The sequence below is a fragment of the Halocynthiibacter sp. genome, from assembly GCF_049608145.1.
Taxonomy (GTDB): Bacteria; Pseudomonadota; Alphaproteobacteria; order Rhodobacterales; family Rhodobacteraceae; genus Halocynthiibacter.
The window spans coordinates 1-57,671 of the sequence record NZ_JBMYXF010000017.1 but is presented as its reverse complement, the minus strand read 5'-3'; the positions used below and the strand labels follow the sequence as shown (position 1 = coordinate 57,671).

Below are 57,671 nucleotides of genomic sequence, written 5' to 3'. Positions count from 1 at the left end.
GCTTTCTTAACCAATTTCGGCCTTGCCCCATCAAACAGGCTACTTCCCCTTGCAGAAGAACAAAAAGAGGACAAAAATATCACAGACAAAGGAATCACCCGTGACAAGCAGTGACATTCAAATCGATCCGACGACAGGCCTGACCAAAGGCGCCGGGCGCAGCAAGCTAACGAAAATGGAGGGTGGCAAACGATTTGTTATGCATTCCGATTTTTCTCCGGCTGGCGATCAGCCCAATGCCATTCGTGATATCAGCACTGCGATCAATGAAGGTGAACGTGATCAGGTGCTGCTGGGGGCAACTGGTACTGGGAAAACCTTCACTATGGCAAAGGTCATTGAAGAAACCCAACGACCTGCCATTATCCTTGCGCCGAATAAAACCCTCGCGGCACAGCTCTATGGGGAAATGAAGGGGTTCTTTCCGGAAAACTCGGTCGAATATTTCGTTAGTTTCTACGATTACTATCAACCGGAGGCTTATGTACCACGGTCCGACACCTTCATTGAAAAAGAAAGCCAGATCAACGAACAGATCGACCGGATGCGCCATGCGGCCACGCGGTCTTTGCTGGAACGAGATGATGTAATTATCGTGGCCTCAGTCAGCTGCATCTATGGCATTGGTTCTTCTGAAACCTATACTGCAATGACCCAGGACCTGATTGCGGGCAACGAATATGATCAACGTGGGATTATGTCCGGGCTGATCGAACAGCAATATAAACGCAATGACAATGCGTTTTCGCGTGGGACATTTCGTGTCCGTGGGGACAGTCTGGAAATCTGGCCAAGCCATCTTGAAGACCGGGGTTGGCGTCTGTCTTTCTTTGGCGACGAACTGGAAGCCATCACTGAATTTGACACTTTGACCGGTGCGAAATCTGCAGAGCTGGAACAAGTCCGGGTCTATGCGAATTCGCATTATGTGACCCCGCGCCCGACCCTATTGCAGGCGGTAAAATCCATTAAGGAAGAACTTGCCGTACGTCTTGCCCAGTTCGAAGCCGAAGGCAAACTTCTGGAACACCAGAGACTTGAACAACGTGTAAAATTTGATCTCGAGATGATCGAAGCACAGGGATATTGCAACGGGATCGAAAATTATTCCCGTTATCTGACAGGGCGAAATCCGGGTGAACCACCCCCCACCCTGTTTGAATATATCCCTGACAATGCAATCGTCTTTGCCGATGAAAGCCATGTTTCTGTTCCGCAGATCGGCGGCATGTATCGAGGAGATTACCGTCGTAAATTTACGCTTTCCGAACATGGTTTCCGCCTGCCTTCCTGCTTGGACAACCGCCCTCTGAAATTTGAAGAATGGGATGCGATGCGATCGCAATCTGTCTTTGTCTCTGCCACCCCTGCAAGCTGGGAAATGGAACAAACGGGTGGCATCTTTGTTGAACAGGTGATCCGCCCCACAGGTCTGCTGGATCCCCTCATCGAAATTCGCCCTGTCGAAACCCAGGTCGATGATCTCTTGGATGAGGTGCGCAAAATGGTTGCAGGGGGCTTCCGCACGCTTGTCACCACTCTGACAAAACGCATGTCTGAAGATCTCACAGAATACCTGCATGAACAGGGTGTCAAAGTGCGTTATATGCACAGTGATATTGATACATTGGAACGGATCGAAATCCTCAGAGACCTGCGCTTGGGGGCATTTGATGTCCTGGTGGGGATCAACCTTCTGCGTGAGGGGTTGGATATTCCAGAATGCGGCCTGGTCGCAATTCTTGATGCCGACAAAGAAGGGTTCCTGCGATCTGAAACTTCGCTTATTCAGACGATTGGCCGTGCTGCCCGCAACGCCGAAGGCCGCGTTATCATGTACGCAGATAAAATCACCGGCTCTATGCAGCGCGCGATGGATGAAACAGATCGCCGCCGCGAACGGCAGATGGCTTACAATGAAGAACATGGCATCACGCCAACCACGGTCAAGAAAAATGTCGAAGACGTTCTTGCCGGGTTGTATGACGGCGATGTGGACATGAACCGGGTGACCGCAACCATTGATAAGCCGCTGCATGGTGCAAACCTCGAAGCCCATCTGAATGGGTTGCGTGACGAGATGCGCAAAGCCGCTGAAAACCTCGAGTTTGAAGAAGCCGCCCGCCTACGTGATGAAGTCAAACGTCTGGAAGCTGTGGATTTGGCCGTGTCTGGTAATCCCCTGGCCCGCCAAAGTGCAATCGACGCCGCAGTTGAAGATGCGCACAACGCGGGTGGTCGCTCAAATGCTGGCAAAGCAGGAACCAGAGCACGCAGAGGAAAGCAACGTTAAATCAGAACCACGCCTGTCCATTTACGGGCGTGGTTTTTCGTCCCAGTCATCAGACAAAATACGCTGACTGTCGCCATCTGGATCTTCATATTGGCTGGAACGCAGGGTCCAGACAAATCCAACAAGACCAAGACCGCCAAGAAACAGGGAAACAGGAATCAACCAAGCAAGAACATTCATTTGTCTTCCTCCGTAGCGGATCCACGCAACCGCAAGGCGTTCAGCGAAACTAGAATGGATGACGTTGACATTGCCAAGGCCGCTGCAAGCGGACTTGCAAAACCAAGCAGGGCAACGGGAACCGAAACTGCGTTATACCCCGCAGCAATTGCAAAATTTTCTAGGATACGCCGACGGGCGGATCGGGCGATGGCACGCGCATCCGGGATTGCACCAAGACGATTACCAAGCAAAACGATGTCAGATGCCACACGGGCTGCATCAAGGGCAGAAGCAGGGGAAACAGACACATGGGCTGACGCAAGCGCAACTGTATCATTCAACCCATCTCCGACCATCAATACCTTGTGCCCTTCATTGGCCAATTCTGTCAGCGCCTGTGCCTTATCTTCCGGTCGCATCCGTGCATGCCACTGGCTGATCCCAAGACCAGTTGCGGCATGTTCTACTGCAGCGTCATTGTCACCAGACAACAAAACCACCGTCAGACCGTCCTTTTGCAAGGCTGCGACCGTGTCAGCTGCATCAGGGCGCAAGTGATCTTCGAAAGGGATTTCCAAGACATCACCAGAAGCGGTACGCAACCAAGTTGCCGTCCCCTGCCCCGCATCAGCGCCAAGCCATTGGGCGCGCCCCAGGGCGACAGGAACGCCATCAAGTTCGGCCTCTACCCCCTTGCCCGGCAGCTCACGGATTTGGGTCAGCTCAACTGGGACAACGCTATGGGCCTGCAAAGCGCTTACCAATGCTTGCGCAAGGGGATGTGCGGAATGATAAGCCAGTGCAAGGGCCAGACGTTGTTGATCAGCACTCAAGGCATTAAGTGCCCCCGGGACAACCTCCCCATCTGTCAGCGTTCCGGTTTTATCAAAGACAACACAATCGATTTCAGCGAGGCGTTCAAGGGCCGTGGCGTTTTTGACCAAAAGCCCTTTACGAAATAGGTTACCGGACGCTGCAGTCACCACAGCTGGCACAGCAAGACCAAGGGCACAGGGGCATGTGATAATCAGTACGGCAACTGCGATATTCAACGCCAGACGCACATCTCCGCCTGATGCCCAGAGCCAACCGACAAAAGCCAGAAAAGCCAGCAAATGGACCCCCGGCGCATAGATTTGTGCCGCACGATCAGCAAGCGAAGAATACCGGTTCTTGGCCCCTTCTGCGATCGTAACAAGATCTGCCATGCGCGACAAAGAACTGTCACGGCCCGCAGCCGTCACCGTAATTTCAAGAGGCCCAGTTAGATTTACTTCGCCTGCGCTGACGATGGTGTTTTCCGCAATTGCGACAGGCAAGGTTTCCCCGGTCAGCAAGGAACGGTCGACCTCGCTTTCGCCATTTAATACGGTCCCGTCGACTGGAATACGTGCGCCGGGGCGTACAAATATCACATCACCCATCACAATATCCGCAACGGGGGTGGTTACGTTACCTTCAGTCGTTACGCGGGTGACCCTGGGCACTTCTAGCGCGGTCAGTTCTTCTGCGGCGGATCGCGCGGCGCGGCGCGTACGCTGATCAAGGTAGCGCCCGGCAAGCAAGAAAAATGTCAACGAAAGCGCCGCGTCAAAATACGCATCTTCGCCACCATTCATGACTTCGAACAGGCTCATCCCGCCAGCAAGAAGGATTGCCAGTGAAATTGGTACATCCATATTCAAGTGGCGTGCACGCAGGGCCGTCCAGGCATTCTGAAAGAACGGTTGGCCGGCCCAGATGATGACCGGCAACGCAATTGCAGCAGAAATCCAGTGGAATAAATCGCGGGTCGCGGCTTCGGCCCCAGACCAGACAGCAACAGACAAAAGCATCACATTCATCTGGGCAAACCCGGAAATACCAAGTCGCAACAACAGTTTACGCGCAGCCTTGTCCGCCGCGCCTGCAGAAAGCGTCGTGCTGTCCAGTTCATGCGCCGGATAGCCAATGCCAGCAAGGGCTTCGACCAGATCGGCCGCTTCTTGATTTTCGTCAGCCTCAATTGCCACACGTTTCAACGACAGGTTTACCCGTGCTGATGTGACCCCTGGCAGACTGACCAGTTTGCGTTCAACTGCAGAAATACAGCCCGCGCAATGAATGGATGGTAAAGACAGAAGTATATTGCCCTTTCCTGCCATGCGGTTTTGCGCAATCTGTTCCGCCATGGGCGCGGCAGCGCAAGCGGGACAGGCAGAATATGATGCAACCTCAGCCATTTACCTTACATTCCAGATCATCAATACATAGATCGTGGCGCTGCTGGAATTCAGTCCCATCAGGGGCGCGTAGCACAAGGCGTAACTGCCATGACCCAGGTGCCAGATCGATGTCCGCCACATAATCTGTGCCGTTGAACTGTAGGTCGGGCACAAAATCATCACGTACATGGGTACGGCGTGCAATCAGGGCATCAACCCGGGCAACCTCAAGCGGGGCACCATGCACATCACGGATCTGCACCAGAAGCTGCCCCTCTTCTACCTTGCCCTCGACCTGCCAACCAAGAGCTTCCTGACGGGCCCGGTTGGCGTCAAAAGACTGGCTGGCGACGTAAGAATTCTTCACCTCAAGCCCGGGAAACGTGTTCACCGCGCTATAGGCAAGGAAAAGGTTCACCGATATGATCACCCCAAAGCCAAAGGCAAACATGCCAAAGACATGCCAGCCGGTCAGTTTGCGACCTGATTGTTGATTGTGAGAGGTCATCTTCTTCTCTTTCCCGTCTTATTCACGGCCATTGAATACACTATCCGCATGGGCGCGGTCACCATTTTCAAGGTCAGTGATCCAGATCCGTACATCCGTGACCTTGCTGCTTGCGGCAGGAGAGGTTTCAGGCACAGTCAGATACACACGTATTGTGCGCAATTCATCCGCAGGGACAGAAACCTGGCTGAAATCTGCACCTTCAATTTCAAGCTGCATAGGGACGTCGGACCGGGCCATCAATTCAAAGCTGTGTTCTTCACCGTGTTTGTTACGCAGTCGAATGTCATAAGCATTACGGATTGACCCGTCAGACATGGTGATGAACACAGGGCTGCGTACCGGGGCAACTGAAATATCCAAATCAGACCGGATAAACAACATAAACAGCAACCCAACCCCGATCAACGACCAGAGACCAGTGTAAATCATAGTACGCAGGCGGAAGATGTGTTTCCAAGGGCTGACAGGGGTTTTACCTGCAGTTTCAGTCACCTCATCCTTCAACGCCATATACCCAATCAGGCCACGTGGCTTACCGATTTTATCCATGATTTCGTCGCAGGCATCGATACACAGCGCACAGGTGATACATTCCATCTGCTGGCCATCCCGGATATCAATCCCAGCTGGGCAAACATTCACACAGGCCATGCAATCAATACAATCGCCTTTTGATCCTTCTTCTTCACCTTTACGCAGTTTACCGCGTGGTTCCCCCCGCCAATGGCGATAGGCCACGGTAAGCGTATCTGTATCCATCATCGCGGCCTGAATACGTGGCCATGGGCACATATAGTTACAGACCTGTTCGCGCATGAAGCCGCCGAAAATGAACGTGGTCACTGTCATCACAAGAATTGTGGAATAGGCCACTGCATGGGCGTTGAACGTAATCAGATCTACGGCCAGCGTGGGTGCATCGGTAAAATAGAACACCCAAGCCCCGCCCGTGGCGACTGAGATCAGCAACCAGACGATCCATTTCGTCACGCGCAAACGAAGCTTGTGGAAATCCATTTTTTTCTGTCGGTGTAGGCGCAAACGGGCATTGCGGTCACCTTCGATCCAGCGCTCTACCAGAATGAACAGATCAACCCAGACAGTCTGCGGGCAGGTATAGCCGCACCAGACCCGCCCAAGGGCAGATGTGAAAAGAAACAGACCAAGACCCGCCATGATCAGAAGGCCACCTACGAAGTAGAATTCATAAGGCCAAATTTCGATCCAGAAAAAGTAGAAACGCCGGCTGGCAAGATCTAGCAGTACAGCCTGATCCGGCAGTTCAGTTCCCCGGTCCCAGCGAATCCAAGGAATCAGATAATAGATCCCTAACGTGACAGCCATGATCAACCATTTCAGGTTACGAAAACGTCCATAAACACGTTTTGGAAAGACGGGCTCGCGGGCAGCGTAGAGGCTGGGGGCTTGCTGAGAATCACTCACGGATAGGTCCGTTCTTTAACTGTTATGCTTCACGAATATTAAATCAGCGTCCCTTTTCCTTTGACATCTGTCAAAGTGACGCTGAATAAAGGTGGCGCCGACCCCCAGGAAACGCGCGAACAGGACGGGGATCAGCGCCTGTACCAGAAGCGGTCACTTCCGGTATTCTTTGCCGGCTGGCCGGTGGCTTATTCGCCACCGCCCAGCTGGTGAACATACAGAGACACAGCACGGATATCAGCTTCTGACATGCCGCGTGCGCTCCAGGATGGCATCACACCGAAACGGGCATTTGCGATCGTTTCAGTCAGCGCAGCTTCGTCACCGCCAAACAGCCAGATACGGTCAGTCAGATCCGGCGCCCCCTGGAAACGATCACCTTTGCCTTCATCGCCGTGGCAAGACGCACAGTTATCAAGGTAAAGTTCGGAACCAGCAGCAGCGAGATCCAGATTGCCTTCCTGGCCGGAAATGATCTGCACATGTGAAACAAGGGATGCAATTTCTTCTTCAGACATAAAGTCGCCAAAGGCAGGCATCTGAGAGAAACGCGCATCCATATCATCTTCATTCCGGATGCCGTGGTTTACAGTCGTGTAGATGTCCTCAATTGAACCACCCCACAGCCAGTCATTGTCAACCAGCGCCGGGTAACCTTTTGCACCGCCACCACCTGCGCCGTGGCACTGAATGCACCAAGTTTCGTAAACCGCTTCACCCGCATTGCGTGCAAACGCTGCAAGTTCCGCATCGTCCCCTACCGTGTTCAGGTCGGCCGCTTCCAGCTTGGCTTCGATCGGTGCGTTTGCAGCATCGAAACGTGCGATTTCAGCGGCAACTTCACCACGTGTGGAATACCCAAGCAAACCCGGGGTCGCGCCGTTGATCATTGGCCAAGCTGGGTATGCGATCATATAGCCAATACCCCAGATGATGCAGAGGTACAGGCACCACAACCACCAGCGCGGCAGAGGGTTGTTCCATTCCTGAATACCATCCCACTCGTGACCAGTGGTTTCGACTTCGGTTTGCTCATTACGTTTTTTAGCAGCCATTAGCGTTTCTCCTCAGGCTGAACATCGGCGATCGGGGCATTTTCATGCCGGAACGGGATGTCGGCAGTGTCGCGATAGGTGCGGGTTGAGCCTGGGCGCATAACCCAGAACACAACACCAATGAAGAAGCAAAACAACGCCAGAAGCATCCAGCTGTCTGCAAATTCCCGAAGGATAGAATAGGTGTCCATTCTGATCCCCCCTTACCGGCTTGCGTCAGGCGTAAAGGTCGAGAAATCAACCAAAGTACCCAACATCTGCAAATACGCCACCAGAGCATCCATCTCAGAAACACCCGGTTTGCGGTCAAAGTTACGCACCTGTGCACCAGGATAGCGTTCAACCAAAGCATCCCAATCACCGTCTGGATCGACTTGCACGTTAAAGTCCGCACGGGCGTTTTCGATCATCTCGTCGGTATACGGGACACCGACCAGACGGTGTGTCGCCAGAAGTTCGTCGATATATTCACCATCAAGGAGCGTATCCTCCAGATATGCATATTTCGGCATAATGGATTCAGGCACCACAGATTGTGGATCACTCAGGTGATCAACATGCCATTCATCAGAATAGCGGCCACCAACACGAGCCAGATCAGGTCCGGTACGTTTGGAACCCCACTGATGCGGATGGTCATATTTGCTTTCCGCAGCCAATGAATAGTGACCATAACGTTCAACTTCATCACGCATCGGACGGATCATCTGCGAGTGACAGGTATAACAACCTTCGCGGATGTAGATGTCACGCCCGGCCAGTTCCAGCGGGGAATAGGGGCGCATGCCTTCTACATCCTCGATGGTGTTTTCCAGCCAGAACAAAGGTGCGATCTCAACGATCCCCCCGATGGAAACAACCGCGAGGCTGCCCACCAGAAGAAGAGTTGCGTTACGTTCAATGACGCCGTGTTTATCAAGAATTCCCATATCAGGCGCTCCTTATTCTGCGGGTGCCATTGCGGGGGATGCGTCTTCTTTTGGCGCACCTTTCGCAACAGTCATCCAGAGGTTCCATGCCATGATCAGCGCACCAGTGAGGTAAAGAACACCGCCGAGACTACGAACCACATACATTGGGAATTTAGCTTCTACAGTGTCAGCAAATGTGTTCACGAGGAACCCGTTTGCATCCACTTCACGCCACATCAGGCCTTCCATGATACCGGTGACCCACAGGGACGCCGCATACAGAACGATGCCCACAGTCGCCAACCAGAAATGCCAGTTGATGGCTTTATTGGAATAGATGCCCGCTTTGTTCCACAGTTTGGGGAACAAGAAGTACAGCGCACCAAATGTCACCATGCCGTTCCAACCAAGCGCACCAGAATGCACGTGACCAATGGTCCAGTCGGTGTAGTGCGACAGCGAGTTCACAGCGCGAATAGACATCATCGGACCTTCAAAGGTGGACATGCCGTAGAACGCCAGAGACACAACCATCATACGCAGGATTGGATCTGTGCGCAGCTTGTCCCAAGCCCCTTGCAAGGTCATCAGACCGTTGATCATACCACCCCAGCTCGGCATCCACAGGATGATTGAGAAGACCATGCCCAATGTACCGGCCCAGTCAGGCAAAGCGGTGTAATGCAAGTGGTGAGGTCCAGCCCAGATATACAGGAAGATCAGCGCCCAGAAGTGAATGATGGACAGTTTGTAAGAATAAACTGGACGTTCAGCTTGCTTTGGAACGAAGTAATACATCATGCCCAAGAAACCCGCAGTCAGGAAGAAACCAACCGCGTTGTGGCCATACCACCATTGAACCATCGCATCTTGCACACCGGAAAACAGCTGCACGGATTTGGATCCAAAGATGGACACCGGCAGGGACAAGTTGTTCACAATGTGCAACATGGCCACGGTGATGATGAAAGACAGATAGAACCAGTTCGCCACATAGATGTGGGGTTCTTTCCGTTTCATCAGCGTGCCCATGAACACAATAAGATATGCAACCCAGACGATGGTCAGCCAGATATCGACATACCATTCAGGTTCCGCGTATTCTTTGGATTGTGTCGCGCCCAGCAGATAGCCGGTTGCAGCCAATACGATGAACAGATTGTAGCCCCAGAACACAAACCACGCGAGATTGCCGCCCCAGAGACGGGCAGCAGTGGTGCGCTGCAGAACGTAGAAAGATGTGGCGATCAGCGCGTTACCACCAAAAGCGAAAATCACGGCAGAAGTATGCAACGGACGCAGACGACCAAAGTTTCCGATCCCATCCATGATGGACAGGTTCAACGCCGGAAAGGCCAGCTGAAATGCAATAAAGGTTCCGACAAGGAAACCCACAACGCCCCAGAACGTAGTTGCGACAACACCGTATCTTACGACGTCATCCATATATTCACCGCTTGCCGGTGCCGGCACTTCGTCAGCGCGTCGTACATTCCAGAGAAATAGTCCGCCCGCGACAAGCATGACAATCACCGCGTGAACCTGGTATGCGAGGTCGCGCGCATATGACGCCGCGATCGCTGCCAGCAGGGTGATCACCGCAAGCGCGGCAATTTTCACATAGTCCCACATAAAGTTGCTCCTTCCGTCGCGCCCCCAGGATTCGGAGACGCATTTTCCCGTGTATCAGTCCTATGGAATGATGGCCTCTTCCATTCCTTGATCCATGTCAAACATTTAACCCTAGCTGCGGGTTAATGTCGCTACAGTTATTTTAGAAAATGGAGACCTCACATGGGGTACAACTCAATCATGAGCGTGCTGCCAGAGGCCGATCTGGACAAATCTGCGCTTTCAGCCGCAATTGAGATCAGCCGTCAGGCAGATGCGCACTTGGATGTGCTGGCCATGGGGCTTGACCGCACCCCTACTGCACACCTGTATGCAGGGGCTAACGCATTGATACAACAGGATGCCCGCAATGATGCAGTCAAAAGCGCATCCGATATAGCAAAGGCATCAAAAGAACGTCTGCGAGGCGAAGGCACTCGCTGGGCAGTGGACGAAGGTGTGGTGCATTTACCCCTTCTGAACCGGTATGTTGCAAGCCGAGCACGCTTTGCGGACCTGGTGATTATGCCGCAACCCTATGGGGAAGGCAAAGGCGCCGAATACGAAGCAATTTGCGAATCAGCTCTGTTTGACGCAAGGGTTCCACTGCTGGTCTGTCCACAGAAGTTTGCCAAGATCGACGCCCGCCGCATTGTCATAGGCTGGAACGAAAGCCCCGAAGCATTGGCTGCAATTCGTGCTGCCCTGCCTGTTCTCAAGGCAGCCGAACTTGTTTCAATCGCCGTAATCGATCCGCCTGTACACAGTGCTGACCGTTCTGATCCCGGTGGCCCGCTGTCAAAAATGCTGGCACGCCACGGGGTGACAACGCAGATTTCTGTTCTGTCAAAATCCATGCCACGCATTTCAGATGTTTTGATGCGCCATATGTCCGACATCGATGCTGGTCTGATGGTCATGGGAGCCTATGGGCATTCCCGTTTCCGCGAAGCCATTCTGGGCGGCGCGACCCGGGACATGTTGCAGAACATTGAAAAGCCTGTGTTGTTCTCACACTAAGCAAATTTCAATCTGCACCGCCCCTTGGTGGTGCAGATGCTTTAGGCCGCGTAATCGTCGCCGGTTTCCTGATAGAGCTTTGTGATGTCAGGCACTGTAACACTGCGGTTTTTCTCAAGCGTGATAATACCTTCGCGTTTCAGCGCTGATATCTGCCGGCTAACGGTTTCCAGCGTCAGACCAAGATAATCCGCCATAGATTCACGTGTCAGAGGCAGATCAAAGCAAATATCCAGATCCAGAAGGTCTGCTGTCTGCTCATGTTGACGTTTAGAAATAAATGTCAGCAGGCTTGCGATTTTTTCGCGTGCGGTCTTGCGCCCTAGCAACAAAAGCCATTCCCGTGCGGAATCCAGTTCATCCAATGTCATTTCAAGAAGACGTTGGCTAAGATGCGGCGTACGGGCCAGAAGCGCTTCGAAAGGGGCGAGGCGGAAACAGCACATCACAACATCGGTCGTCGCCGTCACATCATATAATGATGTTTCCCGTCCGGGTCGGCCCACAAAATCAGATGGCAACAACAACCCGGTCATCTGGGTGCGGCCATCTTCCATCGTCTGCGTCAGCGTGGCAACGCCTTTGATGATAGACCCGACGAATTCCAGCTTATCGCCCGCGAAAATGATTGGCTGACCAGCTTCGTACGTGCGGTAATACTTGAACTGATCCAGTTCTTCCAGTTCCGAGCCATTACAATGCGCACAGACCGCCCGTGCCCGGATTGGGCAGGTGTCGCAGGTCTTAGGGCGAATATCAGGTGTTTGCTGTGACATTTAATAACGGTTCCTGCAGCGATACTGTTCCAAACTTTCCACTGACAACCCCCGATTCATACACACAGGGCATTCTTGCCAATGCCATAGTTTCAATCAAATCTCAACAGCATCTGCGGCGGAAAGATCATAGGCTGCAGCCATAAGTGCCCGCGTATAGTCGCTTTCAGGCGCCGTAAATATCTTCTCCCGGTCCCCAGTTTCCACAATGTCACCATTGCGCATGACGATAACTTTGTGGCTAAGCGCCCGCACGACTTTCAGATCGTGACTGATAAAAAGATACGCCAGGCCATATTTTTTCTGAAGGTCGCGCAGAAGATCTACAATCTGAACCTGAACCGTCATATCCAACGCAGAGGTCGGTTCGTCCAACACCACAAGCTTCGGACGCAGGATCATCGCACGGGCAATGGCTATGCGCTGACGCTGCCCCCCTGAAAATTCATGCGGATACCGATCCATCATAGACGGATCAAGCCCGACCTCTTGCATCATTTCGGCAACCAATTCACGTTCACTACGCCCATCTTCGATCCCGTGAACCTTCAAACCCTCAGCTATGATCTGCATAGCCGACATACGCGGGGACAGCGATCCGAACGGATCCTGAAACACGATCTGCATATCTTTACGTAGATCACGCAGATCACGTCCTTTATGTCCCCGGATATCGTCTTTCATAAAGACAATCGGACCCTCAGATCTGATCAGACGCATAATCGCCAAGGCCAGCGTCGTTTTGCCGGAACCGGATTCCCCCACAATACCAAGGGTTTCCCCCTGCCGAACAGAAATGGTTGCCTCGTTTACGGCCTTTACATGCCCAACCGTTTTTCGCAGCAATCCGCGATAAATCGGAAACCAAATCCGCAGGCCATCCGTAGATATAATATCTTGAGCATCTTCAGGCACAGCCACAGGATCGCCCGTTGGCGCGGCCCCAAGAAGGGTCTGGGTGTAGGGGTGTTCAGGAGTGGTGAAAATCTGTTCAACCGGCCCCTGTTCCACCACTTCGCCCTGCTGCATCACATACACCCGGTCGGCGAATTTTCGGACGATCTCCAGATCATGTGTGATGAAAACAAGGCTCATACCTTCGGTTTTTTGAAGCTCAGCCAGAAGTTCTAGGATCTGCGCTTGAATGGTTACATCCAAGGCGGTCGTCGGTTCATCCGCAATCAGAAGGTCTGGCTTGTTGGACAAAGCCATAGCGATCATCACACGCTGGCGCTGGCCACCGGACAGTTGATGCGGATAGCTATTCAGGCGATTTTCGGCATCCCTGATACCGACTTTATGAAGCAGATCCAAAATACGTTCTTCGGCTTGCTGCCCCCGCAAACCTTGGTGCAACAGCAGGCTTTCAGCAAGTTGCTTGCGGATTGTATGCAAGGGATTCAAGGATGTCATGGGTTCTTGAAAAATGAAGCTGATGTCATTGCCGCGCACACGCCGTAAATCGGCCTCAGTCGCTTCAAGCATTTCTTCACCACGGTATTTCACCGATCCCGTTACTTCGGCGCTGTCGGGCAAAAGGCCAACAGTCGAAAGCGCCGACACAGATTTACCCGAACCGGATTCCCCCACAATTGCAACGGTTTCGCCCTGTTCTACATACCAGGAACATCCGCGTACCGCAGGGGTTTTCTTACCATCCTGCGAAAAACTGACCTGCAGGTTTTCGACTTCAATAATCCGGGTCATTTAAACGTCTTTCGCGGATCAAAGGCATCACGGACACCTTCGAAAATGAACACAAGAAGCGACAACATCACGGCGTAAACCGTGAATGCGGTAAAACCAAGCCAAGGTGCCTGCAGGTTTTGCTTGGCCTGAAGCGTCAGCTCTCCCAGCGAGGGTGCAGACGATGGCAAACCAAAGCCCAGGAAATCAAGCGTGGCCAATGTGGCGATCTGCCCCGTCACGATGAAGGGCAAGAATGTCAATGTCGCGACCATTGCATTGGGCAACATATGGCGGAACATGATGACCGTGTCTGAAACGCCCAACGCCTTTGCCGCGCGCACATACTCAAGATTACGGGCCCGCAGAAATTCCGCGCGGACAACGCCTACCAGCGCTGTCCAGCCAAACAAGATCGAGACGAAGATCAGCAACGACAGGCTGCGCCCAATGATCGCAAACAAGATAATGATAACGTAAAGCGTTGGCGTCGCTGCCCAAATTTCCAACACCCGCTGGAACACAAGATCCAGCCAGCCGCCGAAATATCCCTGCACAGCCCCAGCAACAATCCCAATCACAGACGCAATCACGGTAACAACCAGCGTATACATAATCGACAAACGGAACCCATAGATCACCCGCGCGAGAACATCGCGCTTTGTGTCGTCTGTCCCTAGCCAGTTGTTCGCATCAGGGGCTGAAGGCGCGGCACCGGGGATATCGACAATGGTCGTATAACTATATGGAATAAGCGGCCAGATTATCCATCCCGCGTTGATCTCTTCCCCATCAACAATACCATCTTTCGCGTCTTCCAAAACACCTTCCGGGTCATCCCAACAACTTTCCAGTCCGCCGGTGACGATCAGACATTGCACGTCTTCATATTTGTATTGCGCTTCAGTGGGCAGATCCCCGCCAAAGGCCGTTTCCGGGTAAAAGTTAAAAATCGGCATGTAATAGCCGTCATTATGACGGATCAAGACAGGCTTATCATTCACGTAGAATTCCGCAAAAAGCGACCCGATAAAGAGGAAACTAAAGACAACCAAAGACCAGAACGCACGTTTATTGGCGCGAAAATTTCGCAACCGACGTTGGTTCAACGGGGAAAGTCGGGGGGGACGTGTCGTGGCAGACATCAGTTTTTCCTCGATTCAAAATCGATCCGGGGATCAATGAACACATACATCAGATCAGAAATGATCCCCACAAGCAGGCTTAGCAGGCTAAAGGCGAACAATGTACCAAACACAACGGGATAATCCCGGGCGATCACGGCCTCAAACCCAAGCCGCCCCAATCCATCCAGCGAGAACAGATTTTCAATGATCAGTGAGCTGCCAAAGAACACGCCAACAAACAGCGCTGGGAAGCTGGCGATCACCAAAAGCATTGCATTGCGAAATACATGTCCATAAAGAACTTTGCTTTCAGACAAACCTTTGGCCCGCGCGGTAACCACATATTGCTTGCGGATCTCATCCAAGAACGAGTTTTTCGTCAAAAGCGTCAGCGTCGCAAAACTAGAAATTGTCGTAGCCAGGACCGGCAGCGCAATATGCCAGAAATAGTCTTTCATCTGCCCCAGGAAACTAAGGTCATCAAACCCGTCAGATGTCAGGCCTCTCAACGGGAAGATTTTCCAGTAAGACCCGCCTGCAAATAAAACCAGCAACAGAATAGCGAACAAGAACCCCGGGATCGCATAAGCCACAATAATCGCCCCAGATGTCCATGTGTCAAAGCTGCTGCCGTCGCGTATCGCCTTGCGAATACCCAGCGGAATGGAAATCATATATGCGATCAACGTGGACCAAAGGCCAAGCGTGATAGACACTGGCATTTTTTCAAGCACCAGGTCGGTTACGGAAATGGAACGAAAGTAGCTTTCGCCAAAATCAAAACGCATATAATCCCACATCATATTCAGGAAACGAACGTGGGCAGGCTTGTCGAACCCAAATTGGATCTCAAGCTCTTTGATGAAATCTTCAGGCAACCCACGCGAACCCGCGTAGGTTTCACCATCAGAAGTGTCGATACCGGCATCTCCGCCCCCAGCAATGCTTTCGAAAGCGTCCCCGCCCCCTTCCATCTGGGCAAGGATCTGTTCAATCGGACCGCCAGGCACGAATTGGATCAGCGCAAAATTGATGATCATAATGCCAAGCAAAGTCGGAATGATCAGCAGCAACCGCCGGAGAATATACGCGCCCATCGGGTTCTTCTTTCCTGATTAACAGATCTTACTGAAACGCACCGGCCGCTTCAAGTTCAGCCGCCCGTTTCGGGTTGTACCACCAGAAATCCAGATACCCCAAGTCATAAGGTGGCAGGTTTTCCGGGTATTCAAACATATCGTAATAGGCAACCGTATGGGCCCCTTTGTACCATTGTGGAACCCGGAAATATTCCGCCCGCAACACCCGGTCAAGTGCCCGCACCGCAATACGCAATTCATCTTCGTTTTCTGCGGCTTTGACATGTTCAATCAGCGCGTCAATCGCCGGAGAATGCACGCCAGCTTTGTTGAACAGCGAAACTTCCCAACTGTCAGATCCGAAATACTGTTCCAGACCACCACCAGGAACGTTGCTCATGGGGTAGTGGGCTGTCACAAAATCAAAATCAAAATTGCGTTCGCGATTAACGGCTTGGGCATTATCAACCCGGTTATGAACCGCATCCACGCCCAGCGCACGCAGGTTTTCCACATAGGGGTTCAGCACGCGATCAAAGGTCTGGCTGTCATTCAGGAACTCAATGGTCAGGATATCACCTTCGGCATTGCGACGCATGCCGTCATCCCCAACGATCCAGCCAGCATCGTCCAATAAACGTGAAGCTTTGCGCAGATTGCGTCGATCAAGCTGACGCGTGCCAGAGGTGGTCACAGCGCTGACTTGACCATCCAGAACTCCCGGCGGCAGATCCGCCACAAGCGGCGTCAACAAAGCCAGCTCTTCCTCAGACGGCAAGCCGGTTGCCGCACGATCCGAATTTTCCCAAAAGGAATCCCCGCGATCATAAATGCCGTAAAACAAGGTTTCATTCGACCATTCAAAATTAAACATCAGCCCGATGGCCTGGCGCACACGCCGGTCCTGAAACTGCGGGCGGCGCAGATTAAAAACAAAGCTCTGCCCGGGGGGGATGTTTCCGTTCGCAAGTTCACCTTTCACGATCCAACCATTTTCAACAGCCGGAAAGTCATATGCAGTGGCCCATATTTTAGACGATGCTTCGCTGCGGAATGTATAGCTGCCGCCTTTAAACCCCTCAAAAGCTGCCTGATAATCCGCGTAGTATTCCACACGGATACGATCAAAATTATGGCGACCCCGATTAATAGGCAGATCTGCCCCCCAGTAATCAGGGTTCCGGTGATAGGTGATAGATTGCCCAGTATCAATTTCACCAACGATATAAGGACCCGACCCCATGATTGGGATCATGGAAGATTCTTCCAGATCAAGCCCCTCAGTTTCATAATGCATCTGAGAGAAAATCGGCAGAGACCCAACAAGAGAGGGCAAATCACGGGTTGGAATACCCTCCTTAAAAGTAAACTTCACCTGATCCGGTGCCAGAACCTCCGCACTTTCAACTTTCTGGGCCAGCTGCGCACGAAAGCTTGGTAGGCCCTTCTCCAACAGCAGCTCATATGAAAACGCGATATCTGACGCGGTCAGTGGCGACCCATCGGAAAAACGCGCTTCAGGACGCAGATCAAAAATCACCCAGGATCGATCTTCAGGGTAGGTCAGGCTTTTCGCAACCCAACCATACACGGCATCAAGTTCATCCGCCGTGCTATCAAGTAGACGTTCATACATGATCGATGACAATGCCCCTGCACGGCCTTTGGTTGAATATGGGTTCATTGAATCAAACGATCCCGGTGCCCAAGTGGAAATTTCGCCACCTTTGGGCGCATCCGGATTCACATATGGGAGATGGTCATAGTCTGCAGGCAGATTGAGATTTCCGAAAGGCGAAATCCCATGAGAAGTAATCAGGTTTTCCTGAGCAGATAAAGGGAGTGCCAATATCGCAATCGTCATTGAAGCAAAAGCAAAACTCAGAAATCTGCTCTGTCCATCTTTTGCGATGCTTGCAGCTTTTGCCCTGATCATATCGCTCTCCCCTTTATGAGTTTCTCTCAATTTAGTTAAAACTCAGCCTAGTTGCGAGCCAATAACAATCAAGTTGATAATGTGTGAACACATCGTGTTTTGCATGAACCCGCCGGTTATTTCCCCGGGCGGTCCTAAAAACAAAAAAGCCGCCCGAAATGGGGCGGCTTTCCTGTAAACATATCCGAACCTTTAGTTCAGAGTAGCCAGCCATGCGATGATGTTCGCACGATCTGCATCTTTTGGCAGGCCGTTGAAAGACATTGCAGTACCTGGTGCGAAACCTTTCGGGCTTTGCAGAAATGCGTTCAAAGCATCCACATCCCAGTTGCCTTCGATACCGTCCAGCGCGCCTGAAAAGCCAAAGCCAGCTTCAGATGCAACGTCACGATCAAAGACGCCAAACAGGGATGGACCTGTGCCATTCACGCCTGGTTCGATAGAGTGGCAGCTGCGGCATTTGTTGAATACGCGCTCGCCTTTACCAATATCAGCCTCAGCCACCAGTGTTGCGAAATCGACTTCCACTTCTTCTTCACCACCGTGGCTGTCACCGGTTTCAATCGGATATGCATCCGCGTGCGCTTCGCCATGCGCATCCGGACCGCCGGTGTGATAGAGGCTCTCTCCAGCCCATTTGCCAAGAAGAAAGATCAGGAAAGCGCCGCAGAAGCCGCCGAGGATCTTGGTGAAAGTCATAGTGTCGAACATATCGCTTTTCCGTTTTGGATGTCGCTATTTCCGTACCGGACGGAGTTTCAATCTATCTATCCGCTTCCCCTGCCGTGACGCAAGCTGTAGTTTGTGCGGCGAAGCGACCGATTATCGAAAAATGTGGTCAAACGCGTATTTGTGACAGGACAGACACTATGAAAACAGGGAAAATCGCATTTCAGGGGGCACTTGGGGCTTATTCACATGAAGCCTGTGTCAATGCCCGTCCGAATCTGGAACCTCTCCCCTGCCAGACATTTGAAGCTGTGATTGACGCCGTTAACGCCGGCCAAGCAGATCTCGGCATGTTGCCGATCGACAATTCGACCTATGGACGTGTGGCGGACATGCACAGGCTTTTGCCCGACAGTGGTCTCCATATTATGGATGAAACCTTTGTACGTGTCCGCATTAGCCTGCTGGCCCCCAAAGGCACAAAGATTTCCGATATTCACACAGTGCGTGCGCATCTGGTCTTACTTCCCCAATCCGCTGCCTTCCTGAAGAAACATAATATTGAAGGCATTGCCGCCGTAGACAGCGCCGGTGCAGCTGCTGATCTAGCCCAAAACAACACACCAGGTGAAGGTGTATTAGCATCCTCACTGGCAGGTGAAATTCATGGGCTGGAAGTCTTAGCCGAGGATCTGGAAGACCACGGTCACAACACCACTCGCTTTGTTGTCATGGGCCGAGATGCGGACCTTTCCCGCAGATCAGAGGCACCAAACGGCATGGTGACCAGTTTTGTCTTCCGCGTCCGCAACATCCCGGCAGCGCTGTACAAGGCAATGGGTGGTTTCGCGACCAACGGCGTCAACATGACCAAACTTGAAAGCTATATGGTTGACGGATCCTTTATGGCGACCCGGTTTTACGCAGAAATCGAAGGGCACCCGGATGACGCCGCAGTTCGACGCGCTCTGGATGAATTGGAATATTTCACATCAGAACTGATCTTGTTGGGCAGTTACCCTGCAGAACAAAAACGTCACTAAACCCAGTACGAATTCAGATCAGGCGTTTTGCAGTTCATCTTCGATCCGCGTCCCAAAGTCTGACAATCTTTTCTGCAGCTTGCGATTCAGTGTCCCTTTCGCAAGCTTCAGAGATTGAACCAGTAGACGCCCGCCCATCGTTTTAGGACGTGTGTCAAAAGACACATTTAGACGTGTCCGGTTACGTGCAAGCGACACAAAATCAATAACCAGATCCGTTGTGACACCTCCGCCGATGGCGTTCAGAGTCATACTGTTTGGGGCCTCAAAACCGGTCAGTTCAACCTGTAAATCGCGTGGGCGCCCGCGCATCTTTACACGAATATCCCAGCCAATCTGCGCACCAGGCTGAACCAATGTCATTCGTCGCGCCACATTGATTCCACGTTCAAATGCTTTCTGTTCAAATGCCGGAAAGTCAGAACAATATGCGAAAACCTCCTCAATCGGGGCTTCGATGTCATGCTTTGCTGTAAACTTCATATTCAATCATTCCTGAACTTCTGACATTGCGATCTACTTTAAACGATCTGACAGCCAGTTAAACAAAATAAAATGTGCAATTGCTCCGATCCGCGCAGGCAATATCTCAGGGTGCTCTCCGGCAAAAGCCCGTGCCATTTCTTCTCGCGACACCCAGCGTGCATCTTCGATCTCGGTTGGATCAATTGTGATCTCTCTCGTAAGAGCTTCACCAGCACACCCAAACATCAAAGACGAAGGAAACGGCCAGGGTTGACTGGCAAGATAAGATACAGAACCCACTTCAAGCCCAGCCTCTTCTTTGACCTCACGTCGTACGGCGGCTTCCATTGTTTCACCCGGTTCCACGAACCCAGCCAGCAGCGAATACATCCCTTCGGGCCACCCCGGGCTTCTGCCAACCAGAACATCATTCCCATGTGTGATCAGCATAATCACCACCGGATCGGTACGGGGAAAATGTGGTGTTTTGCAAGATGGGCAATCTCTTTGCCACCCACTTTGCCCGATGACACTGGCAGACCCGCAACGGGCGCAAAATCCGTGACTTTCGTGCCAAGACAGAACAGATTTTGCCGTAGCAAGCAACTCTGCTTCGCGCGCAGTCAACGCCGTCATGGCCGCACGCAATTCGATAAAACGCTGCCCCTCAGGCAATGATGCATGCCGATATTCAGTTGTATCAAAAAACTGCCCAAATGCTTCCGCGTCAAATGCGTCTGGTTGCCAGGAAGAAACGTCAATCGCAAAACAAGCACAATCGCCATCAAATCCCAGAAAAACCGGCGCATCCCCTGCAAATTCCATAAGCGGGTGCCCTGATGTAATCCAGTTCGCAACCTGCCTTGTTCCGGCTGAAAGCACAGACAGCAATACACGCCCACGCCAAATCGGGAAAATCCGTGTATCGTTTTTCAGCAATAATGCCGCTATTTTTTCCGTTTGCCCACGCAGCTCTGCGGCACGGTTCAGGCCACTTCCGCCAAAGGTTACGGTTTCCGCATGTTTCATCACTTATTTCCTGACAGGCCGGATTGTTCGCATTTCCACTCTCGAACTGGTGACATGTTGTGGTCGAATTGGCAATTGGCTCGCGCAGCTAAAAGTAACTGCGCACAAGAGCAGACGACACCAGTGACCATCCATCCGCAACCACAAAAAACGCAAGTTTAAAGGGAAGTGAGACGACCGCTGGCGGCACCATCATCATGCCCATGGACATCAGAACCGCCGCCGCGACCAGATCAATGATCAAAAAAGGCAGAAAGACTAGGAACCCGACCTCAAACGCCCTAGAAATTTCGCTTAGTAAAAATGACGGCACCAGAATAGAAAGCTCGCTGTCTTTTGACATTGCCACTGCATTTTCATCGGGCCGTAAGTCAGACAACGCTGCAAATGTGTCCGGATCAACGCGAGCCACCATAAAACCACGAAATGGATCCATGGTCTGTATAAAGGCCTGCTCTACCTCGATATCTCCTGCAAGAAGTGGATCAACACCCCCCGTCCAAGCTGCCATAAAGACCGGTTCCATAACAAAATACGTTAGAAATAATGCAAGGCTTACAATCAGCATATTGGGAGGGGCCTGTTGGAGACCAATCGCTTGGCGCAAAATGGACAAAACCGTTACAATAAAGGGAAAACACGTCACCATAATGGCCAGGCCAGGTACAACAGACAGAATTGTAATCAGTATAAACAGCTGGATACTGCGTGCAGTCAGTGAAGCATTGTCCCCAAAGGATACACTGAAATCCTGTGCCATCACGGGACCGCACAAAGTGAAGCAAAATAATATTAAAGTTGAAATATGAAGATAGAAGAGGCCGCCCCTATGACAAACAAATGACATCTTAAATTCCGCTTTGCAGGTCGGCAATTTCGGTCAGACGTACAGCAAGCTGTCCATTAGGATCATCTTCCACTTCTTGTAACTCTCCGCGGGCGATCAGTTTGTCGCCCACATAAAGTTCAACCGGATCGTCAACACCACGATCTAGGGGCAACACCGCATCTGGCCCCAACAACAACAATTCCTTCACCATTGGCCGGGCCTTCCCAACCGAAATTGTAATTTCAATCGGCACTTGTGTGAATGGATTTTCAGTGTTGGAAATTTCATTCAGGGCGTCTGCTTCGATGTTATCGCTCATTTATCCAGCCTTCTCGTTATGATTAAAAAATCCCTGTGTTTTCTCTTCCGCCAAGGTCAGAACCTCGGATAAATCGATATTCTGTTCACCATCTGCAAACAGCAGACGCGCTTGACCTTCTCCGAATGAAGGTTCCGGCATGACTTCGACCTGCAGGAAAGACTGCGCGGCTACAAAGCGTGTAACGACATCAATATTTGAAGGGTGCACTCGGAGTTCGATTTTCGTCTGGGCGTCACGTTGAGCAATAACAGCAATCTGTTCTGCAATGATGGCAGGCAGGTTTCCATTCGCGATCTCAGGCAGGATTTTTGCAAGAAGTTCTTCAAAAACCGCTCTCATGTCCTTTAAAATTTGTGTGCGCGCTTCGTGGAAAGTAAACGACAATTCCTGAAGGTTTCGCCCGAGTTCAACAGAGACATGTTCAAGGTTTTCAGAATGCGAACGGGCCGCATCATCCCATCCAGCTTTATACCCGTTTTCAAAAGCTTCCAGCTTGTCTTCTTCAGTCTGAGCCTCCCCAATAGGTGCAGAAACTGCTGCCGATACTGGCGCTTTCTGTACCGGTGAAAGTTCAAACTCTTCCAGTTTCAGGCGTGACATCAGGTGGCTTCCTTCGGATCTTCCATCCAGCTGCGCAGCACTTCAACGGCTTCCTCCTGGCGGTCCTCAATCATATCTTTAAGTCGTGCTACGGGATCACCTCCGGTAAAGTCCTCTGGCAGATCGAAGTCATCCACAACGGACATCCCACCAGGCACAAAACTATTGTCAATTTCACCTGTCAAAATCTGCCCTGGAAGCTCTGGCAAAGTTCCCGGTGGTGGCGATGTGTTGAATTCAGGAATAGCCGGCGTATTTTCATTACCCGCGACAGGCGCGGGCAAACTGGTCGGAGAGGACGTCACACTCTCTTGGATCAGCGGTGCCGTCAGGATCGGTTTGACAACAAAAATTCCAAGCAGCACCGCTGCAACCGCCAAGACCACGAGCTGAATGATCGTCATGACATCTATATGCATAGCCTGAAACAGGCCACTGATCGGTTCCGTTCCCGCAGCGAATACTGGTTCAAATTGCAGAGAACGGATTGCAATTACGTCTCCACGCGCTTCAATGAAACCAACTGCAGAGGCAACGAGATCACGCAGAACGGCCAGTTCTTCATCAGATCGAGGGGTGAAAACTGTTTCTCCGGCATCATCTAGACCGCTGACTCCATTCACAAGGACCGCGACACTAATTCGTCTGATCGCACCTGGTTTTCTCAGAACTTCGCGCTGGGTTTCGGAAATCTCAAAATTTGTACGTTCCCGGGTTTCACTGTTGCGCGCATTGGAACTGCCGCCGGAACCCGCAGCATCGCCTTCCGGTAAATTGCTTGCCACAGAAACCCCACCCGATCGCGAATCTTCTGAATTATTTGAAGTTTCCGTCGTGTCGGTGCTGATCGCAACCCGACTGTCAGGATCAATCGTTCGTTCAATTATTGATTCCTGTTCTGTTACTGTCTCTACACTGACTTCCACGACAGCATTTCCGGGCCCTACCCGTGCTTCCAGCAATCGACTAACTGCTTCTTTTAACTCTACGGCTTTGTCATCTCCACCCAGTTGGTTGCCTGCATCCTCAGCTCCGATCACCTGTCCATTGGTTGAATCAATAACCGAAACATTTTCAGCGTTCAGCCCCGCCACAGCCGACGCCACAAGGTTGCGTAGCGCACGTGCATGTCCGGCGGACAAACCACTTCCTGCAGGGGTAATCGTCACCGATGCAGAAGGTGATATATCGCGCCTGAAAGACTGACCCGAGGAATTTGCGATATGAACCCGAGCGTTGCGCACAGCAGGACTGGCAACAATCGTTCTGGCCAGTTCGCCTTCCTTCGCACGCCAGTAGGCTGCATCAAACATTTGCGATGTGGTCCCGAACCCTGAAAGCGAATCCAGCAATTCATACCCGGCCCCGCCACTGGCCGGCAGGCCTTCGCTTGCAAGCGTCATCCGCAATTCATCGCGGCGGCTACCCTCTACATATATCGCGCCGCCCCGCACGTCATATTTCACACCGCGCTGTTCAAGCGCCGCAACGACATCGCCCGCTGTTGAAGCTTCAAGCCCTGCATATAAAAGTGTAAGGCCCGGTGAAGATGCGATTCGCGTCAACGCCATGACAGATGCAAACATAACAAGTGTTGCAACCATCACGACAATCCGGCGACGTCCATCTAACCCGGCCCATACAGAAATTACCTGCTGCAATTCATTACTCCCGTTAAGGCGAAACTTCTTCCCGCCATACGAACAGTTTCTCTCAACAGCCTTAACAATCGGTTAGCTCTTGGCGGTCTATATTGGTTCAGACAGAAAAAAAATGGTGTGCCATGGCTGAAGACGACATATCCGGCGATGCAGAGGGCGAAGCTCCCGCTAAAAAATCGAAACTGCCCATGATAATTGGGCTGGTCCTTGCCCTTGCCGGTGCTGGCGGGGGGTTTTTCGCGGTATCTAGTGGCCTGATACTGGGCACCGACATGCCCATGGAAAACGAAACTGAGGAAGAACCGATTTTGGTCGAACCTCTGAATGGCATTTCATTTATCGCCCTAGATCCGCTTGTCATCAACTTACGCCAAAATTCCCGCGCAGCGCATTTAAGATTTGTCGCCCATCTGGAAGTTGGCCAGGAATATGAAGCGGACGTGATGTTACTGATGCCCAGAGTGCTTGACGTTCTGAATAACTACCTGCGCGCAGTGGACCTAGAGGACCTGGAAAGACCAGGTGCGCTTGTTCAATTGCGCGCGCAAATGTTGCGGCGGGTACAGATCGTGACGGGGGATGGTCGGGTTAATGACCTACTCGTTTCTGAATTTGTCCTGAACTAGGGGGAAGAAATGAATTTAATTGCGGATATTTTATTGGTAGCTGGCGCACTTGGTGCCTCGCTGTATTGTTTCGTTTTGTCCCGGCGGTTAGCCAAATTCAATGATCTTGAACAAGGGGTTGGCGGTGCTGTCGCTATTCTCAGCGTTCAGGTTGACGATATGACCAAAACGCTCGGGCAGGTGCAGACCGCGGCTGTCTCTTCGACAGATACGCTTGAAACTCTGACTGTTCGCGCTGAAGCGGCCGCCAGAAGGTTGGAACTTCTAGTTGCATCTCTTCATGACCTTCCCGCACCTCCTGAGCCGACCCCTCCGAAACCGCCCGAGAATGTTCAGGCCACTACATCAGAAACCTCATCCGAACCTTCATCAGATATTTTATTTCTGCGCCATCCAACCCCACCTCAGGAAGCATCCCAATGATCCGGAGGAAAATCACAAACAAAGCTGCAACTACAGATAAGGCAAAATCTGCCGCGCCAGCCCCTAAACGGAAAAAGAAACGCAAATCATCTAGCCGTGGCGCATTGCTGACCGTTATGCTTTTATTTTTGCTGTCCGGCCTCGTCCGCCTTGGCGGCGAAACCGGACAGGCGCTTGCGAAAGAACTCAGTTCGATTGCGGCCAATACATCAGAAACGACGCAAGGCATGCCGCAAACCTGCGAACCAGAAGCAGGCATTTCCGATTTACTTACTGATCTTCAAACGCGCCAGACCCGCATCGAAGCACAGGAACGCTATATCGAAGAACGCATGCAGGCCCTGTCGATTGCTGAAGTCGCATATACCGCCAATTTGGAACGTCTGATTGCCGCCGAAAATGCGCTGGCTGCTACGATGGCGCGTTCCGAAACCGCCGCAGAAGACGACCTCACCCGTCTCACCTCTGTCTATGAAAACATGAAGCCAAAAGACGCAGCTGCCCTATTCGAAACGATGGATAACGAATTCGCAGCGGGCTTTCTCGGACGCATGCGCCCCGATGCAGCCGCTGCTGTTTTTGCAGGGCTGGATCCCGAAACGGCATATAGAATCAGTATATTTCTTGCCGGCAGAAACGCAAATGCCCCGAGAGAGTAAACAATACACAGGACATGCGAGGAATTTTTTAACCCTCTTTTGCAATTGTGAGGCAGCGGCAAATGGCTGCAAGTTGCTCAATCCGGAGAATATATTGTGGTAGGCATCGTTGGTATTATAATTATTTTCGTCATGGTTTTTGGCGGCTATCTCGCGGCGGGTGGCAAAATGGGGGTTATTCTCAAAGCCCTGCCGTTTGAGATGACAATGATCGGCGGAGCCGCCATTGGCGCGACAGTCCTCTCCAATGACATTGGCGGTATCAAACACACGCTCAAAGATGTTGGGAAAGTTTTTAAAGGTCCGAAATGGAAGCCCGAAGATTACCGAGATCTTCTTTGTCTGCTTTTCGAACTGATCCGGCTTGCCCGGCAAAACCCTGTTGGCCTTGAAGAACACATTGAACAGCCTGAAACTTCTTCCATTTTTGCCAACTATGAAAAAATCCTGTCAGACAAAGAGGCGGTTAATCTGATTTGCGATACCATGCGATCCGCTTCTATGAATTATGACGACCCCCACCAGGTGGAAGAAGTTCTGGAAAAACGTATGGAGGCAAATCAACATCACGCGCTGCATTCCAGCCATGTGTTGCAATCGCTTGCAGACGGCCTTCCTGCGCTGGGAATTGTTGCTGCGGTTCTTGGTATTATTAAAACTATGGGATCTATTGATCAGCCTCCAGAAATATTGGGTAAGATGATCGGCAGCGCTCTGGTCGGTACATTCTTGGGGGTATTTCTTGCCTATGGATTTGTGGGTCCGATGGCCTCCCGCGTTAAAACTGTCATCGAAGAAGACGGACATTTTCATCAGCTGATCCGCGAAGTCCTAGTCGCCAATCTTCACAACCATGCCACAAACATCTGTATCGAAGTTGGCCGACAAAACACCCCGGGCCACAACAGACCGTCCTTCTCTGAATTGGAAGAAGCCCTGAAAGATGTGAAAAAAGGGGCGGCCTGACGTGAAACACCTCCTGAAGTCCCTGGCGTTGCTAGTATATTTCCTCATCCCACAAACGGCATCAGCGGAAACAGTCGTTTTGCGTTCAGGCGACCATCCATCATTCTCAAGGCTTGTCTTGGAATTTGAACAGGATATTCCTGATTGGACAATTGGGCGAACAGATCGAGGATATAATCTTCGTATTATACAAGACGGTTTCCAAGCCGACACTTCAGAAATCTATCGAAAAATAACTCGCAATCGGCTGGCAGGGGTTGAGTACGACACAGAAAATACAACATTATCTCTCAATGTCAGTTGTGATTGCCATCTCGATGCCTTCAACTTCCGGGATGGGAAACTCGTCGTGGACATAAAAGACGGCCCTGCTCCTGAAGGGTCGCCTTTCGAGAATACGTTCATCCAGGAAGAGACCCAAACAGAAACAAACACACCCACTCCGGCGTTATCCGCGCCCAGTACAGCGGATCGTATCAACACAACGCTCAGATCGCGTCCTTCCCCTCCAGCTGCAATTTTACACCTACCCCTGACAACCAACCGCACGGCCAAAATATACGAAACTCCACCACTCGAGCTGTTTGCGGCACAACAGATCCAGCAGATTACAGCTCAAAATATGCCCCCGACCTCTGATATGCCAATCGACACGACAGCAGGTGCTATGCATTCAGAACGTCGTTCAGAGACAGAAGCCATTCTTCTGCGCGAATTGGAACGCGCCGCCAGCCAGGGCCTGCTTGACGCGCACTTGCCGGACATTCCCCAGGAAATGACACCCACAGATGTCGCAATATCCACGCCGCCGGAACTCGACGCTGAAATACCAGCAGACAATACTCTTCCGGAACACTTTAACATCACTGCAGATACCAGCATTGATCAAAGTTTGATACATGCCATTCAAGGTGTAAACGTCATTGATGAACACCTAAGCTGTGAATTGGGCGAGAAACTGGACATACGAACATGGGGTGATCCAGACAATATCCCCAAGACCCTGACAAATGCCCGCATGGCCCTGCTTGATGGCCGGGATCAGTTAGATGAAACTGCTGCAATCAAGCTTGTTCGGTCTTATCTATATGCATCTTTCGGTGCCGAAGCTGTCCAGATCCTGAAGTTACTGCCAGATCAAACCGATGAAACACGCGCACTTGCCCAAATTGCCTCGCTGTCCGATGCCTATGATACTGATTCATCTGGCCCACTGGCATCACTCCGAAATTGCCCGAACGCGGGGGCCTTCTGGGCCATCTTAGAAATTGGTTCCATTCCAGCCCAGGGCGTTGATCATAACGCAGTCCTAGAAGTTGCAACATCACTGCCACCGCATTTACGCAGCTACTACGGCGCCCGCCTCATTCGCTATTATACCCGCGTCAATGATCTTTCTCGCGTTCAGCTTCTACAGACGGCGATAGGACGGGGAAATGAAGATGTCTCATCCGAAGTTAAACTTGCGGGTGCAATGGTTGATCTCGTTGAAGGACAACAGAATGCGGCCGACGAAACACTATTAGACATCGTTCATGACAACACAGCATTATCACTGGATGCACTGCAGGTTTTCCTTCAATCTGCGCTGGAACGGCATGCCGATATCGCGCCGGAGATCGTTGGAAATGCTGAAGCTTTGGCATTTGAATACGATGGAACAGAAGAAGGCGTCAAAATACAGTTTTTGCTCGCACGTATTTACTCTCAAAAGCATCAATATGCACGGGCCAGCAACGCATTGGAACAACTAGATGGGCAAATACGCCCATTCGATATGCGTTTTGCATGGGAAGAGTTCACAGAAGGAATACTGACCGCAGCAGACGACACTGACTTTCTTACCCTGTTTTATCACTATCGGGAATCATTGCGTGCGCCCCGAATTTCCATTGAAACCAGACGTGATCTTGCCACCCGCCTGATCGATCTCGGCATGGAAACTGCTGGACGACAGGTTCTGAATGTAGGTGACGACTTCACCGCAGACGACAAGTTGCTTCTCGCTCGTGCAGCCTTTCTTCGTGGCAACTTAGACGAAGCACTACATCTTTCAGAAGGCCTAGCTTCTCCAATTGCAGCTGCTTTACGTCACCGGATTTACCTTTCAATGGATGATCTTAACAGTGCGATCACATCCGCCCGCGATAATAACCTGTCCGAAACAATACCGGATCTATTGTGGCGACAAGGGCAATGGCAGGACATCACGGAAATTGAAACTCTCCCCCTCCATTCCACGGCGGCTCAGATCATGTTGGATCATCAGGAGGAACCTTTGATTACCCCCGAACCAGTGGATGATCTTGCAACCGGGCAAGCACAGCTTTCTCAAAGCAAAAAAGAACGGGAAGCTCTGGATGCATTACTGAAGTCACTCTCCCCCCCAAGGGATGCTATGCATAGTAACGACTTGTAAAGGGTACTGGCGTAGCCTGAGATCAATTCAGTCAGTCAGAACGGCGACCCAATGCATCTTATTTATTTCGGCCAGGTGGTGTTCCATCGGCTTCCCAAGTGGCTCCGATTTTTTTCGCCCACACTGGTCATATTTCTGGTTTCCGCCACAACAGCCCTATCTTCCGTTCCCTCCGAAACCTGCGATCAGGTTGCCCACCAAGCCGCGGTCGAAAGCGGTGTTCCCGTTTCTGTCCTTCAGGCGATCACCAGAACCGAAACCGGGCGGCGTCGCAATAATAGAACACAGCCCTGGCCTTGGACAGTCAATATGGAAGGCGCTGGTCGCTGGTTTGACAATCCTGCGGACGCACTCAGTTATGTTCTCGAACATTTTGCACGGGGCGCACGTAGCTTTGACGTTGGGTGTTTTCAGATAAATTACCGCTGGCACGGACAACATTTCGACTCTGTTGAAGATATGTTTGACCCACTGACCAATGCCCGATACGCGGCACGCTATCTCTCTGAACTTTTTGCAGAAAAGGGCAACTGGGATGATGCGGCCGGCGCTTATCATTCCCGTACACCACGTTACGCGAACCGATACAAAGAACGCTTCCGACGTTTTCGTACGGCCCTCACAAATTCTCCTCCAGAACTTTCGCCTTCCCCAGGGGAAGCCATTCAGGCATCTTCTTCTCCGACAACGCCCCCCCAACCTGCCCCACAGCCCCGCGTGAACCGATACCCGCTGTTGCAACGCGCCACGGGAGCCCAAAGCCTTGGATCACTTGTCGCTCTTGGTGGAACGGGGCAGCCAAGAAATCTGTTGGGATCCCAAAACTGATGTCATCATTTCTAAGTTCACAAGACCTATTTAAACCCACCATTCTCCTGGCCGTCGCTTTGATGGCGATTATTGTAATGATGATCCTGCCTGTACCAGCCTGGATGCTTGACGTCGGGCTTGCCACATCGTTTGCCCTGGCAATACTGATTTTCACGGTAACATTGTTCATTCAACGCCCACTGGATTTTTCCTCTTTCCCAACCATTCTATTGGCGTCCCTCATGTTGCGTTTGTCGTTAAACGTCTCGTCAACAAAGCTGATCATCGGTAATGGCCATACCGGTACCGGCGCAGCTGGCGAAGTTATTCAGGGGTTTGCCAATTTCGTAATGGGTGGCAATGTTTTCATGGGTCTCGTCATTTTCTGTGTATTGATGATTGTGAACTTTATGGTCATCACCAAAGGTGCCGCCCGCATGGCAGAAGTCGGCGCGCGTTTCGCACTGGATGCTATGCCGGGGAAACAACTGGCCATTGATGCTGATATGGCCGCAGGCGCAATCGGTCACGAAGAAGCCAAGGGCAGGCGCGCAACCGAACAGGCCGAAACCACGTTTTTTGGCTCACTGGATGGCGCATCCAAATTTGTCAAAGGTGATGCAGTCGCGGGTCTTTTAATTACACTTTTGAATCTTATAGTGGGCCTATTGATCGGCACATTTGTCCATGGCATGGATCTTGGCCGAGCGTTTGAAACCTACACTATTCTGACTGTTGGCGACGGGCTTGTTACCCAAATTCCTGCTGTCATCATCTCAATCGCAGCCGCGCTTCTGCTTGCCCGTGGCGGGACAACCGGTGCCACCGATCTTGCCCTGCTGGACCAGATGGGGCGCCACCCCCAGGCCCTGGGAACCGTTGCAGTACTTATGGCCCTCTTCGCCCTGGTCCCTGGTCTGCCCTTCATTCCGTTTATGCTCGGTGCTGGTATTTTGGGCGGAGCGGCTTATTACATCTTCAAAAACCCCACCGGAACGGTGGACGATTTAACATTGGAAGACACTGCCAATCCGGAACCGGTCGAGAAACTATTGGGAGACATGCTTGATCTCGATGATCTGCATGTCGAATTCGCACCGGATCTTGTTGCGATGGTTCTCGACAGCGCCACTGGGCTGGATGCACGCATCAATAATATGCGTTCCCATGTAGCCGAAGAATTCGGGCTGATCCTGCCTGAAATCCGACTGACTGATAATGCGATTTTGACACCGGGATCATATGTTATGCGTATCCAAGGGGTTGAACAAGCTCACGACAGGTTATTTCCGGATATGGTCCTGGCCCTGATGTCCGACAATCCCGATCAGCTTCCGCCAGGCGAAGATGTCCAAGAACCCGTGTATGGGGCACAGGCTCGCTGGATCAGCCGTGAACACCAGGACAGCGCCGCTGTGACAGGGGCCACCATTGTTGCCCCCGCCGAAGTTCTGGCAACACATCTTCTCGAAGTCATCAAAAAGAACTTCCCACGTTTACTGACACTGAAATCCCTGAATAAACTTCTGACTGAATTTACAAATCTGTCAGATCAGGGGCGCGCTGCAGGGAACAAACGTCTACTGGACGACCTGATCCCTGAGAAAGTACCCGTAGACCTGCTGTTATCGGTGATGCGCTTGTTGCTTGAAGAACGCGTTTCAGTCCGCAACCTCCCATTGATCCTCGAATCTATTGCCGAAGCCCGGGGCACAGCCGCCACCCCTGAATCAATCAATGAACATGTGCGCCAACGTCTTGGTTTTCAATTGATTGCAGAAATGAAACGCCCCGATGGCAGCCTGCCACTTCTGCAACTTGCCCCGGAATGGGAAGAAACTTTTGACACTTATCAGATCGAAGGCGAACGGGGGCAGGTTGATGTTGCCTTGCCACCTGACGATTTCAACAAACTCGCAAATGGCGTTGCAGAAAAAATTGCGACCGCGGGCAACGATGGCGTTTACCCAGCTCTTATCACATCTAGGCTGCGTCGGCGGTTTCTGCGAACGGTGCTATCTTCCAGAGGCATCCAGAACCCTGTGTTTTCATTTGAAGAAATTGGAACCGACAGTAAACCCGCTTTGATCGGCATGGTACCCGCATGAACGCATTGTTTCAATTCGCGACCGATCTCGGCGAACAGACCCTTTGGACTGGTACTATTGTGTTTCTGCGCGTGGGCGCAGCAATGGCATTGTTTCCCGCATTCGGGGAGCAAATGGTATCCATACGCGTTCGCCTTTTCTTGGCCTTCGCATTCACAACCGTTGTGGCCCCGGCAATCGCCCCAGATCTGCAGATTTCGCAATCCGTACCTCAGATAGGGCTCGGTTTTTTCGCAGAGGTTGTCATTGGTTTGGCTCTGGGGTTCAGTGTACGTTTCTTCATTCTCGCATTGCAAACCGCAGGTGCAATTATCGCCCAATCAACATCACTGTCCCAGATTTTCGGCGGCGCCGGAGAGCCCGCCCCAGCTATGGGACACATCTTATTTTTTGCGGGGCTGGCGTTGGCCGTTATGAATGACCTTCATGTAAAACTGGCAACATATCTTGTATTATCTTACGAGGTTTTGCCTTTCGGCGCTTTTCCCAATGCCTCCGCTTTGCACAACTGGGGGCTTATGGGATTAATCAAGACATTCAATCTGGCGTTCACTTTATCCGCCCCTTTCCTGATCGCATCTCTTATTTACAACTTCGCCCTTGGCGTCATTAACCGTGCCATGCCGCAATTGATGGTTACCTTTGTCGGTGCTCCGGCAATCACAGCAGGCGGATTATTATTGCTCATTGCAGCTTCACCAATCCTCCTGTCCGCCTGGGCATCCGCTTTGGATTCATTTTTCCTGAACCCTTTCGAGAATCGATAATGGCCAGCGAAGATCAAGACACCGAAAAAGAGCACGAAGCCACGCAACAGAAGCTGGATGAGGCACGCAAAAAAGGGGAAGTTCCCAGATCTGTCGATCTTGGAACGGCAGCCGTCTACGCCGGTTTTCTAATAGCATTCACCGTTATGGGCACCTATCTCGTTCAATCATCTGGCACTATGTTGATGAATATGCTGGGCAATGCTGACCAAATTTCACGGCACTTCTTTGCAGGATCAGCCACCCCATATTCCGCTTCTTGGCTACTTTTGATTGGTCAGGGCGTGGGGCCTGTATTTTTGTTACCTGCCGTTACCGTAGTCCTGGCATTCATCGCTCAACGCGCTTTCATTTTCGCACCAGAGAAACTGAAACCAAAGTTATCTCGGATCTCAATTCTATCTAACGCCAAAAATAAATTTGGTCGTGGTGGGCTGTTTGAATTCGCTAAAAGCTTCACCAAACTTCTTATTTACGGCAGCTTGGCGTGGTTTTTCCTGTTGGCCAGAACGGATCAGATCCTTGGATCTGTGCATCTCAGCCCCGGCGGTGTCGCCATGACGTTTACCAATATGGTTTTAAATTTTTTGGGGTTTGTCTTTTTAATCGCCCTCTCTCTGGGGGCGATCGATTTTCTCTGGCAACGCCAGGAACACCTGCGCAAACACCGTATGTCACGCAAAGAAGTACAGGATGAACAGAAAAATCAGGAAGGAGATCCGCATTTCAAAATGCAGAGACGACAAAAAGGGCAGGCCATAGCTATGAACCAGATGCTCGCAGATGTCGCCGATGCCGATGTTATCATTGTGAACCCTGAACATTACGCCGTTGCCCTAAAATGGGATCGGAATGCCGGAAAAGCCCCCGTTTGTGTTGCCAAAGGTGTCGACGATATCGCCTTCAGGATCAGGGAACGCGCAACGGAAGCAGGCATCCCCATCCAACGTGATCCGCCAACCGCACGCGCGCTTTATGCCACGGTCGATATCGGTGACGAAATACTGCGTGAACATTATAAGGCGGTCGCTGCTGCGATCCGGTTTGCGGATGAAATGCGCGAAAAGGCCCGCAAAATATTCTCTGCCAGCAGGGAAAGCGCATCATGAACAATCAATTGGTCCGCCTACAACAAGTTACCGCTGCTGCGTTGGATCTTGCTTTATCTGATCTGCAAAAAATACAGCAAAAACAGACCCAACACAGAGATGCAATTGCCCAACTACGGCGCAGGAAACAGATCTTGGAACATCAGCACGTCGGGGAACATCTTTCAGATCACATACGGCAACTTCAGACTTGGAAACGCTGGTGTCATCGTGAGATCGTCAAACACAATACGGCATTGGCAGAACTGGTCGTGGAAAGTGAGATACAGGAACACCGGGCCAGATTGCAATTCGGGCGCAACCAAGTTGCCGGTAAACTGGCAACAACGGCCGTAGATCGACACCAACGGAGATTAACCCGAAAAAAGGAGGCCATACGCAGCTGTTAGTGATCAGACCTGCAGATCCGCAGGGGTCACAAATCCGATCAATTGCCCACTGGATGGCTGAATATCACGCCAAAATTCTAGGTCAAATTCAAGGACTGTCGTGGACGCACTGGGATGCTGACGAAATTTTGCATGTTCTACCGCCCCTTTAACCAATCCCTCAGCCAATGCTGCTGTTCCCGGATTATGGGCCAACATCAGAACAGTTTGTTCAGCACGTTCCTGTAGGCGTGCTAGCATCCGTCCCGGAGGTGCCAGATACAATGAATCCTGAAACTCAACCGTCTGTTCGCCAATACTTTCAACCAGTCCATTCAGCGTTTCCCGGGTTCTTGTAGAAGTGGAAGACAGTACAACATCTGGCGCGAATTCGTTCACAGCAAGCCACTTGCCTATCGCCAGTGCCCCGCGTTTACCGCGATCAGTTAGCGTTCGTTCATGGTCATCAAGGGTCGGATCATCCCAGCCGGATTTGGCATGGCGCATCAGGATCAAGCGTTTGGTCATAAATTATCTTTCAACAGTCAGGTATTCGGATCCATCCAACCGGATACCCAATGAGAAGCCGCTGGAACTCCAGATATCCCTCATTACATTCACAAACGCCAGAAAATCCTTCCCTGACATCTAAGATCACCCAGAATTTATACCCCAGATCCCCCTGAACAGCATCGGTTCATAAGAAACCTTCGCTAAGTGCCACATGACAGAAATCTCATTTTTCCACCTCTTTTTCAGGAAGAGGATTTCTGATCTTCGGTAAATGCCCGCATATGAAATTCCGATTGCGCATCTTCCCGGCCGGATTTCTGACTAACGGGACAGGCCCGGCGCGCAAGACAGCCCTGCGTCATACAGCGCTGACCTTCAGCCGTTCGCAAATGGCTTTGACATGCAGCAACATCATACTGTTCACCACTCAGCGCACCCACTGGACAGCGTGTCAGACAAGGGGAGGTTACGCAGGTTCTGCAGGGGTTGGTGCCCGAAAGCGGCGCAAGCTGCACATGCCCCGTCAACCGCAACGCCCCCCGCAACGAAAGCATCATCCCAGCCCGTTGATGCACCAACATCTGAACAGGCGAAGCCCAAGCTTGGCCTGTTCTCAACGCCCATGAAAAAAATGGAGGGTAAGGCGGTCCGTCAGACGGAAACGCTGCCACTGCCCCAAGATCCTGCGCAATCCCCTTGATCACCCGTTTTGACCAACGGTCCAGCGGATCTGCCAGCCCATCCGCATATTCAGGTGAAGCGGTGAAAAATGTCCAAAACCCAGGTTCGAGCGGGATCAACAATACAATTGTGTCGTCACCATCCCAAAGCATCCCGCCAATCGCCAGACAAGCTTTCGCAGCAAGGCGTTCTATTTCTTCCGAAACGGCAACCACAAGCTCCACCCCAATTTTGCGGGTTTGTCATCACGCCACCACAAGCCAATTTCCATATCGTCATGCCCTGCTGCGGGCTGTGCAACATATGTCCCGAACACCCGATCCCAGATCGACAGCGCAAATCCGTAATTGCTGTCATGTTCATGGCGATGCACCGAATGATGCACGCGATGCATATCTGGCGTCACCAGAACCAGTCGCACCACACGATCAACCGCCAATGGCAGTCGCATATTTGCATGGTTAAACATAGCGGTCCCGTTCAACATGACTTCAAAGATCACCACAGCAATCGCTGCAGGGCCAAGGGCATAAATCACGCCAATTTTAATCAGCATAGACATCGCGATTTCCACCGGGTGAAACCGGATCGCGGTGGTGACATCCATATCGCGATCGGCATGATGCACCCGGTGCAGACGCCACAAAAGAGGAACTTTATGGGTCACCATATGCTGGAACCAGATGGCAAAATCCAAAACCAGAACCGCAGTTACAATGTCCATCCATCCAGGCAAAGCCAACACATTCAACAAGCCCCATCCCTGATGTTCAGCATCCGCAGCTGCGCCCACAGCCAACAAGGGCAAGGCAACCGCCATCAGACGTAACGTCAGGGTATTTAGCAGCGTCATCGACCAAGCCGTGATCCAGCGAGCACGACGTGGCAGGCTACGTGGGCGGCGGGGGATCCAGGTCTCAATGCCAGCAAACAACACAAAGAGACCCAGAAAAATGCTTAGGCGGATCAGGGCTTCATTTTCCATAGCCCCATATGATCACAGCCATCGCCCCGGTCAATCACCCGGCGGCCACAGCCGCGTGCATTTGGGGCAAATGCGACATCACGACTGTGTCAGGCGCGATCATAGACGCCAGATCCGCATTTTCAGACGCCCCCATAAAGGCTTCACCGGCCGCTTTGGCATTGGCCGCATTGTCCCAATACACAAGGTCTTCCCAATGATCGCCATCTTTGACCAGCGTTCTATACATAAATCCGGGCTGTTTTTTCGCCCATGCGCTGGTGGATTCGGCAGCCTTCAGAAAGGCTGCTTCATCGGTATTCGGAAGGGTTTTAAAACGTACGCGTTCAAGAACAGACATATTTTGATCTCCTGTGATCTGGTTATCAGCAGGTTATAAAACATCCCTCCTGACAGCCTTCTGTCAGGAGGATCAGCTGTCGGCGCGAATAATTGATCCAGCACCGTGATCAGTGAACAATTCCAGCAGGCAGGCGTTAGGCGCACGCCCATCTAGGATCACCGCAGCGCGCACACCACCTGCGATGGCATCCAAGCAAGTTTCAGTTTTCGGGATCATGCCGCCCGCGATCACCCCATCCGCTGTCATCTGGCGAATGTGTTCAACAGTCAGTTCGGTTACAACCTCACCCGATGCGTCACGTACACCATCCACATCCGTCAGAAGCAGAAGACGGTCTGCTTCCAATGCCGCCGCAATCGCACCAGCCGCAGTATCGCCATTGATGTTCATGGTTTCACCATCGCGAGAAACGCCAAGCGGTGCGATCACCGGAATGGTATCGGCGTCAAATAAAGTCTGCAACACACCTGTATCTACAACAGAAGGGGTCCCCACAAGCCCAAGCGCCGGGTCGGTCACGTCACAGGTGATCAGGTTCGCATCTTTCCCGGATAGGCCAACCGCCCTGCCCCCTTCAGCATTGATCGCCTGAGTGATTTTTTTATTCACGCGGCCTGAAAGAACCATTTCGACCACTTCAACTGTGGCTTCATCCGTGACCCGTTTACCGTTTACGAACTCAGATTTGATATCCAACTTCCCCAGCATTTCGTTGATCATCGGGCCGCCGCCATGCACAATCACGGGATTCAAACCCACCTGCTGCATCAGCACAACATCACGCGCAAAGGTCGCGATTGCATCATCATCCCCCATGGCGTGACCACCCATTTTGATCACAACAACTGCCCCATCATAGCGTTGCAGATACGGCAGGGCCTGGGACAATGTACGGGCGGTGGCGATCCAGTCTCTGTTCATGGCGTCTTGTTTCTTCATCTGTGTAACCTGGTAAAACGGTGATCTTCGGATCAGATCAATGTCGAAATAATACTGCGCAGGGTTTCAATCCCAATCCCTTTTTCAGAACTGGTCATGACAATTTCAGGGAAAGCGGCAGGGTGTTTTTGCAGTTCCTTACGGATCTGGTTCAGGGTCTTGTCCCGTTCGCCGGCCTTCACCTTATCCATTTTGGTCATCACCACCTGAAAAGCCACCGCGGAACGATCCAGCAGAGACATAATTTCGTGATCAACCTTTTTCACCCCGTGGCGCGTGTCAATCAGCACAAAGGCACGACGCAGCGTGGCGCGGCCAGACAGATAGTTTTTCAACAGACGTTGCCATTTTTCAACGACAGGCAGTGGCGCATTCGCAAAACCGTATCCTGGAAGGTCGACCAGATAATGGCTGTCTTCCCCTGCACAAAAATAGTTGATCTCTTGCGTACGACCCGGCGTGTTTGAAGCCCGCGCCAGCGCCTTGCGCCCAGTCAGAGCATTGATCAGACTGGATTTACCCACATTGGAGCGCCCGGCAAAGCATACTTCAATCCGATCATCCGGCGGCATGCCATCCATCGCAACCACCCCTTTCAAGAAGGTGGTTTCGCCCGCAAACAGCATACGGCCCTTTTCACGGGAAAAATCATCTGGTTCTTCTGCGAGGGGAAATTTCACTTCCATCAGAGCACCTCAACCTTATCATCGACGGTGATTTCACCGGCTTTTGTTACAACCGCATGCACACCCATTTCCTGTATGCCCCAGCCGCGTTTCAACGCGCCCAATGTGTCGGCATCACGCAGCCCGGTCTCAGGGTTTGCTTCTGTCATACGACAACGGGTGATTTCCCTGCGGATAAAAAATTCTGCGCTGCCGATGCGAACAGTCTTCCCGATCCAGCTGCGTTCTTCCCAGGCATCAAGCCCTGCAATCAACATATTCCCACGCCAGCGCAGCGGCGAAATACCCTGCCCCAACACTTCACCAATCGCTTGATTGCTTGCGAGGTTCATCAGCGATAAAGACACCGTCTGACTGTCAGTCATCGCGTTATGCGCCTTTATGATCTTCACAGGTTTTGGCCGCCCTTCCGGGGTGAAATCCTGCAACCAATCAATCAATCGCATCTGGTCTTGGGCGTCATCCGGGTTAAATGTAATCCCGGGTTTCTTCGGATGGGTCAGCGTCATCGTTTGGCTGACCTGATCCACACGACATTCCAGTCCCTGCAGCATCGGAACAGATGCCCCGCGAGAAAAATTCGGGCAGCGATGCCAACCATCTTTAGACGCATCCAGCTTCGCCTTTTCATGCGCCACGGCCCAGAGTCGATCCAACGGCAAAGCGCGGCCGATCTCCAGCCGCGCGTTTACCATTGCTTCACGTCCATGCGCCTTAATCGGGTGGCGCCAGATCTGGGCGAGTGTCCCCATCAGCTGCTTTTCTCACGCTTCTTAAAGCCAGATTTAATATTACCGAAGATATCCGGTTTATGTCCGTGGCTGCGCATAATCGCATATTGCTGAATGAAGGTGATCGTGTTGTTCGCAATCCAGTACAGAACCAGACCTGATGCAAAACCACCCAGCATGAACATAAACACCCACGGCATCCATGCAAAAATCATCTGCTGTGTCGGATCTGTGGGGGCCGGGTTCAGCTTTTGCTGCAACCACATAGAAATACCCAGTAGGATCGGCATAACACCAATAAAGATCAGCGCAAGGATGCTTTCAGGTGCAGGCGCGGCCCATGGCAGAATGCCAAATAGGTTGAAAATCGTACTTGGATCTGGCGCAGAAAGATCTCGGATCCAGCCAATCCATTCCGCATGACGCAGCTCCAGCGTTACGAAAATCACCTTATACAAAGAGAAAAAGATCGGGATCTGAACAAGGATTGGCAGACAACCGGCAGCCGGGTTCACCTTCTTTTCCTTATACAGCTTCATCATCTCCTGCTGCATTTTCTGACGGTCGTCACCGGCACGTTCTTTCAGTTTTTCCATTTCAGGCTGCAGTTCTTTCATCCGCGCCATTGAAACATACGATTTATACGCCAGCGGCAAAACCATCGCTTTGATCACAATGGTCAATGCAATGATCGCCCAGCCCATGTTGCCAATCAGGCCATTCAGCGTGTGCAACAACCAGAAAATCGGCTTGGTAAAGAACGAGAACCAGCCCCAGTCGATGCTGTCGATATAATCGGTTACGCCGGCATCTTTTTCGTAATTGCGGATGGTTTCCCATTCTTTCGCACCTGCAAAGAAACGGGTTTCAATCACTTCTTCTGTACCTGATGCAACGGACACCGTCGGCAAGAGGGTTTCTGTGATGTAAATCTCGCGATTATCGATATAGCGTTCTTTGGCTGTAAACGACTTGCCAATACCAGGGATCAGCGTTGTCATCCAATAATGATCTGTAAAGCCGATCCAGCCGTCATTTGCGACGGGGGTCAGAACCGCACGGGATCCTTCATTCGCCATATAATCAAGGCCCGTGATATCGTCATAGTCCGTTTCTTCCCGAATGCCATCCGCCATGCGGATCGCGCCTTCGTGCAAGATAAAGAAACCTTTTAGATCAGCTGGTTCACCATGACGCGCGATCAACCCGTAAGGGGCAAGGCCTGCGGTGGTGTCGCTGTTGTTCGTGACAGACTGTCCAATGGTGAACATATAATTCTCATCCACCGCGATGTTGCGACGGAAGACTTGGCCAACGCCATTATCCCAGATCAGGGTTACCGGTGTCGCCGGGGTCAAAACTTCGCCACTTTCAACAGACCAGATCGTTGATGGACCGGGAACGTTTTCAGTTGTCAGTACACCACCTTGTACAGGGCGCCAGCCATGCTGGGCATAATATGGTGCATCAGAACCATCTGGGGAAAGAAGGGTCACAACATCCGAATCTGCCGCTTGGGTTTCACGGTAATCGTTCAGACGCAGATCATCGATCCGACCGCCACGCAAAGAAAGGGAGCCGGACAAGCGATCAGAACTGATCTCAATGCGGGGTGCTTCTGCCTGAGGTTCCGACGTTGTTTCCGCTGGAACAGCAGCAACCTGGCCACCCGATGCAGACACCGTACCTGAACCTGTCAGCTCAGACGTGCTGGTAACTTCGGGTGCATTCGGATCGACAACAGGTTCAGGGGCCGGGAAAAAATATGTCCAAGACAGCATTACCAACGCACTCAGCGCGATTGCTAGAATGAGATTTTTGTTCTGGTCGTCCATGCGATCCCGCCCGTTTTCCCTGTTGAAACTCAGAACGGGTTGAACAAGCCCGGGGCCAAAAGGTCAAGTGGATTCAGGTCAGTTCGGCTTTCTGGTCGCAGATTCAGGCCTTTTTCAGCTTCTGCCACACGATACACCGGCAAAAAACGGTTATCCGATTTTTCGGCCAATCCGCAAAGTTGCATCAAGCCTGGCCTCATGCAGGTCAATCCAGCCGGGCAAATCTTCAACCGCCATGGGGCGTGCTACACCAAAACCCTGCACATGCCCGCATCCAAGTTGCGCCAGCATCGCATGCTCTCCGGGGGTCTCCACCCCCTCTGCCAGCGTTTCCAGTTGCAACTGTTCCGCCATGGTCAAGATCGCGGAAACCATACGTTGCTGTTGTTGGTCTTCGTCGACTTTGGTGATGAAAGACCGATCAATTTTCAACCGCCCGACGGCAAAACGTCGGATACTGGAGATGGATGCATGACCGGTCCCGAAATCATCAAGATCAATATAGCACCCCATTTCAGACAGACCCTGAATATTACGTGAAATGACATCACTGTCATGATCTGCAATCACATTTTCAAGAATTTCGATGCCCAGGCGCTGCGGGGCCAAATCAAACCTGTCAAGTTCCCAACGGATTCGATCCACAAGCCGCGGATCACGCAATTCTGCATCTGAAAAATTCACCCCCATCACAGGAAGAACTGTCCCCGCCTGATCAAGAGATTTCAAAGCCGTCAACGCATGAAATAATATCACTTCGCCCAGACGCCCGGACAGACCGGAAGCTTCGATCACCGGAAGAAAGTCGGATGGCGGAACGACACCTTTCTCCGGATGTATCCAACGCGCCAGCGCTTCTACACCGGTCACTTTCCCGGTATTTGTTGACACCTGTGGCTGATACCACGGTCGGATCTCACCGTTAGAAAGCGCAAGCTCAATACGTTCCCGTAGCGCAGGATCGGGCATAGCAGCCGCCTGCATGTCCTGGGTGAACGCACGTATGGAACCTGCCCCTTGCTGTTTTGCCTCACTCAATGCAACTTCACTGGCATCAATCAACGCTTCGGGGTTACTGCCAGGGCTGCGCGTCAACAGACAAAAGCCAGAACAGGCCGATAAATGCACATTCATACCATTCACCACCAGAGGTTCCTCAATGGCTTCATGCAAGCGTGCGGACAATTGTATCATCGCCTCCAGATCGATGCGCCGAATTGGTGACAATCCCAGCAAAAACCCACTGCGTCCATTGCGCGCCAATACATCCGTACTGCGTAAAACAGACAGCATTCGCGCCGTGATCTGGCGCAGGATTTCATTGCTGACATCTTCTCCCAAACGACTGCGCAAACCATTGAAGTCATCAAGTTCCAAAGAAAGGCATGCCGTTGATCGCCCCTTCCCTGGTGCTGTCAGAATCCATTCAGACAAAGTTTGCACCAACCCGTTTTTCAGAACCAACCCCGTCGCCCCATCACGTGGCACATCCGCAAAATTCATTACCACCATGCGCGACAGTAGAAGATACAACAACGAAATACTGATGCCCGTGACAAGCAACCCGGTTTCGCCAAAGATTTCATGCCCAATCAGCATCACAACCGGCGTCAACACAATCAGGCTTCCCGCATTGGTCCGCACCGCGCGCTGGCAGATAAATTTTAACCTAGAATATAAATTACTGTCTGAAGCTCGCATAGATCCGCCCTGTTTCCCCTTTCCGGACATTCCGGAAGTCAGGCGAAGCCTAGCGGTTCCTTTTCAGCGTACCGTTAACGCAGGACAGGAATTTCCGTCGTATTTTCATCAATTTCACCGGGAACCACGGCTTCTTTACGCCGCGCCAAACCGACAAAATCAAACAGATTAGGATCCAGCAGGTGCGAAGGCCGTGCATTCATCAACGACCGAAACATCACCTGACGCCGGCCTGGGCTGTTCTTTTCCCAACCATCCAGAATTTGTTTCACCTGCTGGCGCTGTAATCCATCCTGCGATCCACACAGATCACAGGGAATCACAGGGTAATTCATTGCAGCTGAAAATTTTTCGCAATCCGCTTCGGCCACATGGGCCAAGGGGCGATAAACAAACAAATCCCCCTCTTCATTTACCAGCTTCGGTGGCATAGTTGCCAGACGCCCGCCATGGAATAGGTTCATAAAGAATGTTTCCAGGATATCATCACGATGATGACCCAGAACCACTGCTGAACACCCTTCTTCCCGAGCAATCCTATACAGGTTCCCCCGACGCAAACGCGAACACAACGCGCAATAGGTCCGCCCTGCAGGCACTTTATCTTTCACGATAGAATATGTGTCTTCATAGACAACTTTATGTGGCACCTGCATTTTTTCAAGGAATTCAGGCAGAACCGTCGCAGGAAACCCCGGCTGTCCTTGATCAAGATTACAGGCCAGCAATTCCACCGGCAGCAACCCGCGCCACTTCAGTTCATGCAAGACCGCCAGCATTGTATAACTGTCCTTGCCTCCGGACAAACACACCAGCCAGCGCGTGCCGGGCTCAATCATCCCATATTGTTCAATCGCTTCACGTGTCGCACGCACAATGCGCTTACGCAGCTTCTTAAACTCAGTGGTTGAGGGCGCGCCGTAAAACAGCGGATGGATATCGTCAGCTTCATCATACATGGCGCTGCAATAGTCCACCCGATCAGACATATCAAGCGCAGGTTCTGCGCCATAACCGATCAGGTTATCCGCACTCCCTGCAACGACAAGACCACGCCCGAATACCCTTGAACCCACACAATTCTGGGAAGAGATATCGATTATTTCATCATCACTCGTGGCCGCCCAAGCAGAACACGCAAGGCCCCGCCACAAGCCTTAGATCACCTGTGGGGGCGTCATTATTACAAACACATGAAACAATAGGATTGCGACTTCACCAGTTCACACCACCGGTATTTTCGATCACAGCGGTTCTACAAAGATTAACAGCATATCAGACGAAATCCCCACACACAGTAAACCCCAGCTGATCATCGCAGTTTAATTCTGATCATTCTCGTGTGAGGTGCCGTTTTGACAGGCTTTATCAGGCACAGGATCATAACCTTCGCCGCCCCATGGATGACAACGACATATGCGATGGGCCGTCAAATAGCTGCCCTTCAGGCCACCATGTTTTTCCAACGCTTCCATCGCATAAGCCGAACAGGTGGGCTGAAACCTGCACCCATGCCCCACCCATGGCGACAACAACAGGCGATACGCGCGTATAGGCAGAGACACGATATGGGCCAGGGGGCTCATGCGGTTTGGGCCGGATGAGCGTTGCTGTGCACTTTCCCCAAAGCCTTGCGCAGGTCTTTACGCATCTCCTGAAAATCGCGTTCAGCGGTCACCTTCGCACGGCCAATCAACACATAATCACATCCCGACAGCCCGAATTCCGGCAGTTCAAGTCGGGCGATCTCGCGCAGGCGTCGTTTCGCACGATTGCGCGCAACGGCATTTCCCACTTTTTTGGAACAGGTATAGCCAATACGCATACCTTCCGCTTCATCAGGGCGACGTTTGCGCATTTGAAGAATGAAAGCAGGCGCAATGGCGCGTTTTGCGCGGGCAACTTGCAGAAAGTCGCGACGCTTTTGCAGAACCGTTAGGCAAGCAGAAACCGCCGCGGGCGTTTCCACCCCGGCGGTTACAGCTTTGATCTCAGCATCGGGCGCAATCATCGGGAACTCCCGTTCGCCCAAAATCTTATGCGCTGAGTTCTGCGCGGCCTTTTGCACGGCGCGCGTTGATGATCTTACGACCAGCTTTAGTTGCCATACGTGCGCGGAAACCGTGGCGGCGTTTACGAACGAGGTTCGAAGGTTGGTATGTGCGTTTCATAGCGCGTCTCCATCATGTTGGCCGGCGAAATCCACAGCAGATTCGAAAGCCTTAATCTCTGAAGCCCGGTCATTAAGGGGCTTATGGCCGGAAGTCAATTCATAGTCAGGTATTTTATCCCCCTGCCCCCGGATTTTCCGGTCACCTAGGGTGAAACCTGTAAACATGCCCCTGAAACCACCCTAAATTTTTGCAACATTCGGCCTCAAGAAATTTAAACTATTACAGTTTCCGCCCGTTTTCCACCCTTTCAGCCCGATTTCGATCACCCCTGATCAACCCCGCGTGATCCCCCTGTTGCTTTGTCTCGGAACATAGCATGTTAGCCACAACGAAAATATGGAAACTGTCATGTCAGAGAAAACTGCAGAAAACACAGCCCGTCGCCTGCTGCCCTTGTTGGTGATCCTGATGGTTGCTGTTGTTGGGGCTTTTACCCTGCGCGACCACCTTAGTTTTGAAGCCCTTGCTGCAAACCGCGAAACCCTAACATCATTTCGTGACAATAACTACTTGCTCGCACTGCTGTCCTTTATGGCCGTATATATTGTTATCGTTGCATTTTCCCTGCCCGGTGCGACGATCGCAACCCTGACCGGAGGCTTCCTTTTCGCCACGTTCCCAGGTGCGTTTTTCAACATTACAGCTGCAACAATTGGTGCCGTGATCATATTTCTGGCCGCCAAATGGGGACTGGGTGAAAAGCTGGCCGCGAAAATGGAAAACTCTGACGGGGCCGTTAAAAAGATCAAAGACGGAATAGATGAAAACCAATGGTCTATGCTATTTCTGATCCGGCTTGTTCCGGCTGTTCCGTTCTTTTTGGCCAACCTGATCCCTGCATTGGTCGGCGTATCTTTGTGGCGGTTCACTATATCTACCTTTATCGGCATCATTCCTGGCGGCATTGTGTACACGTCGGTCGGGGCCGGGCTTGGCGAAGTCTTCGATCGGGGTGAAACGCCCAACCTTGGTATAATCTTTGAGCCACATATTCTCCTGCCGGTTCTTGGTCTCTGCGCCCTTGCGGCCCTGCCGATCCTTCTGAAAAAATTGTCGAAAAAGGCCTGACCCATGAAACGTATCAAAACAGATCTTTGCATCATCGGCGCCGGGTCCGGCGGGCTTTCCATTGCTGCGGGGGCAGTTCAAATGGGGGCTGATGTTGTCCTATTGGAAGGGCACAAAATGGGAGGCGACTGCCTGAATTACGGGTGTGTCCCGTCAAAGGCCCTGATCGCCGCAGGCAAAGCGGCGCATGCGTTGGAAGCCGGTGAAAAATACGGGATTGCAAAAGCAGTACCCCAGATCGATTTCGCAGGCGCTAAAGCACATGTTGCCAATGTCATCAAAACCATCGAACCACATGATTCCGTTGAACGTTTCGAAGGTCTCGGGGTCAATGTGATCCAGGAATACGGAACGTTCATTTCCCCGACAGAAATTCAAGCCGGTGACACTACTATCACCGCACGACGTTTTGTCATTGCGACCGGCTCTTCCCCGCTGGTGCCGCCAATCCCCGGGCTGGAAAACGTGCCATATGACACGAATGAAACCATTTTTGAACAAACAGAACGCCCAGACCACCTGCTGATCATTGGCGGCGGCCCTATTGGAATGGAAATGGCCCAGGCGCACCGCCGACTTGGTTGTCAAGTCACCGTCATCGAGGGGGCAAACGCTCTTGGTAAAGATGATCCAGAAATGGCTGAGATTGTTCTGAATAACCTGCGTACAGAAGGCATTCAGATCGCAGAAAATGCCCTGGCTGCTGATATCCGAAAATCCGGCGAGACAATCGAAGTGGAAACACAAGATGGTCGGATCTTCAAAGGTTCACATCTGTTGATCGCCGTTGGTCGCAAACCCAACATTGAACGACTAAACCTTACTGTTGCTGGCATTGAAACAGATCGAGGCCTGATACAAGTCGACGCAGGCCTGCGCACGAAAAACCGCAAAGTCTATGCCGTTGGCGATGTGGCATCCCCGCTGCAGTTCACCCATGTCGCCGGCTATCACGCAGGGATTGTAATCCGGTCAGCCCTGACAGCAATGCCGGCCAAAGCCCGCACAGATCACATCCCATGGGCCACTTATACAGATCCGGAACTGGCACAGGTCGGCCTGACCGAAGCGCAGGCACGTGATAAATATGGTGCAAAACTGGAAACCTTGCGATTTAGTTTCGAAGGAAACGACCGTCTGATCGCCGATGGCAAGGCAAAAGGACTGATCAAAGTTATGGTTGTAAAAGGAAAACCCGTGGGTGCATCCATCGCCGGCCCACAGGCCGGTGAACTGATCAACACCTGGGCGCTTGTCATTGCCAATGGCCTAAAAATCGGATCCATCGCTGCAACGGTTGCACCCTATCCGACAGTCGCAGAAATAAATAAACGTGTTGCGGGTGTTTACTATACGCCCAGATTGTTCGAGTCTGACATGGTAAAACGAGTAGTTCGAGCCGTTCAAAAATGGCTCCCCTAAGGTCAATGGCTGGTTCAAAAATGGGTCTCAATACACTTTCCGGACGCTTCCTGATTCTAACCGTCATCTTTGTGATGTTGGCCGAGGTCATGATTTTCGTGCCATCCATCGCGCGTTTCCGCGAGGATTATCTGCTTTTACGGCTTGAACGCGCACAGATCGCTGCCCTCGCGGTTCTGGCAAATGACATGATCGAACCCGACGTCGAAGCAGAACTTCTGGATTCCGCGGGCGTGTTCAACGTGGTCCTGCGCCGCAACGATTCAAGTCAGTTAATTCTGTCCTCACCGATGACCGCAATGGTGGATGAACGCTTTGATCTGCGGGATGCCCCTGCAACAACCCTAATGATGGACGCGGTCCGGCGTCTTTTTGACACGACCCCACGCGTCATCACACTTCTGGGTCAGCCCGTACGCGAAGGTGGGCTTCTAATCGAAGTCACCATGAACACCGGCAGCCTGCGTATGGCGATGATAGATTACGGTCTGAACATCCTGCTGTTGTCTGCTGTGATATCCGCGATCACGGCGCTGATGCTTTTCGTTGCGGTGCGCGGCATTATCGTCTTGCCCATCAAACGTGTCGTCGCCGTCATGCAGGCCTACGCCCGTGCGCCCGAGGATGCCCGCACAGTGATCATGCCGGATTCCGGAGTGCAAGAATTGCGCGAAGCAGAAGAAGCCCTTGCATCAATGCAAACCGAAATAACCAGCGCCCTGCGTCAAAAAGAACGCTTGGCGCAGCTCGGCGGCGCAGTGGCAAAGGTCAGCCATGATCTGCGCAATATCCTGACGGTCACGCAATTGATGGCCGATAGGATGGAAGGCTCTGCGGACCCAACGGTTCAAAAGGCTGCCCCTAAACTTATTAACTCCGTCTCGCGCGCCGTGAACCTCTGTGAAAGCACACTTGCCTTTGGTAAAGCCGAAGAACCCGCCCCCAATCTAAGTCAGGTACATTTGTCTACACTGGTGGATGACGTCATCGAAGGCGAACGTCTCGCTGCAGGATCTGACAGCGTTGTCATGATCAACGGTGATATACCCAAAACTCTGGAAATCCGTGCCGATGCAGAACAGCTGCACAGAGTTCTCTCAAATCTGGTTCGAAATGCCCGCCAAGCCGTTGCCGCCACCGGCAATGAAGGAAGTGTATTTATTTCTGGCATCGAAGACGAAACTGAATGGTGCCTGCTCGTCCGCGACACGGGCCCAGGCCTCCCCCCTAAGGCCCGCGAGAATCTGTTCACGGCCTTTCAAGGAAACGCACGGAAAGGTGGCACAGGCCTTGGCCTGACCATCTCAGCGGAACTGATCCGCGGCCATGGTGGCCGCCTTGAACTGGCCGGAAGCGATGAAACCGGCACCTGTTTTGCAATTCATATGCCCAAACAACAGGAAGTTCGTTGATTTGGGGTGCCTCAATAGTGAAATGAATTTCTTCTGCAAAAAATGCATTTTGCCCCTTGCAGCCCCCGCCACATAAGCTTAAACCCCACCTCAACGGACCGATAGCTCAGCTGGATAGAGTACCTGACTACGAATCAGGGGGTCGGGGGTTCGAATCCTCCTCGGTCCGCCACTTACATTGTTGTGAAAAGACACATAGTTTTGCCTTTTCTAACCGAAGTCTTACCTTTTGCGCCACATAGTTTTGCCATTGGATGATTTTCGGACAAAATAACTCCCACCAAATCTAGTGATTCTCCGAAATTTTCGGGTGAGAGCACAGCACTTTGATGCTTCAGAATAAGCTATGCCTTCACGCCCTGTTCGGGAATTCCGTTCACGAAGGGCGGATACCGGTCATTTGCTCCACACGCGAAAGCCCTGGATTTATTTCTCTAAGCGGACGTTTGGAGGATTACTCCATTCGCAGGAATCCTTTGTATCTGGGCACGGCTGGTGCACACATCGCAACGCGCCAGCCAGTACCCCCCGGAACGTTCCGGCTTGCTGTCAAAGAGCAGCGCCCTTGAATTGAGAAAGGGAAATTCCGACGGCCTGCAGGGCAGACCGTGTTCTTGCGGCGATGTTGATCGACTGAGGTGTATCGCCATGCAAACAGATCGTATCGATGCGGGTCGGGATATGCTTGCCGCTTTCTGCGATGATCGCACTGGCCCGCACCATTTCCACGATACGTCGGCTGGCAATTTCCGGGTCATGGATGACGGCGCCCGGCAGGCTGCGGTCGACCAGTGTGGCATCGTTGTTATAGGCCCGGTCGGCAAAAATTTCGCAGGCTGCTTTGCAGCCCAGTTCTGCCGCCGCCGCCTGCTGGGCGGTCCCGGCCAGAACCATGACAATGATCTCGGGGGCGACCGATAAAGCGGCGCGATAACAGGCTCGCGCAATTCCTGTGTCTTCAGCGGCCATATTGGCCAGCGCGCCGTGAAGCTTCAGGTGCCGGACCTCACCGCCCGCGGCCCGTGCCATGGCCTGGGCCGCACCCAACTGATAGCGGATCAGGTTGCCAAGGCTTTCATGTGACACCGTCATGCGTCTTCGGCCAAAGCCCTGCAGATCAGCAAAGCCGGGATGGGCGCCGATGCCGACACCATTTTCGACCGCAGCGCACATGGTGCCCGCCATCACATCCCAGTCGCCAGCATGAAACCCGCAGGCGATATTGGCCGATGTCACAGTCTGCAGCAGGGCATTGTCATCTCCCATGATCCAAGGGCCAAAACTTTCGCCCATATCAGCATTCAGATCGACAGTTTTGCTCATGGTATAGCCTTTTCCAGATCGTCGCCGGCGGTAACGCCGCTGATGAGTTGATAGGATAACAGGTCGGGTATGGTCCGGGGGTCCCGGATCAGTGGGCGCAGCGTCTGTCGCAGTCTTTTTCGTCGCTCGTGTTCGCGCCTTTCGACCTCCATCGCCTCTTCCAGGCTCAACAATCGAAAGCGCAAACTCGCCCCTGGCCTTGCCTGCGCAACGCGCGGCAAGTCAGCAGGAAGGACCGATCCGATACGGGGATATCCGCCCGTCGTCTGGCACTCGCAGAGGAGCACAAATGGTGTACCATCGCCGGTGATCTGGATATCGCCGGGAACGATGACTTCGGACAGAATGCTAAGACCCGTCTCGTTTTGAAATCCGTCGCCCTGCGGCAGGAACCTTGCACCCATGCGGTTTCCGCGAGCATCACGGTTAAACTCAGTCGTCTCAAACCGAGTGATTTCAGCCGGGTCGAAGAATTCCGTCTGCAAGCTCGGCACGAACCGCACTTCACCGCCGTCAAAGCGCGGCTCCGAGTCGACTCCTAGACCGGTGATGTCGGGATTACCGTCTTCGCCGACCGGTAGGCAGGACCCAGGTTGAACCGGTGCGCCAACGCCCGCTGTCAAATGAGCGCTGCGCGCCTCCAACCGCGATGGGGTTGCCAACCCACCCCCCAGATGCAGATAGCCATAGGTTCCGCTTTCTGCCGCACCGATCGACAAGCGCGTTCCGGCTGGCAGAGAATGGCTGGCATTCCAGGCTATTCGGACGCCGTCGATACTGGCCCGCATCGGTGCACCGGTGAGTGCGATGCGCATATCCTCCGTCGCCTCGAATTCGCCACCCATTCCGGCCATTTCGAGGGCGGCGTGGCCTTCGTCCTGTCCCAATAGCGCCGCACCTTCAACCAGCGCCAGCCGGTCGGCAGCTCCGCCACGCGATAAACCGTAGGCGAGATAACCGGGCCTCCCCTGATCCTGAACCGATAACCCCGGCCCCGCACGATGGACATTCAACGCACGCGTCATTGCAGCACCTCCGACGTCGCGCCGCCGTCGGGGCCGCTGGCACGCATGTTGGCCAGTTCCTCTGCCGTTGTCGGCTCGAAGAGCACCTCGTCGCCCGGACGCAAGACAAAAGGAGTCGCATCGTCTGGGCGGAACAAGCTGAAAGCTGTCTGCCCGACATGCCGCCATCCTGTCGGGGCTGAAACCGAAAACAGCACGATTTGCCGAATGGCTACGGTAAGCGCACCGATCGGCACCTTGTCAGTCAACGCAGTCTGGCGCGGGATGTCCCACTCGGGGGGAAGTTCGCCAAGATAGGGCTGGCCCGGTGCAAAGCCGATGGTCTGGACCCGGACTCGGCTTTGCGAAATCGACACCATGGCTTCCTCAGGCGATAGACCCGCGACCGCAGCTGCCTCATTGAGCTGCGGAGCCAGGTCAGTCCCATAAACCGTTGGGATCCGCCAGAGCCTGCGACCAGTCGGCAGCGCGGCTGCAAACCAGTCCTGTTGACCAAGCAACTCTCTGAGAGAGGCGCGCATTGCGGCGTGGCCTTGCCACAGTGGATCAAAACGCAAGTAAGTCGAGACCATCGAAGTTGAGGTTTCTTCAACACCGACCCAGTCGGCACGTTCGATTGCGTTGCGCAAAGCAAGCGCGGCCCGGTTTGCAGGTTCACTCAGGCGATCTCCGAAGCTGACCAACAGGCCGTCGATGCCGACAGTTCTGATCTGTGGCCATTCTGCCCCTGGCGGGGTGCCACCGGAATTAGAAACAAGGATAGTCATGACGGTCTCTCAGGATTTGACAGCAACGGAAATCACAAAGCTTCATTGCAAAGCTGCAGGGAGATAGAGCGCGATCTGCGGAAAGGCGATAAGTGCGACAACCATGATCAACATCATGATGACATAGGGAATCGTACCCAGCATTACTTCGCTCATCTTGCCGGTTTTACGCGCACCCTGCACCACGTATAGGTTCAGCCCGACAGGCGGTGAAATCAGCGCCATTTCGATCAGGACAATCATCAGAATCCCGAACCAGACTACGTCAAACCCCTGTTCGACAACCAACGGTACGATAATTGGAATGGTGACCACCATCAGCGACAATGTCTCAATGAAGAAGCCCAGCACGATATAGATGCAGACCACCACAAGGATCGTCATCAGCGGCGAAAGCCCGAGGCCGTCAAGAAAGGCCTTCAGTTCGGCGCCAAGCCCGGCAGATGCAAGCGTGAAGTTCAGGAATGATGCACCGATGACAACCAACATGATCATCGAGGTGATCTTGATAGTGCCTACAACGCTTTCACTGATCATGTTGATTGACACTCCGCCAAAGAATGCAGCAATGACCAGCGCACCGGCAACACCGACAGCGGCTGCTTCGGTCGGGGTCGCCCAGCCTTTATAGATCGTGCCGATGATGGCTCCGAACAACAGCACGATTGGCAGCAACTGCAGCAGCGATTGAAACATCTGAGCAATGGGGAAAAAGCGACGGGTGCCGCCCAGTTCCGGACGGATCATGCAGATCAGAACCGTGATTGCCATGAAACCTAACGCCAGAAGTATTCCGGGTAAAAGGCCTGCAAGAAAGAGCTGCGGAATAGAAGATTGCGTCAAGAAACCATAGACAATCAGATTGATGGACGGCGGGATCATGATGCCCAAAGTACCACCCGCAGCAATGGCTCCGGAAAACAGCTTGGGATCATAGCCCAATTTCTCGGCCTGCGGCATGGCAACCGTGGCAACCGTGGCGGCGGTAGCCACAGACGAACCCGATATCGCCGAGAACATCGTCGCCGTCGCAACATTGGCATGTACTAAGCCGCCCGGCAGCCAGCTAACCCAACGGTCGAGCGCAGCATAAGTGCGGGTGGCGACGCCGCTGCGTACCAAGATTTCGCCCAACAGCACAAAGAACGGGATGGCGATCAATGTGGCGTTGTTAGATGTTGACCAGACCAGGTTCCCCAGCCCTTTGACCAGAGGAAACGGACTAAAAAAAACGTCAACGCCAAAGCCAAGCAGGAACAAGACTATTCCGACTGGGATGGACAGGGTGAGAAGGGCCAGCAGCCCGACAGAAACAGCACCAATCATTTCAGGGCCTCCTCTTCGCCAAATGTGCCGATCGCAGATTCAGACTGGTCAAATTCACCGCGCAGGATCAGTAGGATAGCGGCGAAAAGAGTGAACCACGCAACAATGGCGAACCAGAGCCAGCCGGCAAACCAAGGGATCTGTACCAGTGCAAGAGGCGTTTCAAGTGGTGTATTGGCACGTGACCCATTGGACAGGGACCGCTCGACAACCGGCCAGCACCGGAGCGCAATTAACGTGATCGTGCAGGACAAGATTGTCATCGAGAACAGATCGAACACCGACCGGCCGAGGGCACCGGCGCGCCCCCGGAGAAAATCGATGCGGACGTGGCTGAGTTCCAGAAGGGCAAATCCCATACCCCAGGAAGTGACGATTGCCATCACATATCCGCTGATCTCGTCAGTTCCGCCCAGAGAGGACCCCAATTTTCTGATGATGATTTCGACCAGCACAAAGGCGGCGCAGCCCAGCAGTACGATTCCAATCAGCATCGCCACCCATCTATTAAGTCGTTTCATCAATGCAAGTATTTGGTGTGCCATTGCGATCCCCTCCTCCTGTGTCTTTTTGCTACTCGACTGCTATCGTAACGCCGACAGTATTACCGACCGATGCATTCCAGCGTTCGGCCCAGTCGGCACCAGCGCGCTCGGCCCATTCCGGCAAAACCTGATCGACCAGCACATCTCGCGCCTTGGCGAATTCCTCATCAGAGACTTCGACCAGGGTCATCGTGCGCGCATCACCAGAGGGACATTCGCCATTGCCAGTTAGGCAAGCGATATCATTCACCAATGCATCTTGCGCCGTCGCCCAGGCCGGTGCCTCGAACTCAGCCGCAACCTGCGTACTGATCAGCGTTTGAGTATCCGCATCCAAGCTGTTCCATTTGTCCATGTTCATGGCCGTTACAACGCTATCCCATCCGCCGAGCGGGATAGGAAGAAGATGAGTGGAAACCTCCCACCAACCAGCGCTGTAGCCTGAACCAGCTCCAGTTACTGCACAGTCCACAACGCCTTTCTGCAACGCGCCGGGCACTTCGGAGAAGCTGACGTTAACGCCCTCGGCTCCCAGTGCTTCGAGGAATTTCGCCGTCATGCGACCGGAGGCGCGTACTTTGAGACCTTCGAGATCTGCAAGGCTGGAAACTTCAGCGTTACAAAAAACGACCTGGGGCGGATAAGGTGCGATCGCCAGAACGTGACTGTTGAACCGGTCACGATAAATATCAGAAACCATCGGGCGAGCCGCGTCGACCATCGTCTTTGCTTCGTCTGCCGTCAACGCCAGCAGAGGGACGTCCAAGCCTTCAAGCTCCGGCGCGTCGGCTACCGCATAATCGGCCACGGTCATAGCCACATCATAGACACCATCGCCAAGTAGCCGATAGACGTCACCGACGCCTAGATTCATCTGGTTGTGCGTGGTCAGCGCCACTGTGATGCTGTTGCCAGACGCGGCAGGCAGCGTTTCACTCCAGAACGGTGCCTCATGTTGCTTGTGCAATGGCAGGCCGGACCAGCTGCCGACGACCGACAGATCTTCGGCCATTGCTGGTGTAACGAGGGCTGCCGAGACTGCTAGGATGCCAATGGTTCTCTTCATGATTTCTCTCCTTGTTGGTTATGGTCGTGCGTTGGCGTGTGGGCTGAGATCACCGGCACTTCGGCGTCTTCGGCGATGTCGGTGATCAGCATGTACCCGGGCTTGTGAGTTATGCAGAGAGGAAGACCGGCAGCCTCGAGCGCAACCTGAGGGGTGACGCCGCAAGCCCAGAAAACAGGCACCTGATCATCACCCACCGGGGCCGGATCGCCCCAATCAGTATGACCGATATCCATGATGCCAATCTCCGCCGGGTCTCCAATATGGATGGGTGCTCCATGTGCCAGTGGGTAGCGCCGCGAAACATTGACGACTTCAGCAAGGCGGCTTTGCTGGATTGCCCGCATGCTCACCACCATTTTGCCGCTGAACGGACCGGCAGGAACGGTATCGATGTTAGAGCGGAACATCGGCACGGTCTTATTATTGTCGATGTGCCAAAGCGGGATACCCGCCTGCTGAATGGCGTGTTCAAAAGTGAAAGAGCATCCCAGCGCAAAGGCGACCAAATCGTCAGTCCAGAGATCTGAAATATCGGAGACGGTATCATCCAATAGGCCATTGCGATAAATGTTGTAGGCTGGAACATCGGTACGGATGTCGATGTCGTGCCCCAATGTGAACATCAATGGGTTTCCGGTGTCGGACACTCCAGTCAACGGACAAGGTTTTGGATTGCGCTGACAATACCGCATAAAGTCAAGCGCATACGACTTCGAAAGAATGGCCAGATTGGCCTGAAGCAGGCCGCGTCCCAACCCCGCTGTGTGGGCTGTGTATTTCCCGAAGCGGACAGCTTTGCGCAAGCTTGGCAGATCACTATTCAGTAAAGTTTCATAGGTGACGGGCACGATTGTTTCCTCCAGATGGAAGAATGTTGGCCGTCACGACTTATAAAATCAAATCGATTTTTCTTCTACATACCTATCAATTATTTTTATCATTCGTAAATTTGGTCGCCACTTCCAACGCGGTTTTTGCAGCAGTTTCAACCATATGGCTCTTTGGCTCGCCAAGATATGAAGCTGAAAACTGCAGGGGTTGCGGCACCCAACCGGGGTTAAACTCACGGATTCGACCGTCGTTCACGTATTCCTTCCCAAGCGCTTTGGGCAGAACTGCAACCCCAAGATCCGCTTCAACAAGACGAAAACAGGCTGACAATGACGACGATGGAAACAGAGATACGCCCGGCCCGGCCCGCTCGAACAGCATTTCCTTGAGCTCACGAAAGGGGCGTGTATGGCGGGCGTAGGTTAGAACCGGTCTGGAAAGATATCCGATCTCAACGGCATCTTGAGGTGCGTCGGCCGCAGCATACCAGGACAGTTCAAAACCGGGCAGTTCAACATTTTCCACCGAATAGTCCGAAATAGGCCCCAACAAGATGGCCAGATCAATCTCCCGGTTCAGCAATCCGGCCCGCAGGTTGATGGAAATGTCGACGTTGAATTCGATTTCGAGCTTTGGGTAAAGCGCATGAAGTCGTGAAATAAGTTCCGGCAGCCAGCACTGGGCGATGGTCTCGGACACCCCCAACCGCAGATGACGTTCAATTCCGGCGGGGTCAATCAGATCCTTTTGAACAAGCTCGGACAGATGTTCAAACTGCTCGGCATAAGAGATCAGCAATTCGCCCCGTTTGGTCAGGTTCATGCCGCTGGCAGTTCGGTCAAAAAGCTCGCAAGAAAGGCTTTCTTCGAGATTCTTTATCCTTGCCGTGATAGCGGGTTGCGTCAGGTGCAATGCGACCGAAGCTTTTCGCACCCCCCCCAGACTGTCTGACGTCAGCACCCGTTGGACAGATTTGAGGATTTGAATAAAGGAGGATTTCTGGTTCATCTTATCGATTAGGAGATCGAGATGACGAAGAAACCAATCACATCGAAAGACGCCGCTGACAAGGTGGTCAAAAACATCCGTCGCAAGACACGTCAAACTTACTCAGCTGAAGAGAAGATCCGCATTGTTTTGGCCGGTCTGCGTGGCGAGGAGAGCATTGCCGTTCTTTGCCGCCGCGAGGGCATCGCAGAGAGCCTATATTACAGCTGGTCCAAAGAGTTCCTTGAAGCAGGCAAACGTCGGTTATCGGGCGATACTGCGCGGCAGGCCACGTCTCCAGAAGTGAAAGATCTGCGTTCGGAGTCGCTGGCATTGAAGGAGTGCGTGGCTGATCTGACGCTTGAAAACCGCCTGCTCAAAAAAAGCATGACAGGAAATGGGGGATACGAGGTATGAGGTATCCCGCGTCCGAAAAGCTTGAAATCATTCGCACAGTTGAGGGCTCTCATCTGCCGGTCAAGCAGACGCTTGATATGCTGTGCATTCCGCGCAGCACGTTTTACCGATGGTACGATCTTTATGTCGACGGCGGTTTGGATGCGTTGGCGGATCATTCGCCGCGTCCCAAATCTGTCTGGAACCGCATTCCCGATGCCCGCC

At 52.5% G+C, this 57,671-nt stretch carries 56 protein-coding genes, 1 tRNA gene and 1 pseudogene; 17 read left to right on the top strand and 41 right to left on the bottom strand.

Going from position 1 to position 57,671, the window contains the following annotated elements:
* Positions 1–175 precede the first annotated feature (175 nt).
* Positions 176–2,293: an excinuclease ABC subunit UvrB gene (gene uvrB / locus ACPGUT_RS07515; RefSeq protein ID WP_423989973.1), complete on the top strand. Its 2,118-nt coding sequence runs from the start codon at positions 176–178 to the stop codon at positions 2,291–2,293.
* A 21-nt stretch (positions 2,294–2,314) separates the two neighbouring features.
* On the opposite strand, the gene ccoS is transcribed toward uvrB, so the two are convergent.
* The 8 genes from ccoS to ccoN form a co-directional block, all read right to left on the bottom strand.
* Entirely contained in the window at positions 2,315–2,473 is a 159-nt protein-coding gene (gene ccoS / locus ACPGUT_RS07510) for a cbb3-type cytochrome oxidase assembly protein CcoS (protein WP_423989967.1), read from the bottom strand.
* Positions 2,470–4,677, bottom strand: a complete 2,208-nt coding sequence (locus tag ACPGUT_RS07505; protein ID WP_423989965.1) for a heavy metal translocating P-type ATPase — start codon at positions 4,675–4,677, stop codon at positions 2,470–2,472. The genes ccoS and ACPGUT_RS07505 overlap by 4 nt, the downstream gene beginning before the upstream one ends.
* Positions 4,670–5,167: a FixH family protein gene (locus tag ACPGUT_RS07500; protein ID WP_423989963.1), complete on the bottom strand. Its 498-nt coding sequence runs from the start codon at positions 5,165–5,167 to the stop codon at positions 4,670–4,672. The genes ACPGUT_RS07505 and ACPGUT_RS07500 overlap by 8 nt, the downstream gene beginning before the upstream one ends.
* 18 nt (positions 5,168–5,185) lie before the next feature.
* Positions 5,186–6,613 (bottom strand): cytochrome c oxidase accessory protein CcoG, encoded by a 1,428-nt coding sequence (gene ccoG, locus ACPGUT_RS07495; protein ID WP_423989961.1) that lies wholly within the window; start codon positions 6,611–6,613, stop codon positions 5,186–5,188.
* A gap of 188 nt (positions 6,614–6,801) precedes the next feature.
* A complete protein-coding gene (gene ccoP / locus ACPGUT_RS07490) occupies positions 6,802–7,668 on the bottom strand; it encodes a cytochrome-c oxidase, cbb3-type subunit III (protein WP_423989959.1) in 867 nt (288 codons plus the stop codon).
* The gene (locus ACPGUT_RS07485; protein ID WP_423989957.1) at positions 7,668–7,859 is read right to left on the bottom strand and encodes a cbb3-type cytochrome c oxidase subunit 3; all 192 of its coding nucleotides are present in this window, start codon (positions 7,857–7,859) and stop codon (positions 7,668–7,670) included. The genes ccoP and ACPGUT_RS07485 overlap by 1 nt, the downstream gene beginning before the upstream one ends.
* A gap of 12 nt (positions 7,860–7,871) precedes the next feature.
* Positions 7,872–8,597 (bottom strand): cytochrome-c oxidase, cbb3-type subunit II, encoded by a 726-nt coding sequence (ccoO, locus tag ACPGUT_RS07480; RefSeq protein WP_423989955.1) that lies wholly within the window; start codon positions 8,595–8,597, stop codon positions 7,872–7,874.
* Positions 8,598–8,609: 12 nt separating this feature from the next.
* On the bottom strand, positions 8,610–10,211 hold the full coding sequence (gene ccoN / locus ACPGUT_RS07475) for a cytochrome-c oxidase, cbb3-type subunit I (protein WP_423989953.1): 1,602 nt from the start codon (positions 10,209–10,211) through the stop codon (positions 8,610–8,612).
* 162 nt (positions 10,212–10,373) lie between these two features.
* Here ccoN and ACPGUT_RS07470 point away from each other — a divergent pair, with 162 nt between their 5' ends.
* Positions 10,374–11,210: a universal stress protein gene (locus tag ACPGUT_RS07470; protein WP_423989951.1), complete on the top strand. Its 837-nt coding sequence runs from the start codon at positions 10,374–10,376 to the stop codon at positions 11,208–11,210.
* A gap of 41 nt (positions 11,211–11,251) precedes the next feature.
* Here ACPGUT_RS07470 and fnrL read toward each other — a convergent pair whose 3' ends face one another.
* From fnrL to ACPGUT_RS07440, 6 genes are all read right to left on the bottom strand, one after another.
* The gene (gene fnrL / locus ACPGUT_RS07465) at positions 11,252–11,986 is read right to left on the bottom strand and encodes a transcriptional regulator FnrL (RefSeq protein ID WP_423989949.1); all 735 of its coding nucleotides are present in this window, start codon (positions 11,984–11,986) and stop codon (positions 11,252–11,254) included.
* 96 nt (positions 11,987–12,082) lie between these two features.
* A complete protein-coding gene (locus ACPGUT_RS07460) occupies positions 12,083–13,693 on the bottom strand; it encodes an ABC transporter ATP-binding protein (protein ID WP_423989947.1) in 1,611 nt (536 codons plus the stop codon).
* On the bottom strand, positions 13,690–14,817 hold the full coding sequence (locus ACPGUT_RS07455) for an ABC transporter permease (RefSeq protein ID WP_423989945.1): 1,128 nt from the start codon (positions 14,815–14,817) through the stop codon (positions 13,690–13,692). The genes ACPGUT_RS07460 and ACPGUT_RS07455 overlap by 4 nt, the downstream gene beginning before the upstream one ends.
* The gene (locus ACPGUT_RS07450) at positions 14,817–15,896 is read right to left on the bottom strand and encodes a microcin C ABC transporter permease YejB (RefSeq protein WP_423989943.1); all 1,080 of its coding nucleotides are present in this window, start codon (positions 15,894–15,896) and stop codon (positions 14,817–14,819) included. The genes ACPGUT_RS07455 and ACPGUT_RS07450 overlap by 1 nt, the downstream gene beginning before the upstream one ends.
* 28 nt (positions 15,897–15,924) lie before the next feature.
* Positions 15,925–17,814 carry an extracellular solute-binding protein gene (locus ACPGUT_RS07445; RefSeq protein WP_423989941.1) on the bottom strand — a complete coding sequence of 630 codons (1,890 nt, stop codon included), beginning with the start codon at positions 17,812–17,814 and terminating at the stop codon, positions 15,925–15,927.
* A 192-nt stretch (positions 17,815–18,006) separates the two neighbouring features.
* On the bottom strand, positions 18,007–18,525 hold the full coding sequence (locus ACPGUT_RS07440; protein ID WP_423989939.1) for a c-type cytochrome: 519 nt from the start codon (positions 18,523–18,525) through the stop codon (positions 18,007–18,009).
* Positions 18,526–18,683: 158 nt separating this feature from the next.
* Between ACPGUT_RS07440 and ACPGUT_RS07435 the strand changes: the two genes are divergently transcribed.
* Positions 18,684–19,526 (top strand): prephenate dehydratase, encoded by an 843-nt coding sequence (locus ACPGUT_RS07435; RefSeq protein WP_423989937.1) that lies wholly within the window; start codon positions 18,684–18,686, stop codon positions 19,524–19,526.
* A gap of 18 nt (positions 19,527–19,544) precedes the next feature.
* Here ACPGUT_RS07435 and ACPGUT_RS07430 read toward each other — a convergent pair whose 3' ends face one another.
* The 6 genes from ACPGUT_RS07430 to fliF all read right to left on the bottom strand — a co-directional run bounded on the left by ACPGUT_RS07430 (position 19,545) and on the right by fliF (position 24,432).
* Positions 19,545–20,009 (bottom strand): SRPBCC family protein, encoded by a 465-nt coding sequence (locus ACPGUT_RS07430; protein WP_423989935.1) that lies wholly within the window; start codon positions 20,007–20,009, stop codon positions 19,545–19,547.
* Positions 20,010–20,042: 33 nt separating this feature from the next.
* Positions 20,043–21,020: an NAD(+) diphosphatase gene (gene nudC, locus ACPGUT_RS07425; RefSeq protein ID WP_423989933.1), complete on the bottom strand. Its 978-nt coding sequence runs from the start codon at positions 21,018–21,020 to the stop codon at positions 20,043–20,045.
* Positions 21,021–21,108: 88 nt separating this feature from the next.
* Complete coding sequence (fliP, locus tag ACPGUT_RS07420; RefSeq protein ID WP_423989931.1) at positions 21,109–21,780, bottom strand: flagellar type III secretion system pore protein FliP; 672 nt, start codon at positions 21,778–21,780, stop codon at positions 21,109–21,111.
* An 88-nt stretch (positions 21,781–21,868) separates the two neighbouring features.
* Positions 21,869–22,168: a FliM/FliN family flagellar motor switch protein gene (locus tag ACPGUT_RS07415; RefSeq protein ID WP_423989929.1), complete on the bottom strand. Its 300-nt coding sequence runs from the start codon at positions 22,166–22,168 to the stop codon at positions 21,869–21,871.
* Entirely contained in the window at positions 22,169–22,771 is a 603-nt protein-coding gene (locus tag ACPGUT_RS07410) for a hypothetical protein (protein WP_423989927.1), read from the bottom strand.
* Positions 22,771–24,432 carry a flagellar basal-body MS-ring/collar protein FliF gene (gene fliF, locus ACPGUT_RS07405; protein ID WP_423989925.1) on the bottom strand — a complete coding sequence of 554 codons (1,662 nt, stop codon included), beginning with the start codon at positions 24,430–24,432 and terminating at the stop codon, positions 22,771–22,773. The genes ACPGUT_RS07410 and fliF overlap by 1 nt, the downstream gene beginning before the upstream one ends.
* A gap of 122 nt (positions 24,433–24,554) precedes the next feature.
* On the opposite strand from fliF, the gene ACPGUT_RS07400 reads away from it, so the two are divergent.
* The 9 genes from ACPGUT_RS07400 to ACPGUT_RS07360 all read left to right on the top strand — a co-directional run bounded on the left by ACPGUT_RS07400 (position 24,555) and on the right by ACPGUT_RS07360 (position 34,319).
* A complete protein-coding gene (locus ACPGUT_RS07400; RefSeq protein WP_423989923.1) occupies positions 24,555–25,058 on the top strand; it encodes a flagellar basal body-associated FliL family protein in 504 nt (167 codons plus the stop codon).
* 9 nt (positions 25,059–25,067) lie between these two features.
* Complete coding sequence (locus ACPGUT_RS07395; RefSeq protein ID WP_423989921.1) at positions 25,068–25,481, top strand: hypothetical protein; 414 nt, start codon at positions 25,068–25,070, stop codon at positions 25,479–25,481.
* Positions 25,478–26,140 (top strand): MotE family protein, encoded by a 663-nt coding sequence (locus tag ACPGUT_RS07390; protein ID WP_423989919.1) that lies wholly within the window; start codon positions 25,478–25,480, stop codon positions 26,138–26,140. The genes ACPGUT_RS07395 and ACPGUT_RS07390 overlap by 4 nt, the downstream gene beginning before the upstream one ends.
* Positions 26,141–26,236: 96 nt before the next feature.
* On the top strand, positions 26,237–27,106 hold the full coding sequence (gene motA / locus ACPGUT_RS07385; RefSeq protein ID WP_423989917.1) for a flagellar motor stator protein MotA: 870 nt from the start codon (positions 26,237–26,239) through the stop codon (positions 27,104–27,106).
* Between the two features lies 1 nt (position 27,107).
* A complete protein-coding gene (locus tag ACPGUT_RS07380; RefSeq protein WP_423989915.1) occupies positions 27,108–29,525 on the top strand; it encodes a hypothetical protein in 2,418 nt (805 codons plus the stop codon).
* Between the two features lie 51 nt (positions 29,526–29,576).
* Positions 29,577–30,353, top strand: coding sequence for a lytic transglycosylase domain-containing protein (locus ACPGUT_RS07375; RefSeq protein ID WP_423989913.1), 777 nt, complete (start codon positions 29,577–29,579; stop codon positions 30,351–30,353).
* Positions 30,353–32,443, top strand: coding sequence for a flagellar biosynthesis protein FlhA (gene flhA, locus ACPGUT_RS07370; RefSeq protein ID WP_423989911.1), 2,091 nt, complete (start codon positions 30,353–30,355; stop codon positions 32,441–32,443). The genes ACPGUT_RS07375 and flhA overlap by 1 nt, the downstream gene beginning before the upstream one ends.
* On the top strand, positions 32,440–33,210 hold the full coding sequence (locus tag ACPGUT_RS07365) for a flagellar biosynthetic protein FliR (protein WP_423989909.1): 771 nt from the start codon (positions 32,440–32,442) through the stop codon (positions 33,208–33,210). Before flhA ends, ACPGUT_RS07365 begins: the two co-directional genes overlap by 4 nt.
* A complete protein-coding gene (locus ACPGUT_RS07360) occupies positions 33,210–34,319 on the top strand; it encodes an EscU/YscU/HrcU family type III secretion system export apparatus switch protein (protein WP_423989907.1) in 1,110 nt (369 codons plus the stop codon). Before ACPGUT_RS07365 ends, ACPGUT_RS07360 begins: the two co-directional genes overlap by 1 nt.
* A gap of 392 nt (positions 34,320–34,711) precedes the next feature.
* On the opposite strand, the gene ACPGUT_RS07355 is transcribed toward ACPGUT_RS07360, so the two are convergent.
* From ACPGUT_RS07355 to rpmH, 13 genes are all read right to left on the bottom strand, one after another.
* A complete protein-coding gene (locus ACPGUT_RS07355) occupies positions 34,712–35,215 on the bottom strand; it encodes a SixA phosphatase family protein (RefSeq protein WP_423989905.1) in 504 nt (167 codons plus the stop codon).
* 227 nt (positions 35,216–35,442) lie between these two features.
* Positions 35,443–36,096: a ferredoxin gene (locus ACPGUT_RS07350; protein ID WP_423989903.1), complete on the bottom strand. Its 654-nt coding sequence runs from the start codon at positions 36,094–36,096 to the stop codon at positions 35,443–35,445.
* Positions 36,072–36,866 carry a sterol desaturase family protein gene (locus ACPGUT_RS07345; RefSeq protein WP_423989901.1) on the bottom strand — a complete coding sequence of 265 codons (795 nt, stop codon included), beginning with the start codon at positions 36,864–36,866 and terminating at the stop codon, positions 36,072–36,074. The genes ACPGUT_RS07350 and ACPGUT_RS07345 overlap by 25 nt, the downstream gene beginning before the upstream one ends.
* A gap of 34 nt (positions 36,867–36,900) precedes the next feature.
* Positions 36,901–37,206, bottom strand: coding sequence for a hypothetical protein (locus ACPGUT_RS07340; protein WP_423989899.1), 306 nt, complete (start codon positions 37,204–37,206; stop codon positions 36,901–36,903).
* Between the two features lie 72 nt (positions 37,207–37,278).
* The gene (argB, locus tag ACPGUT_RS07335) at positions 37,279–38,148 is read right to left on the bottom strand and encodes an acetylglutamate kinase (RefSeq protein WP_423989897.1); all 870 of its coding nucleotides are present in this window, start codon (positions 38,146–38,148) and stop codon (positions 37,279–37,281) included.
* 32 nt (positions 38,149–38,180) lie between these two features.
* Positions 38,181–38,834 carry a ribosome biogenesis GTP-binding protein YihA/YsxC gene (gene yihA, locus ACPGUT_RS07330; protein WP_423989895.1) on the bottom strand — a complete coding sequence of 218 codons (654 nt, stop codon included), beginning with the start codon at positions 38,832–38,834 and terminating at the stop codon, positions 38,181–38,183.
* Positions 38,834–39,586 carry an MOSC domain-containing protein gene (locus ACPGUT_RS07325; RefSeq protein ID WP_423989893.1) on the bottom strand — a complete coding sequence of 251 codons (753 nt, stop codon included), beginning with the start codon at positions 39,584–39,586 and terminating at the stop codon, positions 38,834–38,836. Before ACPGUT_RS07325 ends, yihA begins: the two co-directional genes overlap by 1 nt.
* The gene (gene yidC, locus ACPGUT_RS07320; protein ID WP_423989891.1) at positions 39,586–41,400 is read right to left on the bottom strand and encodes a membrane protein insertase YidC; all 1,815 of its coding nucleotides are present in this window, start codon (positions 41,398–41,400) and stop codon (positions 39,586–39,588) included. The genes ACPGUT_RS07325 and yidC overlap by 1 nt, the downstream gene beginning before the upstream one ends.
* A 150-nt stretch (positions 41,401–41,550) precedes the next feature.
* Complete coding sequence (locus tag ACPGUT_RS07315; protein ID WP_423989889.1) at positions 41,551–43,017, bottom strand: putative bifunctional diguanylate cyclase/phosphodiesterase; 1,467 nt, start codon at positions 43,015–43,017, stop codon at positions 41,551–41,553.
* Positions 43,018–43,175: 158 nt separating this feature from the next.
* On the bottom strand, positions 43,176–44,060 hold the full coding sequence (gene ttcA / locus ACPGUT_RS07310; RefSeq protein ID WP_423989971.1) for a tRNA 2-thiocytidine(32) synthetase TtcA: 885 nt from the start codon (positions 44,058–44,060) through the stop codon (positions 43,176–43,178).
* Positions 44,061–44,423: 363 nt separating this feature from the next.
* Complete coding sequence (yidD, locus tag ACPGUT_RS07305) at positions 44,424–44,687, bottom strand: membrane protein insertion efficiency factor YidD (protein ID WP_423989887.1); 264 nt, start codon at positions 44,685–44,687, stop codon at positions 44,424–44,426.
* Positions 44,684–45,112, bottom strand: a complete 429-nt coding sequence (gene rnpA, locus ACPGUT_RS07300) for a ribonuclease P protein component (RefSeq protein ID WP_423989885.1) — start codon at positions 45,110–45,112, stop codon at positions 44,684–44,686. Before rnpA ends, yidD begins: the two co-directional genes overlap by 4 nt.
* A gap of 25 nt (positions 45,113–45,137) precedes the next feature.
* The gene (rpmH, locus tag ACPGUT_RS07295; RefSeq protein ID WP_039017738.1) at positions 45,138–45,272 is read right to left on the bottom strand and encodes a 50S ribosomal protein L34; all 135 of its coding nucleotides are present in this window, start codon (positions 45,270–45,272) and stop codon (positions 45,138–45,140) included.
* Between the two features lie 351 nt (positions 45,273–45,623).
* Between rpmH and ACPGUT_RS07290 the strand changes: the two genes are divergently transcribed.
* The 4 genes from ACPGUT_RS07290 to ACPGUT_RS07275 all read left to right on the top strand — a co-directional run bounded on the left by ACPGUT_RS07290 (position 45,624) and on the right by ACPGUT_RS07275 (position 49,349).
* Positions 45,624–46,343, top strand: a complete 720-nt coding sequence (locus ACPGUT_RS07290) for a TVP38/TMEM64 family protein (protein ID WP_423989882.1) — start codon at positions 45,624–45,626, stop codon at positions 46,341–46,343.
* Between the two features lie 3 nt (positions 46,344–46,346).
* On the top strand, positions 46,347–47,765 hold the full coding sequence (locus ACPGUT_RS07285) for a dihydrolipoyl dehydrogenase family protein (protein WP_423989880.1): 1,419 nt from the start codon (positions 46,347–46,349) through the stop codon (positions 47,763–47,765).
* A gap of 20 nt (positions 47,766–47,785) precedes the next feature.
* Positions 47,786–49,177 carry a sensor histidine kinase gene (locus tag ACPGUT_RS07280; protein ID WP_423989878.1) on the top strand — a complete coding sequence of 464 codons (1,392 nt, stop codon included), beginning with the start codon at positions 47,786–47,788 and terminating at the stop codon, positions 49,175–49,177.
* A 95-nt stretch (positions 49,178–49,272) separates the two neighbouring features.
* Positions 49,273–49,349, top strand: a tRNA-Arg gene (locus tag ACPGUT_RS07275).
* Between the two features lie 377 nt (positions 49,350–49,726).
* Here the strand turns inward: ACPGUT_RS07275 and ACPGUT_RS07270 are convergent.
* The 8 genes from ACPGUT_RS07270 to ACPGUT_RS07235 form a co-directional block, all read right to left on the bottom strand.
* Positions 49,727–50,500 carry a LamB/YcsF family protein gene (locus ACPGUT_RS07270; protein ID WP_423989876.1) on the bottom strand — a complete coding sequence of 258 codons (774 nt, stop codon included), beginning with the start codon at positions 50,498–50,500 and terminating at the stop codon, positions 49,727–49,729.
* Positions 50,497–51,525 (bottom strand): biotin-dependent carboxyltransferase family protein, encoded by a 1,029-nt coding sequence (locus ACPGUT_RS07265; RefSeq protein WP_423989874.1) that lies wholly within the window; start codon positions 51,523–51,525, stop codon positions 50,497–50,499. The genes ACPGUT_RS07270 and ACPGUT_RS07265 overlap by 4 nt, the downstream gene beginning before the upstream one ends.
* Entirely contained in the window at positions 51,522–52,292 is a 771-nt protein-coding gene (locus ACPGUT_RS07260) for a 5-oxoprolinase subunit B family protein (protein ID WP_423989872.1), read from the bottom strand. The genes ACPGUT_RS07265 and ACPGUT_RS07260 overlap by 4 nt, the downstream gene beginning before the upstream one ends.
* 42 nt (positions 52,293–52,334) lie before the next feature.
* Positions 52,335–53,618: a TRAP transporter large permease gene (locus ACPGUT_RS07255; RefSeq protein WP_423989870.1), complete on the bottom strand. Its 1,284-nt coding sequence runs from the start codon at positions 53,616–53,618 to the stop codon at positions 52,335–52,337.
* Positions 53,615–54,163: a TRAP transporter small permease subunit gene (locus ACPGUT_RS07250; RefSeq protein WP_423989868.1), complete on the bottom strand. Its 549-nt coding sequence runs from the start codon at positions 54,161–54,163 to the stop codon at positions 53,615–53,617. Before ACPGUT_RS07250 ends, ACPGUT_RS07255 begins: the two co-directional genes overlap by 4 nt.
* A gap of 28 nt (positions 54,164–54,191) precedes the next feature.
* Positions 54,192–55,229 (bottom strand): TRAP transporter substrate-binding protein, encoded by a 1,038-nt coding sequence (locus ACPGUT_RS07245; protein WP_423989866.1) that lies wholly within the window; start codon positions 55,227–55,229, stop codon positions 54,192–54,194.
* Positions 55,226–56,080 carry a putative hydro-lyase gene (locus ACPGUT_RS07240; protein WP_423989864.1) on the bottom strand — a complete coding sequence of 285 codons (855 nt, stop codon included), beginning with the start codon at positions 56,078–56,080 and terminating at the stop codon, positions 55,226–55,228. The genes ACPGUT_RS07245 and ACPGUT_RS07240 overlap by 4 nt, the downstream gene beginning before the upstream one ends.
* Before the next feature lie 76 nt (positions 56,081–56,156).
* Positions 56,157–57,071 (bottom strand): LysR family transcriptional regulator, encoded by a 915-nt coding sequence (locus tag ACPGUT_RS07235; RefSeq protein ID WP_423989862.1) that lies wholly within the window; start codon positions 57,069–57,071, stop codon positions 56,157–56,159.
* Positions 57,072–57,092: 21 nt separating this feature from the next.
* On the opposite strand from ACPGUT_RS07235, the pseudogene ACPGUT_RS07230 reads away from it, so the two are divergent.
* Positions 57,093–57,671, top strand: a pseudogene (locus ACPGUT_RS07230) (transposase); the annotation flags it as partial.

Bases quoted from the DNA above. Each gene is read 5' to 3' on its own strand.
- uvrB (WP_423989973.1), top strand. From the start codon at position 176: ATGGAGGGTGGCAAACGATTTGTTATGCATTCCGATTTTTCTCCGGCT.
- ttcA (WP_423989971.1), bottom strand. From the start codon at position 44,060: ATGTATGATGAAGCTGACGATATCCATCCGCTGTTTTACGGCGCGCCC.
- ACPGUT_RS07270 (WP_423989876.1), bottom strand. From the start codon at position 50,500: ATGAGCAAAACTGTCGATCTGAATGCTGATATGGGCGAAAGTTTTGGC.
- yihA (WP_423989895.1), bottom strand. From the start codon at position 38,834: ATGGAAGTGAAATTTCCCCTCGCAGAAGAACCAGATGATTTTTCCCGT.
- ACPGUT_RS07245 (WP_423989866.1), bottom strand. From the start codon at position 55,229: ATGAAGAGAACCATTGGCATCCTAGCAGTCTCGGCAGCCCTCGTTACA.
- ACPGUT_RS07345 (WP_423989901.1), bottom strand. From the start codon at position 36,866: ATGGAAAATGAAGCCCTGATCCGCCTAAGCATTTTTCTGGGTCTCTTT.
- ACPGUT_RS07440 (WP_423989939.1), bottom strand. From the start codon at position 18,525: ATGTTCGACACTATGACTTTCACCAAGATCCTCGGCGGCTTCTGCGGC.
- ACPGUT_RS07485 (WP_423989957.1), bottom strand. From the start codon at position 7,859: ATGGACACCTATTCTATCCTTCGGGAATTTGCAGACAGCTGGATGCTT.
- fnrL (WP_423989949.1), bottom strand. From the start codon at position 11,986: ATGTCACAGCAAACACCTGATATTCGCCCTAAGACCTGCGACACCTGC.
- ACPGUT_RS07290 (WP_423989882.1), top strand. From the start codon at position 45,624: ATGTCAGAGAAAACTGCAGAAAACACAGCCCGTCGCCTGCTGCCCTTG.
- ACPGUT_RS07460 (WP_423989947.1), bottom strand. From the start codon at position 13,693: ATGACCCGGATTATTGAAGTCGAAAACCTGCAGGTCAGTTTTTCGCAG.
- ccoN (WP_423989953.1), bottom strand. From the start codon at position 10,211: ATGTGGGACTATGTGAAAATTGCCGCGCTTGCGGTGATCACCCTGCTG.
- ACPGUT_RS07375 (WP_423989913.1), top strand. From the start codon at position 29,577: ATGCATCTTATTTATTTCGGCCAGGTGGTGTTCCATCGGCTTCCCAAG.
- ACPGUT_RS07365 (WP_423989909.1), top strand. From the start codon at position 32,440: ATGAACGCATTGTTTCAATTCGCGACCGATCTCGGCGAACAGACCCTT.
- ccoS (WP_423989967.1), bottom strand. From the start codon at position 2,473: ATGAATGTTCTTGCTTGGTTGATTCCTGTTTCCCTGTTTCTTGGCGGT.
- ACPGUT_RS07260 (WP_423989872.1), bottom strand. From the start codon at position 52,292: ATGACTATCCTTGTTTCTAATTCCGGTGGCACCCCGCCAGGGGCAGAA.
- fliP (WP_423989931.1), bottom strand. From the start codon at position 21,780: ATGGCACAGGATTTCAGTGTATCCTTTGGGGACAATGCTTCACTGACT.
- ccoO (WP_423989955.1), bottom strand. From the start codon at position 8,597: ATGGGAATTCTTGATAAACACGGCGTCATTGAACGTAACGCAACTCTT.
- ACPGUT_RS07395 (WP_423989921.1), top strand. From the start codon at position 25,068: ATGAATTTAATTGCGGATATTTTATTGGTAGCTGGCGCACTTGGTGCC.
- ACPGUT_RS07455 (WP_423989945.1), bottom strand. From the start codon at position 14,817: ATGTCTGCCACGACACGTCCCCCCCGACTTTCCCCGTTGAACCAACGT.
- ACPGUT_RS07470 (WP_423989951.1), top strand. From the start codon at position 10,374: ATGGGGTACAACTCAATCATGAGCGTGCTGCCAGAGGCCGATCTGGAC.
- yidC (WP_423989891.1), bottom strand. From the start codon at position 41,400: ATGGACGACCAGAACAAAAATCTCATTCTAGCAATCGCGCTGAGTGCG.
- ACPGUT_RS07415 (WP_423989929.1), bottom strand. From the start codon at position 22,168: ATGAGCGATAACATCGAAGCAGACGCCCTGAATGAAATTTCCAACACT.
- ACPGUT_RS07500 (WP_423989963.1), bottom strand. From the start codon at position 5,167: ATGACCTCTCACAATCAACAATCAGGTCGCAAACTGACCGGCTGGCAT.
- ACPGUT_RS07255 (WP_423989870.1), bottom strand. From the start codon at position 53,618: ATGATTGGTGCTGTTTCTGTCGGGCTGCTGGCCCTTCTCACCCTGTCC.
- ACPGUT_RS07355 (WP_423989905.1), bottom strand. From the start codon at position 35,215: ATGACCAAACGCTTGATCCTGATGCGCCATGCCAAATCCGGCTGGGAT.
- ccoP (WP_423989959.1), bottom strand. From the start codon at position 7,668: ATGGCTGCTAAAAAACGTAATGAGCAAACCGAAGTCGAAACCACTGGT.
- ACPGUT_RS07250 (WP_423989868.1), bottom strand. From the start codon at position 54,163: ATGGCACACCAAATACTTGCATTGATGAAACGACTTAATAGATGGGTG.
- argB (WP_423989897.1), bottom strand. From the start codon at position 38,148: ATGAAGAAACAAGACGCCATGAACAGAGACTGGATCGCCACCGCCCGT.
- yidD (WP_423989887.1), bottom strand. From the start codon at position 44,687: ATGAGCCCCCTGGCCCATATCGTGTCTCTGCCTATACGCGCGTATCGC.
- ACPGUT_RS07435 (WP_423989937.1), top strand. From the start codon at position 18,684: ATGAAAACAGGGAAAATCGCATTTCAGGGGGCACTTGGGGCTTATTCA.
- rnpA (WP_423989885.1), bottom strand. From the start codon at position 45,112: ATGATTGCGCCCGATGCTGAGATCAAAGCTGTAACCGCCGGGGTGGAA.
- nudC (WP_423989933.1), bottom strand. From the start codon at position 21,020: ATGAAACATGCGGAAACCGTAACCTTTGGCGGAAGTGGCCTGAACCGT.
- flhA (WP_423989911.1), top strand. From the start codon at position 30,353: ATGTCATCATTTCTAAGTTCACAAGACCTATTTAAACCCACCATTCTC.
- ACPGUT_RS07400 (WP_423989923.1), top strand. From the start codon at position 24,555: ATGGCTGAAGACGACATATCCGGCGATGCAGAGGGCGAAGCTCCCGCT.
- ACPGUT_RS07390 (WP_423989919.1), top strand. From the start codon at position 25,478: ATGATCCGGAGGAAAATCACAAACAAAGCTGCAACTACAGATAAGGCA.
- ACPGUT_RS07430 (WP_423989935.1), bottom strand. From the start codon at position 20,009: ATGAAGTTTACAGCAAAGCATGACATCGAAGCCCCGATTGAGGAGGTT.
- ACPGUT_RS07285 (WP_423989880.1), top strand. From the start codon at position 46,347: ATGAAACGTATCAAAACAGATCTTTGCATCATCGGCGCCGGGTCCGGC.
- rpmH (WP_039017738.1), bottom strand. From the start codon at position 45,272: ATGAAACGCACATACCAACCTTCGAACCTCGTTCGTAAACGCCGCCAC.
- ACPGUT_RS07410 (WP_423989927.1), bottom strand. From the start codon at position 22,771: ATGTCACGCCTGAAACTGGAAGAGTTTGAACTTTCACCGGTACAGAAA.
- ACPGUT_RS07450 (WP_423989943.1), bottom strand. From the start codon at position 15,896: ATGGGCGCGTATATTCTCCGGCGGTTGCTGCTGATCATTCCGACTTTG.
- ACPGUT_RS07265 (WP_423989874.1), bottom strand. From the start codon at position 51,525: ATGACGCGTGCGTTGAATGTCCATCGTGCGGGGCCGGGGTTATCGGTT.
- ACPGUT_RS07340 (WP_423989899.1), bottom strand. From the start codon at position 37,206: ATGTCTGTTCTTGAACGCGTACGTTTTAAAACCCTTCCGAATACCGAT.
- ACPGUT_RS07325 (WP_423989893.1), bottom strand. From the start codon at position 39,586: ATGGGGACACTCGCCCAGATCTGGCGCCACCCGATTAAGGCGCATGGA.
- ACPGUT_RS07505 (WP_423989965.1), bottom strand. From the start codon at position 4,677: ATGGCTGAGGTTGCATCATATTCTGCCTGTCCCGCTTGCGCTGCCGCG.
- ACPGUT_RS07445 (WP_423989941.1), bottom strand. From the start codon at position 17,814: ATGATCAGGGCAAAAGCTGCAAGCATCGCAAAAGATGGACAGAGCAGA.
- ACPGUT_RS07360 (WP_423989907.1), top strand. From the start codon at position 33,210: ATGGCCAGCGAAGATCAAGACACCGAAAAAGAGCACGAAGCCACGCAA.
- ACPGUT_RS07280 (WP_423989878.1), top strand. From the start codon at position 47,786: ATGGGTCTCAATACACTTTCCGGACGCTTCCTGATTCTAACCGTCATC.
- ACPGUT_RS07235 (WP_423989862.1), bottom strand. From the start codon at position 57,071: ATGAACCAGAAATCCTCCTTTATTCAAATCCTCAAATCTGTCCAACGG.